General features: G+C 65.6%; 53 protein-coding genes, 2 tRNA genes and 1 pseudogene (1 of these 56 cut by a window edge). 38 read left to right on the top strand and 18 right to left on the bottom strand.

Translation table 11 applies throughout. The features are described from left to right. The 5 genes in view from BMY53_RS13265 to BMY53_RS13245 are tightly spaced (at most 9 nt apart) and all read right to left on the bottom strand, a layout consistent with a single transcriptional unit that may run on beyond the window. A protein-coding gene (locus BMY53_RS13265; RefSeq protein WP_092946961.1) for a sensor histidine kinase crosses the window boundary here: on the bottom strand, positions 1 to 579 show its 5' portion. The gene continues 303 nt to the left of window position 1, outside the view; the window shows 579 of its 882 coding nt (coding positions 1–579); the start codon lies at positions 577 to 579; its stop codon lies beyond the left edge, outside the window. Positions 580 to 588: 9 nt separating this feature from the next. Further along, positions 589 to 1,638: a SpoIIE family protein phosphatase gene (locus tag BMY53_RS13260; RefSeq protein WP_092946960.1), complete on the bottom strand. Its 1,050-nt coding sequence runs from the start codon at positions 1,636 to 1,638 to the stop codon at positions 589 to 591. Positions 1,639 to 1,640: 2 nt separating this feature from the next. Beyond that, positions 1,641 to 2,057, bottom strand: coding sequence for an anti-sigma regulatory factor (locus tag BMY53_RS13255; RefSeq protein WP_092946959.1), 417 nt, complete (start codon positions 2,055 to 2,057; stop codon positions 1,641 to 1,643). After that, on the bottom strand, positions 2,038 to 2,421 hold the full coding sequence (locus BMY53_RS13250) for an STAS domain-containing protein (RefSeq protein ID WP_092946958.1): 384 nt from the start codon (positions 2,419 to 2,421) through the stop codon (positions 2,038 to 2,040). The genes BMY53_RS13255 and BMY53_RS13250 overlap by 20 nt, the downstream gene beginning before the upstream one ends. 1 nt (position 2,422) lies before the next feature. Next, positions 2,423 to 3,301: an STAS domain-containing protein gene (locus tag BMY53_RS13245; protein WP_092947149.1), complete on the bottom strand. Its 879-nt coding sequence runs from the start codon at positions 3,299 to 3,301 to the stop codon at positions 2,423 to 2,425. A gap of 205 nt (positions 3,302 to 3,506) precedes the next feature. Between BMY53_RS13245 and BMY53_RS13240 the strand changes: the two genes are divergently transcribed. From BMY53_RS13240 to clpB, 6 genes are all read left to right on the top strand, one after another. After that, positions 3,507 to 4,691, top strand: a complete 1,185-nt coding sequence (locus BMY53_RS13240) for an ATP-binding response regulator (protein WP_092946957.1) — start codon at positions 3,507 to 3,509, stop codon at positions 4,689 to 4,691. 132 nt (positions 4,692 to 4,823) lie between these two features. Further along, positions 4,824 to 5,651, top strand: coding sequence for a beta/gamma crystallin-related protein (locus BMY53_RS26700; protein WP_092946956.1), 828 nt, complete (start codon positions 4,824 to 4,826; stop codon positions 5,649 to 5,651). Between the two features lie 81 nt (positions 5,652 to 5,732). Next, positions 5,733 to 9,332 carry a response regulator gene (locus tag BMY53_RS13230; RefSeq protein ID WP_092946955.1) on the top strand — a complete coding sequence of 1,200 codons (3,600 nt, stop codon included), beginning with the start codon at positions 5,733 to 5,735 and terminating at the stop codon, positions 9,330 to 9,332. 49 nt (positions 9,333 to 9,381) lie between these two features. Beyond that, complete coding sequence (locus BMY53_RS13225) at positions 9,382 to 10,254, top strand: CheR family methyltransferase (protein ID WP_092946954.1); 873 nt, start codon at positions 9,382 to 9,384, stop codon at positions 10,252 to 10,254. Between the two features lie 197 nt (positions 10,255 to 10,451). Beyond that, positions 10,452 to 10,856 (top strand): hypothetical protein, encoded by a 405-nt coding sequence (locus tag BMY53_RS13220; protein WP_177200863.1) that lies wholly within the window; start codon positions 10,452 to 10,454, stop codon positions 10,854 to 10,856. A gap of 64 nt (positions 10,857 to 10,920) precedes the next feature. After that, complete coding sequence (gene clpB / locus BMY53_RS13215; RefSeq protein ID WP_092946953.1) at positions 10,921 to 13,515, top strand: ATP-dependent chaperone ClpB; 2,595 nt, start codon at positions 10,921 to 10,923, stop codon at positions 13,513 to 13,515. 91 nt (positions 13,516 to 13,606) lie between these two features. Here clpB and BMY53_RS13210 read toward each other — a convergent pair whose 3' ends face one another. Both BMY53_RS13210 and BMY53_RS13205 read right to left on the bottom strand, forming a co-directional pair. Beyond that, complete coding sequence (locus BMY53_RS13210; RefSeq protein WP_218151230.1) at positions 13,607 to 14,311, bottom strand: hypothetical protein; 705 nt, start codon at positions 14,309 to 14,311, stop codon at positions 13,607 to 13,609. A gap of 605 nt (positions 14,312 to 14,916) precedes the next feature. After that, the gene (locus tag BMY53_RS13205) at positions 14,917 to 15,639 is read right to left on the bottom strand and encodes a pirin family protein (RefSeq protein ID WP_092946951.1); all 723 of its coding nucleotides are present in this window, start codon (positions 15,637 to 15,639) and stop codon (positions 14,917 to 14,919) included. 100 nt (positions 15,640 to 15,739) lie between these two features. On the opposite strand from BMY53_RS13205, the gene BMY53_RS13200 reads away from it, so the two are divergent. The 4 genes and pseudogenes from BMY53_RS13200 (at position 15,740) to BMY53_RS26395 (ending at position 18,550) form a co-directional block, all read left to right on the top strand. Next, a complete protein-coding gene (locus tag BMY53_RS13200; protein WP_092946950.1) occupies positions 15,740 to 16,702 on the top strand; it encodes a LysR substrate-binding domain-containing protein in 963 nt (320 codons plus the stop codon). Positions 16,703 to 16,794: 92 nt separating this feature from the next. Next, a complete protein-coding gene (gluQRS, locus tag BMY53_RS13195) occupies positions 16,795 to 17,709 on the top strand; it encodes a tRNA glutamyl-Q(34) synthetase GluQRS (RefSeq protein WP_310732113.1) in 915 nt (304 codons plus the stop codon). A gap of 118 nt (positions 17,710 to 17,827) precedes the next feature. Continuing rightward, a pseudogene (locus BMY53_RS26400) lies at positions 17,828 to 18,172 on the top strand (FKBP-type peptidyl-prolyl cis-trans isomerase); the annotation flags it as partial. After that, a complete protein-coding gene (locus BMY53_RS26395) occupies positions 18,146 to 18,550 on the top strand; it encodes an FKBP-type peptidyl-prolyl cis-trans isomerase (protein ID WP_404947877.1) in 405 nt (134 codons plus the stop codon). The pseudogene BMY53_RS26400 and the gene BMY53_RS26395, both read left to right, overlap by 27 nt. 58 nt (positions 18,551 to 18,608) lie before the next feature. On the opposite strand, the gene BMY53_RS13185 is transcribed toward BMY53_RS26395, so the two are convergent. From BMY53_RS13185 to BMY53_RS13175, 3 genes are all read right to left on the bottom strand, one after another. Continuing rightward, entirely contained in the window at positions 18,609 to 21,227 is a 2,619-nt protein-coding gene (locus BMY53_RS13185) for a [protein-PII] uridylyltransferase (protein ID WP_092946948.1), read from the bottom strand. A gap of 147 nt (positions 21,228 to 21,374) precedes the next feature. Next, positions 21,375 to 22,337: a type I methionyl aminopeptidase gene (gene map, locus BMY53_RS13180; protein ID WP_092946947.1), complete on the bottom strand. Its 963-nt coding sequence runs from the start codon at positions 22,335 to 22,337 to the stop codon at positions 21,375 to 21,377. Then, positions 22,276 to 23,103, bottom strand: a complete 828-nt coding sequence (locus BMY53_RS13175) for an undecaprenyl-diphosphate phosphatase (protein WP_092946946.1) — start codon at positions 23,101 to 23,103, stop codon at positions 22,276 to 22,278. Before BMY53_RS13175 ends, map begins: the two co-directional genes overlap by 62 nt. Before the next feature lie 322 nt (positions 23,104 to 23,425). Between BMY53_RS13175 and BMY53_RS13170 the strand changes: the two genes are divergently transcribed. The 7 genes from BMY53_RS13170 to BMY53_RS13140 all read left to right on the top strand — a co-directional run bounded on the left by BMY53_RS13170 (position 23,426) and on the right by BMY53_RS13140 (position 28,888). Beyond that, entirely contained in the window at positions 23,426 to 24,109 is a 684-nt protein-coding gene (locus BMY53_RS13170; protein ID WP_255370181.1) for a TetR/AcrR family transcriptional regulator, read from the top strand. Positions 24,110 to 24,157: 48 nt separating this feature from the next. Beyond that, the gene (locus BMY53_RS13165; protein ID WP_092946944.1) at positions 24,158 to 24,811 is read left to right on the top strand and encodes a protein-L-isoaspartate O-methyltransferase family protein; all 654 of its coding nucleotides are present in this window, start codon (positions 24,158 to 24,160) and stop codon (positions 24,809 to 24,811) included. 21 nt (positions 24,812 to 24,832) lie between these two features. Then, positions 24,833 to 25,162 carry a rhodanese-like domain-containing protein gene (locus BMY53_RS13160; protein ID WP_092946943.1) on the top strand — a complete coding sequence of 110 codons (330 nt, stop codon included), beginning with the start codon at positions 24,833 to 24,835 and terminating at the stop codon, positions 25,160 to 25,162. Between the two features lie 44 nt (positions 25,163 to 25,206). Next, entirely contained in the window at positions 25,207 to 26,553 is a 1,347-nt protein-coding gene (locus BMY53_RS13155; protein ID WP_092946942.1) for a TolC family outer membrane protein, read from the top strand. Positions 26,554 to 26,778: 225 nt separating this feature from the next. Then, positions 26,779 to 27,564, top strand: coding sequence for a peroxide stress protein YaaA (gene yaaA / locus BMY53_RS13150; RefSeq protein ID WP_092947147.1), 786 nt, complete (start codon positions 26,779 to 26,781; stop codon positions 27,562 to 27,564). A gap of 39 nt (positions 27,565 to 27,603) precedes the next feature. After that, on the top strand, positions 27,604 to 28,464 hold the full coding sequence (locus BMY53_RS13145) for a 2OG-Fe(II) oxygenase (protein WP_092946941.1): 861 nt from the start codon (positions 27,604 to 27,606) through the stop codon (positions 28,462 to 28,464). A 64-nt stretch (positions 28,465 to 28,528) separates the two neighbouring features. Next, complete coding sequence (locus tag BMY53_RS13140) at positions 28,529 to 28,888, top strand: hypothetical protein (protein ID WP_143074063.1); 360 nt, start codon at positions 28,529 to 28,531, stop codon at positions 28,886 to 28,888. 185 nt (positions 28,889 to 29,073) lie between these two features. Here the strand turns inward: BMY53_RS13140 and efp are convergent, their stop codons facing one another. Together efp and earP are read right to left on the bottom strand one after the other, a co-directional pair. After that, positions 29,074 to 29,628, bottom strand: a complete 555-nt coding sequence (gene efp, locus BMY53_RS13135) for an elongation factor P (RefSeq protein WP_092946939.1) — start codon at positions 29,626 to 29,628, stop codon at positions 29,074 to 29,076. Between the two features lie 185 nt (positions 29,629 to 29,813). After that, positions 29,814 to 30,935, bottom strand: coding sequence for an elongation factor P maturation arginine rhamnosyltransferase EarP (earP, locus tag BMY53_RS13130; RefSeq protein ID WP_092946938.1), 1,122 nt, complete (start codon positions 30,933 to 30,935; stop codon positions 29,814 to 29,816). A 314-nt stretch (positions 30,936 to 31,249) separates the two neighbouring features. Here earP and uvrC point away from each other — a divergent pair, with 314 nt between their 5' ends. From uvrC to BMY53_RS13090, 9 genes are all read left to right on the top strand, one after another. Beyond that, positions 31,250 to 33,238: an excinuclease ABC subunit UvrC gene (gene uvrC, locus BMY53_RS13125; RefSeq protein ID WP_092947146.1), complete on the top strand. Its 1,989-nt coding sequence runs from the start codon at positions 31,250 to 31,252 to the stop codon at positions 33,236 to 33,238. Further along, on the top strand, positions 33,225 to 33,785 hold the full coding sequence (locus BMY53_RS25950; protein ID WP_177200862.1) for a hypothetical protein: 561 nt from the start codon (positions 33,225 to 33,227) through the stop codon (positions 33,783 to 33,785). The genes uvrC and BMY53_RS25950 overlap by 14 nt, the downstream gene beginning before the upstream one ends. Positions 33,786 to 34,054: 269 nt before the next feature. Next, entirely contained in the window at positions 34,055 to 34,621 is a 567-nt protein-coding gene (gene pgsA / locus BMY53_RS13115; protein WP_092946937.1) for a CDP-diacylglycerol--glycerol-3-phosphate 3-phosphatidyltransferase, read from the top strand. 258 nt (positions 34,622 to 34,879) lie between these two features. Continuing rightward, positions 34,880 to 35,152 (top strand): HU family DNA-binding protein, encoded by a 273-nt coding sequence (locus BMY53_RS13110; RefSeq protein WP_092946936.1) that lies wholly within the window; start codon positions 34,880 to 34,882, stop codon positions 35,150 to 35,152. A 151-nt stretch (positions 35,153 to 35,303) separates the two neighbouring features. Further along, positions 35,304 to 35,379: transfer RNA gene (locus tag BMY53_RS13105), tRNA-Val, on the top strand. An 86-nt stretch (positions 35,380 to 35,465) separates the two neighbouring features. Then, positions 35,466 to 37,397, top strand: coding sequence for a peptidylprolyl isomerase (locus BMY53_RS13100; RefSeq protein ID WP_092946935.1), 1,932 nt, complete (start codon positions 35,466 to 35,468; stop codon positions 37,395 to 37,397). A 92-nt stretch (positions 37,398 to 37,489) separates the two neighbouring features. Beyond that, a tRNA-His gene (locus BMY53_RS13095) sits at positions 37,490 to 37,565 on the top strand. A 329-nt stretch (positions 37,566 to 37,894) separates the two neighbouring features. Next, positions 37,895 to 38,194 carry a CrpP-related protein gene (locus BMY53_RS25945; protein ID WP_177200861.1) on the top strand — a complete coding sequence of 100 codons (300 nt, stop codon included), beginning with the start codon at positions 37,895 to 37,897 and terminating at the stop codon, positions 38,192 to 38,194. Further along, positions 38,184 to 38,939: a GGDEF domain-containing protein gene (locus BMY53_RS13090; RefSeq protein WP_177200860.1), complete on the top strand. Its 756-nt coding sequence runs from the start codon at positions 38,184 to 38,186 to the stop codon at positions 38,937 to 38,939. The genes BMY53_RS25945 and BMY53_RS13090 overlap by 11 nt, the downstream gene beginning before the upstream one ends. 137 nt (positions 38,940 to 39,076) lie before the next feature. Here the strand turns inward: BMY53_RS13090 and BMY53_RS13085 are convergent, their stop codons facing one another. After that, complete coding sequence (locus BMY53_RS13085) at positions 39,077 to 39,640, bottom strand: META domain-containing protein (RefSeq protein ID WP_177200859.1); 564 nt, start codon at positions 39,638 to 39,640, stop codon at positions 39,077 to 39,079. Positions 39,641 to 39,921: 281 nt separating this feature from the next. On the opposite strand from BMY53_RS13085, the gene BMY53_RS13080 reads away from it, so the two are divergent. Further along, positions 39,922 to 40,632 (top strand): response regulator transcription factor, encoded by a 711-nt coding sequence (locus BMY53_RS13080; protein ID WP_092946932.1) that lies wholly within the window; start codon positions 39,922 to 39,924, stop codon positions 40,630 to 40,632. Between the two features lie 10 nt (positions 40,633 to 40,642). On the opposite strand, the gene BMY53_RS13075 is transcribed toward BMY53_RS13080, so the two are convergent. Then, the gene (locus tag BMY53_RS13075) at positions 40,643 to 42,754 is read right to left on the bottom strand and encodes an ATP-binding protein (RefSeq protein WP_092946931.1); all 2,112 of its coding nucleotides are present in this window, start codon (positions 42,752 to 42,754) and stop codon (positions 40,643 to 40,645) included. Between the two features lie 103 nt (positions 42,755 to 42,857). Further along, entirely contained in the window at positions 42,858 to 43,214 is a 357-nt protein-coding gene (locus BMY53_RS13070) for a response regulator (RefSeq protein ID WP_092946930.1), read from the bottom strand. Between the two features lie 178 nt (positions 43,215 to 43,392). Here BMY53_RS13070 and BMY53_RS13065 point away from each other — a divergent pair, with 178 nt between their 5' ends. Then, positions 43,393 to 44,124, top strand: coding sequence for a response regulator (locus BMY53_RS13065; RefSeq protein WP_092946929.1), 732 nt, complete (start codon positions 43,393 to 43,395; stop codon positions 44,122 to 44,124). A gap of 33 nt (positions 44,125 to 44,157) precedes the next feature. Here the strand turns inward: BMY53_RS13065 and BMY53_RS13060 are convergent, their stop codons facing one another. Further along, positions 44,158 to 44,901, bottom strand: a complete 744-nt coding sequence (locus BMY53_RS13060; protein ID WP_092946928.1) for a LuxR C-terminal-related transcriptional regulator — start codon at positions 44,899 to 44,901, stop codon at positions 44,158 to 44,160. A 174-nt stretch (positions 44,902 to 45,075) separates the two neighbouring features. Next, positions 45,076 to 46,053, bottom strand: a complete 978-nt coding sequence (locus tag BMY53_RS13055) for an NADPH:quinone oxidoreductase family protein (protein ID WP_092946927.1) — start codon at positions 46,051 to 46,053, stop codon at positions 45,076 to 45,078. Positions 46,054 to 46,262: 209 nt separating this feature from the next. On the opposite strand from BMY53_RS13055, the gene surE reads away from it, so the two are divergent. The 7 genes from surE (at position 46,263) to BMY53_RS13020 (ending at position 52,795) form a co-directional block, all read left to right on the top strand. Then, the gene (gene surE, locus BMY53_RS13050) at positions 46,263 to 47,018 is read left to right on the top strand and encodes a 5'/3'-nucleotidase SurE (protein WP_092946926.1); all 756 of its coding nucleotides are present in this window, start codon (positions 46,263 to 46,265) and stop codon (positions 47,016 to 47,018) included. Further along, the gene (locus tag BMY53_RS13045) at positions 47,015 to 47,869 is read left to right on the top strand and encodes a protein-L-isoaspartate(D-aspartate) O-methyltransferase (protein ID WP_092946925.1); all 855 of its coding nucleotides are present in this window, start codon (positions 47,015 to 47,017) and stop codon (positions 47,867 to 47,869) included. The genes surE and BMY53_RS13045 overlap by 4 nt, the downstream gene beginning before the upstream one ends. 50 nt (positions 47,870 to 47,919) lie before the next feature. Continuing rightward, positions 47,920 to 48,849: a peptidoglycan DD-metalloendopeptidase family protein gene (locus BMY53_RS13040; RefSeq protein WP_092946924.1), complete on the top strand. Its 930-nt coding sequence runs from the start codon at positions 47,920 to 47,922 to the stop codon at positions 48,847 to 48,849. A 544-nt stretch (positions 48,850 to 49,393) separates the two neighbouring features. Beyond that, the gene (gene rpoS, locus BMY53_RS13035; protein WP_092947145.1) at positions 49,394 to 50,257 is read left to right on the top strand and encodes an RNA polymerase sigma factor RpoS; all 864 of its coding nucleotides are present in this window, start codon (positions 49,394 to 49,396) and stop codon (positions 50,255 to 50,257) included. Between the two features lie 103 nt (positions 50,258 to 50,360). Further along, entirely contained in the window at positions 50,361 to 51,725 is a 1,365-nt protein-coding gene (gene rlmD, locus BMY53_RS13030) for a 23S rRNA (uracil(1939)-C(5))-methyltransferase RlmD (RefSeq protein WP_092946923.1), read from the top strand. A 60-nt stretch (positions 51,726 to 51,785) separates the two neighbouring features. After that, positions 51,786 to 52,292 carry a hypothetical protein gene (locus tag BMY53_RS13025; protein ID WP_092946922.1) on the top strand — a complete coding sequence of 169 codons (507 nt, stop codon included), beginning with the start codon at positions 51,786 to 51,788 and terminating at the stop codon, positions 52,290 to 52,292. Then, complete coding sequence (locus BMY53_RS13020) at positions 52,289 to 52,795, top strand: hypothetical protein (protein ID WP_092946921.1); 507 nt, start codon at positions 52,289 to 52,291, stop codon at positions 52,793 to 52,795. Before BMY53_RS13025 ends, BMY53_RS13020 begins: the two co-directional genes overlap by 4 nt. On the opposite strand, the gene BMY53_RS13015 is transcribed toward BMY53_RS13020, so the two are convergent. Next, positions 52,785 to 53,087, bottom strand: a complete 303-nt coding sequence (locus BMY53_RS13015; RefSeq protein WP_092946920.1) for a transposase — start codon at positions 53,085 to 53,087, stop codon at positions 52,785 to 52,787. The two genes, BMY53_RS13020 and BMY53_RS13015, sit on opposite strands and share 11 nt — an antisense overlap. 219 nt (positions 53,088 to 53,306) lie before the next feature. On the opposite strand from BMY53_RS13015, the gene BMY53_RS13010 reads away from it, so the two are divergent. The 3 genes from BMY53_RS13010 to tnpC all read left to right on the top strand — a co-directional run bounded on the left by BMY53_RS13010 (position 53,307) and on the right by tnpC (position 55,862). After that, positions 53,307 to 53,711 (top strand): transposase, encoded by a 405-nt coding sequence (locus BMY53_RS13010; RefSeq protein ID WP_092946919.1) that lies wholly within the window; start codon positions 53,307 to 53,309, stop codon positions 53,709 to 53,711. Beyond that, the gene (tnpB, locus tag BMY53_RS13005; protein WP_092946918.1) at positions 53,708 to 54,046 is read left to right on the top strand and encodes an IS66 family insertion sequence element accessory protein TnpB; all 339 of its coding nucleotides are present in this window, start codon (positions 53,708 to 53,710) and stop codon (positions 54,044 to 54,046) included. The genes BMY53_RS13010 and tnpB overlap by 4 nt, the downstream gene beginning before the upstream one ends. A gap of 91 nt (positions 54,047 to 54,137) precedes the next feature. Then, entirely contained in the window at positions 54,138 to 55,862 is a 1,725-nt protein-coding gene (gene tnpC, locus BMY53_RS13000; RefSeq protein ID WP_255370180.1) for an IS66 family transposase, read from the top strand. Positions 55,863 to 55,918: the final 56 nt, after the last annotated feature.

The following is a 55,918-nucleotide window of genomic DNA, read 5'->3' as shown; positions in this document are numbered from 1 at the left end:
GGTGAACTTCAGCGCATTGGAGATGTAGTTGCGCAGGATCTGCGAGAGCTTGGCGTTGTCGGTGAACAGCTGCGAGGTGCCCACGGGCTCTTCGAAGATGAGCTGCACCTCCGGGTTGACGAGCACCGGCTTGAACATGCCGCGCAGCGCGGCAAACAGGTCCACCAGCTCGAACCAGGCCGGCGAGACATCAATGCGTCCGGCTTCGACCTTGGCCAGGTCCAGCAGGTCGTTGACCATGTCGGTAAATTCTTCCGAGGTGGTCCGGATGAACTGGATCTGTTTTTCCTGTTCACCCGTGAGCGGGCCGTCCACCCGGTCCAACAGCAGCCGGGTGAGGCTGCGGATGGAAGCAATGGGGGTGCGGAACTCGTGGCTCATGTAGGCCAGGAAGCGGCTCTTCAGCTCGGTGGCCTGACGTAGATGCTGCGCCTGGGTGTCGAGCTCGGCATACAGCGCCAGGACACCCCGGTTGGTCTCGTCCAGCTCCATCTGCAGCGCGTGCAGCTGCTGCTGCGCCTGTGTCAGGGCCGCGCGCAGCGCGGCCGGGTCTTCAACGGTGGACGAGGCTTGAGTCATCGGTGCTTGTCATGAAAAGCTGCGGCGGGCCACCACCACGGTGGCGTCGTCCCGACCCCGGCAATGATCTCTCAGAATCCACCCGGCGATGACGGCCGGATCAGACTGAAGGAGACCGGGCGTGTCGTCCAGTTTCCAGCGGGTCTGTATGCCGTCGGAGTGGAGGATGAACACGGCATGCGGGGGCCAGTCGTAGGGGATGTCCTGCAAACGGCGGACCTGCAGGCCCAAGGTGCCATGCTGGGCCATCAGCGTGCGGTCCGACACCCCCGAGATGAGTCTTCCGGACACATTGCCTGCGCCCGCGAACAGCAGCTGGGGCTGGGCTGCATCCATGCGGGCCAGCGTGACGGCCGCGCCCCGGGTGGCGCGCAGGCGCTCATGCGCATAGTCGAGGATGGCGGCCGGCGAGCCCGCGGGGCTTGCCGCCGGTGGCGCCTGGTGCAGCAGCTCCACCATGCGGTCCGAGGCCTCGGCGGCGGCCACGCCATGCCCCAGGCCATCAGCCACCAGCAGCAGCCAGTGGTCGGGGAGCACACGCACCGTCCAGGCGTCACCGCTGACGGTCTCGCCGGGGGCTGGGAGCGTGACTCCCGCGACATCGAACGCGGGTGAAGTGGCTGATGAGGGGGCTGCTGAGGGTGCGGTTGGGCTGCCGTGTTTTGTGCCTGCTGCGGCACGCACGGCGATGACTGTGCCACGCCCCGGCGCTGAGAAGGCGCCGAAGCGCCGCGCCATGCGGCGTACGGCGCCCAGGCCGGTGCCCGACGATCCGCCGGTGCTGTAGCCGTCCTGCAGGCAGCGGGCCACGTCCATGCCGTCGCCCAGGTCAAGGCTGAGGATCTCGATTTCGTCATCCACGGACGCCACCAGCAGCGCGCATTGGCGGCCGGGGCCGACATGGCGATGCAGGTTGGTGCCCAGTTCGGTGACGATGAGGGCCAGGCGGCCAGCGGCCGCTTCGTCGAAGCCGAGCTCGAGCGCCAAGCCATTGGCCGCCCGGCGCGCTTCGCCCACCTGGCTGACATCCTCGATGGGGAAGCGCTGATGAGGTCGCATCCCTATTTCCAGCGGGTGATGGTCACCCGGGTCCCTTTGCCGGGTTCGGTTTCAAGCTGGAAATCATTGACCAGCCGCTTGCTGCCGGACAGGCCCATGCCCATGCCGTTGCCGGAGGTCCAGCCATCCTTGAGCGCCAGGTCCAGGTCGGGAATGCCCGGCCCCTGGTCAACGAAGGCCAACTGCAGGCCGCTGCGAACCCCTTGCTGCAGAAGCTTCCAGACCATCTCCCCACCGCCCCCGTAGATGAGGGTGTTGCGAGAGAGTTCACTCGCGGCGGTGATCATCTTGGTCTGGTCGACCAGACTGAATTTCAGCGCCTGCGTCAGGCGGCGCACCTGCTGGCGTGCCAGCACGATGTCCGCTTCATTGCGGATGGCCATCTCGCCGCTGTCGGCCTCAAGCGTGGTCGGATTCATCGGGCTGCTCCTCATCAGATTGCTGAAGCAGTTGCATGCCGCGTTCCACGTTGAGCGCCGTGCGTACGCCTTCCAGGGAGAGGCCGAGCTCCACCAGGGTGATGGCCACCGCCGGCTGCATGCCCACCACCACCGATGTGGCGCCCAGCACCCGGGCGATGCCCGAGATGTTGGCCAGCATGCGGCCGATGAAGGAGTCGACGATCTCCAGCGCGGAGATGTCGATCAGCACGCCGGAGGCGCCAGCGTTCTGGATCTTGTTGGCCAGGTCGTCCTGCAGGGCGAGGGCCGTCTGGTCCTCGAGGTCCACCTGGATGGTCACCAGCAGATGGCGACCCATCTGGAGAATGGGGATGCGCTGCATATCAGCCTGCCAGGCCCGTGGCGCCGGTGCCAGGCTTGGTGCGGGAGACCACGAAACCGGTGCGCTTGAGCGCCACGGCCAGTGCGTCCGCCAGGGTCGCCTTGGTGGTGATGCCTTCCAGGTCAATGCCCAGGTGCACGATGGTCTGTGCGATCTGCGGGCGGATGCCGCTGATGATGCAGTCCGCGCCCATCAGGCGGATGGCAGTGACGGTCTTGAGCAGATGCTGGGCCACCAGCGTATCCACGGTCGGCACGCCGGTGATGTCGATGATGGCCAGGGCCGAGCCCGTGTCCACGATGCGTTCCAGCAGTGCTTCCATCACCAGTTGGGTACGGCCACTGTCCAGCGTGCCGATCATGGGCACCGCCAGCACACCTTCCCACAGCTTGACCACGGGGGTGGAGAGTTCCAGCAGTTCCTGTTGCTGGCGCACGATGACCTCTTCGCGGCTGCGCTGGTAGGTGGTGACGGTGAACTGGGCCATGGTGTCCAGCAGCGTGGACAGCTCCCAGGTGGCGCTCACCAGCACCTCGGGCTGCTTGCCGAGCAGGCGTTGCAGGCCAAAGAACAGAGGCTTCTTCAAGGCCAGCACGAAGCGGCTGGTGTCTGCCGCCGTGGAACCCTGCGCGGCGCGCGAGGCCGATAGGGCGGACAGCAGCTCTCTGAGCCGGGCCCAGCCCGCACCTTCGAAATCCTCGATGCCGCCGCTGCTGCGCACCCCCGCCAGCAACGCTTCCAGCAGTTCACCGGTCTCGCGCACTTCGGTGTGCAGCGCCCGGCCGCCCCCGGTCGTGCGCAATTCATCCTGCCACTCCGCGAGCACCTGGTCCTTGTGCGTGGACAACAGGTCTTGAACTGCGGCGCTGTGTTGGTTCATGGATTCCTCGGGATGAAAAGGGCGACGCTGCATGGGCGTGCCACAAGGTTTGGGGAGGGGGGGCAGAGCGGCCGGGATGTTACCCCCGGTATCCTCCCCACCCGGGCGCGGGTCATCTGCGGGTATGTCCCAGGTTAGTGCGGGCACGCCCGTTGCCCTGGTAGTTTTTGCGGTGGGTTACCGCACATGACAGACGAATGACGAGATGACGCTTGATTGGGAGACGGATGTGGTGGATGAAAGAATCCTCGACGGCGGCCGCGGGGTGGGAGACGTGTCGGCGCGACGCGCGATGAATGTGCTGGTGGTGGACGACAAGCCCCAGAACCTGCTGGCGATGAAGGCCCTGCTGGCGGATGGGCTGGAGCCCGGGCTGCAAGTGCTGACGGCTTCGTCCGGTCCGGCGGCGCTGGAGCTGCTGCTGACGCATGAAGTGATGTTGGCCTTGCTGGATGTGCAGATGCCGGGCATGGATGGCTTTGCCCTGGCGGAACTGATGCGGGGCACGGAACGTACCCGCCACGTCCCGATCATCTTCCTGACCGCCGGTGCCCGGGAAACGCAGCGCAGTTTCAAGGGCTACGAGGCCGGCGCGGTGGATTTCATCTACAAGCCGGTGGACGCGCATGTGCTGCGCAGCAAGGTCGTGGTGTTTGCCGACCTGCATCGCCAGCGCCAACTGCTGGCCGAACGCATCGAGGACCAGGAACGTCTGGCCCGGGTCAATGCGCTGATGCTCAGTGCACTCTCCCACGACATTCGCGGGCCGCTCTCGGTGATGATGCTGAACGCCGAACTGCTGATCCGCCAGAGCGAACAGCCGACGCTGCAAAAGGCCGGTATCCGCATGAAGGCTGCCGCGACGCTGCTGGGACGCCAGGTGGATCACCTGGGCAGCCTGGCCCAACGGCCTTGCGAGTTGCTGCAGGTCCATCCGCGCCGGGGCGACCTGGCCGTGCTGGCGGCTCAGCGCCTGGACCTGGAGAGCAATCAGGCGGTGCTGTGGGCGCCGCCCGACTTCGACCGCGTTGGCGACACGACGGGCGACTTCGACCACGACCTGCTGGCCCGCGCGATCGACCAGTTGCTGATGCAGGCGGCAACGCATGCCGGCGACTCCGCCATCCGCATCCAGGTGGATGGCAGCGCCCACCGCTCGCTGATGCTGCGCATCAACTTCGACAACGTGCTGTCGCCTGAGGCCGCCATCCATCTGTTTGGCGGGCACGAGCCGGTCTCCGGCATGGCCTCTCCCCATGTGGGCCCCGGGCTGGAAGAACCCGAACGTATCGCGCGGGCGCATGGCGGATCCCTGATCGGTGGCTCCCGCCAGCGCCAGGGCACATTGCTGGAATTGCTGCTGCCCCGGCATCAGGCCGAAAAATCGTGAACCTGGCCATGAGCGGGGGGCGCGGGGCAGGGCGGGCCGTGTCCTACAGCCGCGGCCCACTTCCACCGACAGACGATTCTTGTCCCCGGACGCTAATGTGAAAGTCCGGAAAACCCTCCAAGGGGACAAGCCATGACGATCAAGATCAATTCGACGACCCAACATTCGACGCCCGTCCGCCACCGTGCCGCACTGCGCTGTGCCGCTGCAGCGGCGCTGGCGTGCCTGGCCGGCCATGCCATGGCCGACATCACTTTCTACGAGAACGAGAACTTTCGCGGCCGCTCGGTGGCCTCGGAGCATCAGCTCGACCAGATGAACAGCGTGGGCTTTAACGACCGCGCTTCTTCGGTGGAGGTGCGGGGTGAACGCTGGGAAGTCTGTACCGATACGCGCTTTGGCGGCAGTTGCCGCGTGCTGCGTCCCGGTAGCTACCCGTCGCTCAGCTCGATGGGGCTGGACAACCGCATCAGCTCGGCCCGAGTGGTGGGCCGGGACGATCGTGTCGACGACAACCGCTACAGCCCGGAGCCGCAACCCAGCTATTACCGTCGCGGCGATGAGTCGCTCTACCAGGCGCAGGTGACCTCGGTGCATGCCGTGATGGGCGAGTCCAGCCGTCGCTGCTGGATCGACCAGCAGGAAGTGCGCGACCGGCCCAACGTGGGTGGCGCGGTGGTGGGTGGCGTGCTGGGCGGCATTCTGGGCCACCAGTTCGGTGGCGGCAGCGGCCGAGACATCGCCACGGCGGCGGGTGCGGTCGGCGGCGCCGTCGTGGGCAGCAATGTGAACCGCAACGACACCCGCAATGTGCAACGTTGCACCAACGGCCCGGACGGCGGCACGCCGGCCTACTGGGATGTGACCTACCGCTTCCGCGGTCAGGAGCACACCGTGCAGACCACGCAGCGCCCGGGTTCCACCATCACGGTCAACGGACGGGGCGAGCCACGCATCTGAAGCCCCACCATCATCAGGTAATGCCCGAGGAGGACAGGCTAGGATGCGCTCCCTCACGGCTGAGCCGCTTTCTTGCCTCCCATGACGACATCGACCTCGGATAAAGATACGGATCTGGCCCTGCACCGGATCCGCTGGCTCCCGGCACCCACCGTGCTGGGATTTTCGCTCGCCATCCTGACCATCTTGATGACGGCGCTGATGTCGTGGCGCTCGCAGCAGGCCCAGTCCGCCACGGCGGACGCGATGGCTCGCACGCTGGAGGTGCAGGAGCAGATCCAGGCGCTGGGTTCTGCGATGAAGGATGCAGAGACCGGGCAGCGTGGCTATCTCATTACGGGCACCGACAGCTATCTGCTGCCCTTCAACACCGCCCAGATCACCTTGCCCACAGCCGTACAGCGTCTGCGCGCAGGCTGGCTGGACAACGCCCCCCAGCGGGGACGTCTGGATACGGTGGAGATGCTCTACAAGACCAAGCTGGCGGAGATGCAGGAAACCATCGACATGCGTCGCCGGGGCGACCGCGTCGATGCACTCGCGACCGTGCAAGGTGACCGGGGCCGCATCCTGATGGACCGCATCCGCACAGTGCTGGGCGAGATGGAACGCGAGGAGCGTGAACGCGCCGCCACACGCCGCGAGACCTGGGATGCCGCTGTGCTGCAGACCCAATGGATGATGTGGGGAGGGTCCGGACTGCTGCTGGTACTGGTGCTGGTGGCCATGGTGCTCACGACCCGCAGTTACCGGGCCAACAAGACCGAGGAATGGCTCAAGGCCGGGCAGGCCGCGTTGGGCGTGGAGCTGCAGGGCGACCCCCATGTCGAGCGCCTGGGCGAGATCGTCATCAATTTCCTGGCGCGCTACACCCGTGCGCAGGTGGGTGCCTTTTATGTCGCGCAGGAAGACGGGCGCTTCCAGCGGGTGGCAGGCTATGCACTGCCGGGTGAGCCCGACACGCCCCCGGTGGTGCGCAGCGGCGAAAGCCTCTTGGGCCAGGCGGTTCGCGACCGCCGCCCGACCCACCTGAAGAATCTGCCGCAGGACTACTTCACCGTCGCTTCGGCGCTTGGCAAGGCCAATGCACGTGAATTGCTGATTGGCCCGGCGGGTCTGGATGGTGGCGTGCAATCGGCCGTGGAACTGGGCTACCTGCATGCAGTCGGTGAACCCGAGCGGGAGCTGTTGGCGCGGGTGGCGGAATCCGTGGCCATGGCGCTGCGCGCCGCCAAGGACCGTAGCCGCCTGGAGGCGCTGCTCGAAGAGAGCCGCCGCCAGTCCGAAGAGCTGCAGGCCCAGCAGGAAGAGCTGCGCGCCAGCAACGAAGAGCTGGAAGAGCAGGGCCGCGCCCTGCGCGAATCGCAGTTGCGCCTGGAATATCAGCAAACCGAGCTGGAACAGAGCAATGCTCAGCTGGAAGAGCAGGCCAAGCAGCTGGAAATGCAGCGCGCCGAGTTGGAACAGGCCCAGGGCCTGCTGACCGAACGGGCCGATGCGCTGGAGCGCTCCAACCAATACAAGAGTGAATTCCTGGCCAACATGAGCCACGAATTGCGCACTCCCTTGAACTCCACGCTGATCCTGGCCAAGCTGCTGGCGGATAACAAGGACGGCAACCTGAGCACCGAGCAGGTGCGGTTTGCCGAGACCATCACTTCCGCAGGCAATGATCTGCTGGCGTTGATCAACGACATCCTGGATCTCTCCAAGATCGAGGCCGGCAAGGTGGAGGTGCAGATCGAGCGCCTGCCGGTGCATCGGCTGCTGCAACAACTGACGCAGACCTTTGCGCCGGTGGCCACCCAGCGCAACCTGGCCTTCGGTCTGCAGATGCTGCCCGGTGCGCCGGAGTGGTTGGAGACCGATGAGAGTCGCATCAGCCAGGTGCTGAAGAACCTGCTCTCCAACGCACTCAAGTTCACCGACAAGGGCTCCGTGCGCATGGAAGTGGGCGGCACGGCGGACGGTCGGCTGGTGTTTGCGGTGAAAGACACCGGCATCGGCATTGCACCGGAACAGCAGGCGCAGATCTTCGAAGCCTTCCGTCAGGCCGACGGCAGCACGCACCGCAAGTACGGCGGCACCGGCCTGGGCCTGTCCATTTCCCGCGACCTGGCTCGCCTGCTGGGCGGCGACATCTATCTGGAAAGCGCGCCCGGCCACGGCAGCACCTTCAGCTTGGTGCTGCCGCAGTTCCACGAAGCGCCGGCAGATGCTGATCGCCCGCGGCCCCTCTCACCGGCGGAGCCGCCGGCCGCATCGTCGTTCGCGCCGTTGAACGCGCCACCTGCCATGCTGTCCGCAACGGCCACCAGCGCTGGCGCAGCTGTGGCGGCGCCTGGTGGCGGCGGTGGTGGCGGAGGTGGTGCTGGCGGAGGCGGCGTGGACGGACGGGTCCACGAGCCCGCGCCTGCGACGCCGGAAGCGCGCCTGCCGCAGCTGGACGATGACCGGCTGCGTTGGGTGCCGGGCTCGCGCTCCATCCTCGTGATCGAGGATGACGAACGCTTTGCCGCCATCCTGCGTGACCTGATCCGCGAGATGGGGTTCCTTTGCCTGATGGCGCACAACGCCGAGAACGGCCTGGGCGTGGCGCAGCGCTACGCGCCCAGCGCCATCCTGCTGGACATGAACCTGCCGGACCACTCCGGCCTCGGGGTGCTGGACCGCCTCAAGCGCGACCCGCTGACGCGCCACATCCCTGTGCACGTGGCCTCGGTGGCGGACTATTCGCATGAGGCGCTGGAGCGGGGCGCTATCGGTTATGCGCTCAAGCCGGTCAAGCGCGACGAGCTGGAGGCGGCGCTGCACCGGCTGGAAGCCAAGTTCTCGCAACGCATGCGCCGGGTGCTGGTGGTGGAAGACGATGCGCGCCAGCTGGACAGCATCCGCCACCTGCTGGCCGCCGACGACGTGCACATCCAGGGCGTGGCCACGGCCGCCGAGGCCCTGGCAGCGCTGCGCACCACCACCTTCGACTGCATGGTGATGGATTTGCACCTGCCAGACATGAGCGGCTTCGAGCTGCTGGACCAGATGGCGTTGCAGGAAGACGTGGCCTTCCCTCCGGTGATCGTCTATACCGGCCACAACCTCACGCCGCTGCAGGAGACCCAGCTGCGGCGCTACTCGCGTTCCATCATCATCAAGGGCGCACGCTCGCCGGAGCGGCTCCTGGATGAGGTGACACTGTTCCTCCACCAGGTGGAAGCCCAGTTGCCGCCGGAGCGCCAACGCATGCTCAAGGAAGTCCGCGCCCGGGACAACATGCTGGAAGGCCGGCGCGTGCTGGTGGTGGAGGACGATGTGCGCAACATCTTCGCCCTGTCTGCCGTGCTGGAGCCCAAGGGGGTGAAGGTGGAGATCGCCCGCAACGGGCGCGAGGCATTGGACCGCCTGGGAGAATCCGCCTCGCCCGCCCAGGTGGAGGGCGGCGGCAAGCCGCCGATCGACCTTGTGCTGATGGACATCATGATGCCGGAGATGGATGGCTACACCGCCATGCGCGCCATCCGTGAACGCCCGCAATGGCGGCGTCTGCCCATCATCGCGCTGACGGCCAAGGCCATGAAGGATGACCAGGAAAAGTGCATGGCCGCTGGCGCGAATGACTACATCGCCAAGCCCCTGGACATCGAGAAACTGCTCTCGCTGGTCCGCGTGTGGATGCCGCGTTGAGGCTTGAGCGGATGAGGACGGACGCGTGAGCGGCGGGATGAACAAAGGGATGAACAAAGGGGTGAACCACGAGGTGTATGGCGAGGCCCATGGCGAGGTGAATGCCGAGCTGGACATCGAGGTCAAGCTCATTCTCGAAGCCATCTACCTGCGTTATCACTACGATTTTCGCGACTACGCGCCCACCTCGCTGCGGCGCCGGCTCAAGGCGTCCATGCAGCGCTTTGAGTGCCCGACGCTGTCGATGCTGCAGGGGCAACTGCTGCGCGAGCCGGAAGTGTTCCGCTCGGTGTTGCGCGATCTGACCGTGCAGGTGAGCGAGATGTTCCGCGACCCGGAGTACTTTCGGGCCCTGCGTGAGCAGGTGGTGCCGGTGCTGCGCACCTACCCGTCGCTCAAGCTCTGGGTGGCGGGTTGCAGCAGTGGCGAGGAGGCTTATTCGCTGGCCATCCTCATGAAGGAGGAAGGGCTGCTGGAGCGCACGCTGATTTATGCCACCGACATCAGCCAGGAGGCACTGACGCAGGCGCAGGCGGGGGTGTACCGGACCGACCTGGTGCCCGGGTTCACGGAGAACCATCGGCTTTCCGGCGGCAAGGGCTCGTTGTCCGAGCACTACACGGCGGCGTATGACCACATCCTGATGGACAAGTCGCTCAAGGAGCGCATTGTGTTCAGTGATCACAGCCTCTCCACCGACAGCGTGTTCGCGGAGGTGCAACTGGTGTCCTGCCGCAATGTGCTGATCTATTTCAACCGGGCGCTGCAGGACCGGTCCATCGGTCTTTTTAGCGAGGCGCTGTGCCGGCACGGCTTCCTGGGGTTGGGGGCACGGGAGACGATTCGTTTCTCGGCTCATGCTGATGATTTCTCGGAAGTGGCACCCCACGAACGCATCTATCAGCGGCGCAGCCCCGGTTAAAGGCTGCTCGAAAGCTCGCTTGGAGGCCCACCGAGGGCCCAGTGGAGGCTGATCGTGGCCCGTAGAGGCCCGTAGAGGCCCGTAGAGGCCGGTGGGGGCAGGGAATGCCGATCACTATCCAAAGGGATCCATCAGGATCCAGAGGGAGCGAGCTTTGCCCAGGAGGTGTATTGGATTCACTTCTAGGAGCAGCGCTCATGGCAACCAGCAGCATCCTCGGCGGCACCGCCGCCCCCAAGCAGGCCGAAGGTCGGGGCACCGACGCCCTGGGCCCGAGTGACAGCTCGGACAGCGGCAGCGATGTGATGGGCGAGCGGCCGATGGCCACCGGGCCGGATGATCCGGACGAGTACGGTGCCGTGCCGGCCGAAGCGGGCAGCGACAGTGACCGTTTTGGCACCGGGGAACGGGCGTCCGCCACCCCTGGCGGCCCCCGGGACCGCGTGGACGGTGACATCAGCCCTGACCGTATCGCATCTGCGGACGTGGTGGCCGGGGAGGTGGACGACAGCATCGACGTGGATGATCTCGCCAGTGGCGACGACCCGAGTGCGGGCCCGGATCCCGAGCACGACGACAGTGACGATGACGATGGCGTTTGATCTGACCACCTCTTGAAATTGAGGGACACAGTCCCACTTGTTCGACCAACGGAGGTGTTCAACCATGCGAGTCGACAAGCTCACTACCCGATTTCAAGAAGCGCTGGCCGAGGCCCAAAGCCTGGCCGTGACGCGAGACAACCCCTACATCGAAGCTGTCCACGTCCTGGCCGCCATGTTGGCCCAGGACGAGGGCCCGCGCGCCCTGCTGGAGCGTGCCGGGGTGAAAACACCGGCACTCAAGTCCGCGCTGGACGGCATCCTGACCGGCTTGCCCCAGGTGCAGGGCGAGGGCCAGCAGGTCCAGCCCAGCCGCGACCTCATCAGCCTGCTGCAGGCTTCCGAAAAGGAGGCTTCCAAGCGCAGCGACCAATTCATTGCCAGCGAGATGTTCCTGCTCTCCCTGGCGGACGCCAAGAGCGATCTGGCCGGTGTGGTGCGCGGCCATGGCCTGACCCGCAAGTCGCTGGAATCCGCCATCGAGGCGGTGCGTGGCGGCCAGAAGGTGGACAGCCAGGAGTCCGAGGGCAACCGTGAGGCACTCAAGAAGTACACCCTGGACCTGACCGAGCGGGCACGCGCCGGCAAGCTGGATCCGGTCATCGGCCGTGACGACGAGATCCGCCGCGCCATCCAGGTGCTGCAGCGCCGCACCAAGAACAACCCCGTGCTGATCGGTGAACCGGGTGTGGGCAAGACCGCCATCGTCGAAGGCCTGGCCCAGCGCATCGTCAACGGCGAGGTGCCGGAAAGCCTCAAGGACAAACGCGTCCTGGTGCTGGACATGGCCGGCCTGCTGGCGGGCGCCAAGTTCCGCGGTGAATTCGAGGAACGGCTCAAGTCCGTGCTCAAGGAAGTGGCGGCGGACGAAGGCCGCATCATCCTCTTCATCGACGAAATCCACACCATGGTGGGCGCGGGCAAGGCCGAAGGCGCCATCGATGCGGGCAACATGCTCAAGCCCGCCCTGGCGCGTGGCGAGCTGCACTGCATCGGCGCCACCACGCTGGACGAGTTCCGCAAGTATGTGGAGAAGGACGCTGCGCTTGAGCGCCGCTTCCAGAAGGTGCTGGTAGACGAACCGACGGTGGAGGCCACCATCGCCATCCTGCGCGGCCTGCAGGAAAAGTACGAGGTGCACCATGGCGTGGAGATCACCGACCCGGCCATCGTGGCGGCGGCGGAACTCAGCCACCGCTACATCACCGATCGTTTCCTGCCGGACAAGGCCATCGACCTGATTGACGAGGCTGCGGCCAAGATCAAGATCGAGATCGACTCCAAGCCCGAGGTGATGGACCGGCTGGACCGCCGCATGATCCAGCTCAAGATCGAGCGGGAAGCGGTGCGCAAGGAGACCGACGAGTCCTCGCAGCGCCGACTCGGACTGATCGAGGAGGAACTGCTCAAGCTGCAGCGTGAGTACAACGACCTGGAAGAGATCTGGACGGCCGAGAAGGCGCAGGCCCAGGGCTCTGCCCATGTGAAGGAAGAGATCGACCGGATCAAGTTCCAGATCGAGGAGTTCAAGCGCAAGGGCGACTTCAACAAGGTGGCCGAGCTGCAATACGGCAAGCTGCCCGACCTGGAGAAGCGCCTCGGCGAGGCCCAGGCCAAGGAAGCCGGCAAGGCCAAGGACAAGAGCGTGCCGCAGCTGCTACGCACCATGGTGGGTGCGGAGGAGATCGCCGAGGTGGTCTCCCGGGCCACCGGCATCCCGGTCAACAAGCTCATGCAGGGCGAGCGCGACAAGCTGCTGCAGATGGAAGAGAAGCTGCACCAGCGCGTGGTGGGCCAGGACGAGGCCATCACTGCCGTGGCCGACGCCATCCGCCGCTCGCGTGCCGGTCTCTCCGACCCCGATCGGCCGCTGGGCAGTTTCCTCTTCCTGGGCCCCACCGGCGTGGGCAAGACCGAGCTGTGCAAGGCGCTGGCCGGTTTCCTGTTTGACAGTGAAGACCACATGATCCGCATCGATATGAGCGAGTTCATGGAGAAGCACTCGGTGAGCCGCCTGATTGGCGCGCCGCCGGGCTACGTGGGTTATGACGAAGGCGGCTACCTGACCGAGGCCGTGCGCCGCAAGCCCTATAGCGTGCTGCTGCTGGATGAGGTGGAAAAGGCGCACCCGGACGTGTTCAACGTGCTGCTGCAGGTGCTGGACGATGGCCGCCTCACCGATGGCCAGGGCCGCACCGTGGACTTCAAGAACTGCGTGATCGTGATGACCAGCAACCTCGGGTCGCAGCACATCATGGCCCTGCAGGGCGAGCCCGAAGAGGTGGTGCGTGAAGCGGTGTGGGGCGAGGTAAAGGCGCATTTCCGGCCGGAATTCCTCAACCGCATCGATGAGACGGTGATCTTCCATGCCCTTGGCGCGGCGCACATCAAGTCCATCGCCCGGATCCAGCTGCGCCAGTTGGAGCAGCGGCTGGACAAGCTGGACATGAAGCTGGATGTGAGCGATGAGGCCTTGGACGAGCTCGCCAAGGTGGGGTTCGACCCGGTGTTTGGTGCGCGGCCGCTCAAGCGCGCCATCCAGCAGCGTATCGAGAACCCGCTGTCCAAGCTCATCCTGCAGGGCCGCTTCGGCCCCAAGGACCTGGTCCCGGTGGGGGTCGAGGACGGTGCGTTCAGCTTCGGGCGTGTGGTGCACTGATCTCACTCGGCAAGCGGGCGGCGTCGGTCAGGCGCCGTCCGCACCCCGCTGGTCCCGGGGAGCCATGCGAGGAAACTCGTGAGTTAACGCGTTAGCGGGTGCTTTGGCTCACACGCTGGGTGGCGAGATTCACCATCCCCGTCAGCGCCTCCAGCGCCTTTTTCCGGATGGCCTGAAGTGCTTCCCGATATTGGCCGGTGGGAAGTCCCTCGGCGTCAAGTTCACGGTAGATCTGCCCGGGGATGACGCCCGTGGACGCCAGCAAGGCGCCAAGCGCCTGGGACGCGCGCGGGTCGGGCAGCAATTGGCGTATGCCGGTGAGCATCGCGTCGAACGACGCCCACTCCGACGGCGCTACGGCACGCCTCAAGTCTCGGCACATTTCGTGGTGACCCACATACAGAACGCCATCGCCTTGGCGTTCAATCTCCACAGGCAGCAGCACCTGCTGCCCGCTCGGGACACGGGTGTTGGGGAGCCTGTTCCGGATGGGCGGCTGATGGCTGTCATCTATGTAGCGCACCCAAACGTTGGGGGGCCAGGCGGATGGCAGCGTGAGGAGGGAAACCACCGACAGCACATGATGACTGCTCAGAGGCTGCCCGCTTCTAAGTGCGCTGATAAATCCGGACAGCTTGGACAGGTCTGCCCATGGATCCCCGGGAGGAGTGGCCTGTGGTGCCGTCGAAGTGCTGACCGGGTGGCCAGCGCCGCCAGCGCGGGCGGCCTGGAGCGTCAACGGTTGGTGCGTCAACGGTTGGAGCGGACCGGTGGGCAGCACGGCGTCGCTGGGCATGCGCGGCTCATGGCTGAGTTGGCGCTGAAGCATTGACGTGAGCCCGCCGTCGTCAGTGACGGGCAAGGTCAGCGACCGCAGCATGGGTGTGTGAGGGTGCGAGGTGCTCAGACCCTGATGTGTGCGCAAGTAGGGATGGGCTCGCGGTATCCGAGCGTGAAGCCAGGACTGGACGCCAGCGGGGTCGGAACGGGCAGGAACGACGTCGCTGTCAGGTTGCAAATTGACTTCGTGTTCGGGTCCGCCCGTCGCCATCTGCTGCGTCGGCTGAGCGGTGTTCGGTGAGTTGATCAGATCGAGAAAGTCGTCAGCGCCGGAAAAGGCGCAACCGGGGGGGCAGGCATTGAACAAGAAACCGTCCTTCAAGGACCCTGTAGCGGCCCTCGGCGACCCTGGCGCGGACCAGGGCGCGGGTTGTGGGAGACATCTCCCTGCCGCTAGGCACCCTAGCGGCGAAGGGCCGCATACAAGAGTGCCAGGCGGGGCTGCCGGGGTTCGGTTGACTGCCCATCGGGATAGGCTGCCAGTCACAACAGCCACCACTCAGGATTGCCGCCACTCAGGACAGCCGGACATGTCATCCCGACATGTCCAGACTTGGGGTGTCAGGCCGGCAGGTCGAACACCAGCACTTCGGCGTCTTGCCCCTGCTCGACCACCAGCTTGTCCTCCTTGGCGATCTGGAGGGCGTCACCTGTGGAGAGCTTCTCGCCGTTGACAGTCAGTTCGCCCCGCACCAGGTGCACATAGCTCAGGCGTCCTTCGGCCAGCGGCAGCTCGGCACGTTCATCACCATTGAACAGTCCGACGAAAAGCCGGGCGTCCTGGTGAATGGACACCGAGTCCTGCGCGCCATCGGGCGAGGCGATCAGCCGCAGGCGTCCACGCTTCTCGGTTTCCGGGAAGTGCTTCTGCTCGTAGCCTGGTGTCACCCCTTGCTGGTTGGGCATGATCCAGATCTGCAGGAAGTGGGTCTGGCCGTCCTTCGAGTGGTTGTACTCGCTGTGCATCACACCGGTGCCGGCGCTCATGCGCTGGACGTCTCCGGGGCGTATCACCCCGGCATGGGCGCCGCCCGGCTTGCCGTTGCCCATGCTGTCTTCGTGGGCCAGTTCGCCGCTCAGCACATAGCTGATGATCTCCATGTCCCGGTGGCCGTGGGTGCCGAAGCCGGTACCGCCGGCGACCTTGTCCTCGTTGATCACCCGCAGCGGGCCGAACCCCATGCGACGGGGGTTGTAGTAGTTGGCGAACGAAAAGCTGTGGAAGCTCTTGAGCCAACCATGATCGGCATAACCACGGTCCGAGGACTTGATCAGTTCACGCATGTTGTTGCTCCTTGTTGACTTGCGATGGCTTCACTGTAGGGAAGGCGACCCCTCCCGAGGGGGAGGGGTTTTGAGGTCTCCATTCAAATAAGATGAAGCCATGTCACAACACGACAAACGACGGGCTCTGACCCCTGAAGCGCTGGCCATGATGGACAGCATTGCCCGCAGCGGCAGCTTTGCTGCGGCCGCGCGAGAGATGGGCAAGGTGCCATCGGCACTGACCTACAGCGTTCGGCAACTGGAAGACGCGCTGGACGTGCTGTTGTTTGACCGCAGCTCGCGGCAGGCGGTGCTGACAAGTGCCGGGCAGGAGTTGCTGACCGAGGGGCGCCGGCTGCTGCTGGAGATCGATGCCGTGGCCAATCGGGTCAAGCGGGTGGCCACCGGCTGGGAAAGCGAGCTGACCATCGCGGTGGATGACGCGCTGGCGCGGCGTGCGCTGTTCGACCTGATGGAGTCCTTCTATCAATACACCGAGGACGGCCGCCCGCCGCCCACCCGGTTGAAGCTGCGTACCGAGGTCATGTCCGGCACCTGGGAGGCCTTGATGTCGGGCCAGGCGGATCTGGCCATCGGCACCAACAACCAGACACCCGGCAGCCTGGTGATCTGCGAGGTGCTGGGGACCATGGAGATGGTGTTTTGCGTGGCGCCGCACCACCCGCTGGCCAAGGTGGAGACCACGCTGACCTCGGCGGACCTGGCGCCCCACCGTATCGTGGCGGTGGCGGACACGGCGCGCAGCCTGGCGCCTATCACCCTGGGCGTGATGCCGGGCCAGGAGGTGCTGACCGTGCCCTCCATGGCCACCAAGCTGGAGGCGCTGGTGCGCGGCCTGGGCTGCGGCTTCCTGCCGACCTCCATGGTGCGGCGGCATGTGGAGGCTGGCCGGCTGCTCATGAAGCCGACCTTCCAGGGCAAGCGGGTCTCGCCGATGAACTATGCCTGGCGCAACACGGGCCACCCGCCCGCCAAGGCCCTGGCCTGGTGGCTGAAGCAGTTGCAGAGCGAGACCACCCGGCGGGCGCTGCTGGACCAGCACGAGGGTCTGTTGCTGTGAGTGTTCCGGACTCGCGGGAGCGGGGAGGCCGTGCGTCCAGTGCGTACATTGGGCACTACAGGGGACGCTTTGCCCCGTCGCCGACCGGCCCCTTGCACGAGGGCTCACTGGTGGCGGCGCTGGCCAGTTGGCTGGATGCCCGGGCTCATGGCGGGCAGTGGCTGGTCCGGATCGAGGATGTGGACCGGCCACGCTGCCCGCCTGGCCTGGACGCGCTGATGCTGGCGCAACTGGCGCAGGTCGGGCTGGTGCCGGATGAGCCACCGGTATGGCAGTCCGACCCCGCGCAGGAGGCGCGCTACCGCATCGCCCTGGAAGCGCTGGTGGCCCAGGGCTGGGCCTACCCCTGTGGCTGTTCCCGCAAGGACATCGCGGAGGCGATTGCTGCTCGTGGTGGCTCCAAGGCACGGCACGGGGAGCTGGTCTATCCGGGCACCTGCCGGCACGGGTTGCAGGGCAAACCGGCGCGGGCCTGGCGTCTGCTGAGCACGGCGCGGCGATGGCCTGCGGCCGGTGATGTGGTCGCTCATGGGACCGGTGATTCGATCTGTGGTGCAGCCAGTGACGGCGCGCTGCCCGATCTGGATATCGATTGGACCGACCGCCGCCTGGGCCCTCAGCATCAGGACCTGACCCATGAGGTGGGCGATTTTGTGCTGCTGCGTGCCGATGGCCTGTGGGCCTACCAGTTGGCCGTGGTGGTGGACGACGGCTGGCAAGGCATCACCGACGTGGTCCGGGGCGAAGACCTGACCGACAACACCCCACGCCAGATTCGCCTGCAGCAACTGTTGGGTTTGCCGACGCCACGCTACCTGCACACCCCGCTGGTGATGGGCGGGAACGGCGAGAAGCTCTCCAAGCAGAACGGTGCGCAGGCGCTGGACCTGTCCGATCCGCTCGCCGCCTTGCGCAAGGCGGCCGCCCGGCTGGGCCTGCCGCCGCTGCCGGCCGAGACCGTGCCCGAACTCCTGGCAGCCGCTACCCAGGCCTGGCGGGATCTGTAGCCCCTTCGGCCGGCCGCCCGCCCGCACCGGTGTTGCGGCCTTGCCTCCCTCGCGCCGGAACACGGCCTCAAGGGCTGGCATGATTCAGGTTTTGCTTTTTGCCTTTCGAAGGACAACCATGACCACCACCGCCAGCGGCCTGCAATACGAAGACACCACCCCCGGGACCGGCGCGACCGCCCGTGCGGGCCAGGACGTCCAGGTGCACTACACCGGCTGGCTCTACCAGGACGGCCAGAAGGGGGCCAAGTTCGACTCGAGCAAGGATCGCGGAGAGCCCTTCGAGTTCGAACTGGATGGCGGCATGGTCATCAAGGGCTGGGACGAAGGCGTGCAGGGCATGCAGGTCGGCGGCACGCGTGTGTTGGTCATCCCGCCGCAGCTGGGCTATGGGGCCCGTGGCGCTGGCGGCGTGATCCCCCCGCATGCCACCCTGATGTTCGAGGTGGAACTGCTGGGCGTGAAGGGCGGCGCCGAGCCGATCTCGCTGGACCTGACGGCCCATGAGAGCGGCCTGCAATTCCAGGACACCGTGGTGGGCGAAGGCGCCGAGGCCGAAGCCGGCAAGCGCGTCACCGTGCACTACACCGGCTGGCTCTACAAGGACGGCGAGCGCGGCCGCAAGTTCGACTCCAGCAAGGACCGCCGGGACCCCTTCCGCTTCCACCTGGGTGGCGGCGAAGTGATCCAGGGCTGGGACCTGGGCGTGCAGGGCATGAAGGTGGGCGGCACCCGCTTCCTGGTCATCCCGTCGGAGCTGGGTTATGGCGCCTACGGCGCCGGTGGTGTGATCCCGCCGCACGCGACACTGCTGTTCGAAGTGGAGCTGCTGGCGGTCTGATCCGCTGCTCTAGGGAAGCGAGGGTCACCTCGGCTCGCGGGCGTGATACAGGGGTTCCCTAGTTGACCGACAGCACGTCCAGCAATTCGCTCTCGATCTGCAACTGCATGCGGCTCTGCTGAAGCGCAGCGCCGTCCAGCAAGAAGGTATCTTCCACCCGCTCGCCCAGGGTGGAGACCTTGGCCAGTTGCAGGTTGATGCCGTGGCGTGCCAGCACACGGGCGATGCCATACAACAGGCCGGCGCGGTCGGTGGCGCTGACAGACAGCAGCCAGCGCTGCGCCCGTTCATCGGGCCGCAGGTCCACGCGTGGTGTGAACGGGAAGCTCTTCACCCGGCGCGAGAGCCGGCCCTTGCGCGGCTCGGGCAGGGGGCTGGGGGACACCAGCGCCTGCGTGAGCTTGGACTCCACCAGCGCTGTCAGGTCGCGGTGATGCAGATCCAGCTCGGGCGCGATGACCTGGAAGGTGTCCAGCGCATAACCACTGCGCGTGGTGTGCACCTTGGCGTCCAGGATGTTGAAACCCGCCCCGTCGAAATATCCGCAGATGCGGGCAAACAGGTCTTGCTGGTCGCGCGCATAGACCAGCACCTGCAGGCCTTCACCTACGCCGGACGGGCGGGCGCTCACCACCGGCTCCATGCTGTCCACATGGCGCCAGAGGGCGCGGGCGTGCCAGGCCAGGTCGTGGGCATCGTGCCGGGCGAAGTAGCTGAGGTCCAGCGTCTTCCACAGGGCGTCTTCGGTACCCGGCAGTTGCGCATGCAGGGCCAGCGCATGGCGTGCCTCGGTCTTGCGGCCTTCGATTTCGGCCGCCAGATTGGGCTTGGCACCGCCCAGCGCGCGTAGCGTCAAGCGGTAGCAGTCTTCCAGCAGCTTGCCCTTCCAGGCGTTCCAGACCTTGGGGCCGGTGCCGCGGATGTCCGCCACGGTGAGCAGGTAGAGGGCGGTGAGGTGGCGCTCGTCCTTGACCAGGGTGGCGAACTGCTGGATGACTTCAGGGTCCGACAGGTCTTCCTTCTGGGCCACGCGGGAGAGCGTGAGGTGGTGCTCCACCAGGAACTCCACCACCTCTGAATCGTCCTTCGACAGGCCATGCGCGCGGCAGAACCGGCGGGCCTCGACGGCCCCCAGCTCGGAATGATCACCGCCACGGCCCTTGGCGATGTCGTGGAACAGTGCCGCGATGTAGAGCACCTCGGGACGGTCGAACTGCATCGCCAACTGGGAGCAGAATGGGTACTCGTGGGTGTGCTCCGGCACGAAGAAGCGGCGGATGTTGCGCAGCACCATCAGGATGTGCTGGTCCACCGTGTAGACGTGGAACAGGTCGTGCTGCATCTGGCCAACGATGCGCCGGAACACCCAGAGGTAGCGCCCCAGCACCGAGGTCTGGTTCATCAGCCGGAAGGCGTGGGTCTGCCCCTGTGACTGCCGCAGGATGCGCATGAAGGTGGCGCGGTTCACCGGGTCGCGCCGGAAGTCGCTGTTCATCAGCCCACGTGCGTGATACAGCGCGCGCAGCGTCTTGGCGGACAGCCCCTTGATGCCGGGTGTTTCCTGGTAGACCGCGAAGGTCTGCAGGATGGCCTCCGGGTGGCGTTCGTAGAGGTCGTCGGTGGCGACCTCCAGCATGCCGGAGCGTTCCAGGAAAAAGTCGTTGACTGGCTGCAGCCCGTTTTCACGGGTACTGTTGATCTGCTCTTCGAGGTTGAGCAGCGTGATCTGGTTGAGCTGGGTGACCGCCTTGGCCGCCCAGTAATAGCGGCGCATCAAGTGCTCCGAGGCGCGCAGCGAGGGCGTGGAGGCATAGCCGAAGCTTTCCGCCACGGCGGTCTGCAGGTCGAAGACCAGGCGGTCTTCGCGCCGGCCGGCCACGATGTGAAGCCGGCAGCGGATCAGCTTGAGAACGCCTTCATTGCGCTGCAGGGCGCGCGCTTCCAGTGGCGTGATCAGGCCCTTGGCGGCGAGCTGCGGCCACGTCTTGCCCAGCGCAGCGGCGCGGGCGATCCAGACCAGCACCTGCAGGTCGCGCAGGCCGCCCGGACTTTCCTTGCAGTTGGGCTCCAGGGCGTAGGGGGTGTCTTCGTACTTGGTGTGACGCTGGCGCATCTCCAGTGTCTTGGCCCGCATGAAGGCACGCGGGTCCATCGCCTGGCAGAAGGCCTTGTCGAACTGGCGCACCAGCGGGCGGCCACCGGCCAGCCAGCGGGATTCGAGCAGCGCGGTCTGAATGGTGACGTCCCCAGCCGCTTCGTCCAGGCATTCGCGGACGGTGCGCACGGAGGAGCCGATTTCCAGGCCGATGTCCCAGCAGGCGGTGATGAAGCCTTCGATGGCCTGCTTGAGCGGGCCGGGCTGGTCGGGCTGCAGGCCCTCGGGCAACAGCAGCAGGACGTCCACATCCGAGTGCGGGAACAGCTCACCACGGCCATAGCCGCCAACGGCCACCAGCGCGGCGTCCTGGGCTTGAGCGGCCAAGCCGGAAAAGTCCCACAGCCGCTGCAGCGTGGCGTCCACATGGCGGGCCAGCAGCCGCATCAGCCGGGAGGCGGCCGAGACGGAGGGTTTGGCGCGCGCAAATTCCTGCAGCAGCGCCTGCTTGCCGGCCTTGAAGTCCTGGCGCAGGTCGGCCACGGAGAGCGCGCTGTCGGGAGGGGATGGGAGCGCGCTCATGAGGTGGACGGTCGGCCGCTGCAGGCGAGGGCGCTGAGGCGGGCGGCGCTGTGTGGGTGGTGTTGAAGGGGGGTGATGGAGGGCTGACGTCGGCGGTGCTGGGCGGGCCGCACAGCGTGGGTGGATACCCGCGCGGCGGCCGCGCGTTCAGGCCGAGGCGGTCTGTGGCTGCACGAAAGCCGGCGGGGCCGGGGTGCCGGCCGACTGGGTCAGAATTTCGTAGCCGGTCTCGGTCACCAGTACCGTGTGCTCCCACTGGGCGGAGAGCGAGCGGTCCTTGGTGACGATGGTCCAGCCATCGCGCATCTCGCCGATTTCGCGGCGGCCGGCGTTGATCATGGGTTCGATGGTGAACACCATGCCCGCCACCAGTTCCTCCAGAGTGCCGGGGCGGCCGTAGTGCAGCACCTGCGGCTCTTCATGGAACTTCTGGCCGATGCCGTGGCCACAGAATTCGCGCACCACCGAGAAGCCGTTGCTTTCCGCGAAGGTCTGGATGGCGTGGCCGATGTCGCCCAGGCGGATGCCGGGCTTGACCTTCTGGATGCCCTTCCACATGGCTTCGTAGGTGAAGTTGCACAAGCGCTTGGCAGCGATGGAGCCCTCACCGACGACGAACATCCGGCTGGTGTCACCGTGCCAGCCATCCTTGATGACGGTGACATCGATGTTGACGATGTCGCCGTTCTTCAGCGGGCGATCATTGGGGATGCCATGGCAGACCTGATGGTTGATCGAGGTGCAGATGGACTTGGGGTAGGGGGTGTAGCCGGGCGGCTGGTAGTTCAGCGGCGCGGGAATGGCCTGCTGGACGTTGACGATGTAGTCGTGGGCCAGCTTGTCCAGGTGTTCGGTCGTCACGCCCGGCTTGACATGCGGGGTGAGCATGTCCAGCACCTCGGAAGCGAGGCGGCCGGCGATGCGCATGGCGTCGATGTCGGCGCCTGTCTTGATCGTGATGGTCATGGGGCGTAAGTTTACCGCCTTGGCCCGGTGGCGAGGTTGCCTGGGGGCTCTTGAGTGGGTTTTGGTGCCATGAGCGGAGGGGTCAGTCTTGCCAGACCACCAGGCCGGAGTAGGCGGTGGCCAGCACCACGATGCCGAAGGCAATGCGGTACCAGGCAAAGGGCACGAAGCTGTGGCTGGCGATGTAGCGCAACAGCCAGCGCACGCAGATCCAGGCGCTGATGAAGGAGAACAGCAGGCCGACGGCAAAGATCGGCAGATCGGCCATCGCCAGCGCGTCACGTTCCTTGTAGAGGCTGTAGAGACCGGCGCCAATCAGCGTCGGAATGGCCAGGAAGAAACTGAAGTCCGTGGCCGCCTTGCGGGAGAGGCCGAGCAACATGCCCCCAATGATGGTGGAGCCCGATCGGCTGGTGCCTGGCACCATGGCCAGACACTGCACCAGACCCACCTTCAGCGCGTCCAGCGGCGTCATCTGGTCCACCTCGTGGATCCGCACCGTGCTGGCGGGGCGGCGCTCGGCCCAGAGGATGATGAAACCACCCACGATGAAGGTGGTAGCCACCACCACGGGGGTGAACAGGTGGGCCTTGATCACCTTGCCAAACAGGAGGCCCAGCACCACGGCCGGCAGGAAGGCAATCAGCACGTTGATGACAAAGCGGCGCGCGCGGACATCGCTGCCCAGCCCTGAGGCCGTCTCACGAAGGCGCTGCCAGTAAACGATGATCACCGCCAGAATGGCGCCGGTCTGGATCGCAATCTCGAAGACCTTGCCTTTGGTGTCACTGAAGCCCCCCAGCAGGGAGCCCGCCAGAATCAGGTGGCCCGTCGAGGAGATCGGCAGAAATTCGGTCAGGCCCTCCACGATCCCCATGATCGCGGCTTTGATCAACATCACTGTGTCCAACGTCAACTCCAGATGGATTCCGTCCGCTTTCCGGACATCGGGGCGGGGCCGCCGCATGATAGCGGCCGGCGAAGCCCGTTCTTCCCGCACGTCACCGTTGGATACCCGCAAATGAATGTGGGATGACGTACGGAGGGCCAATTGACAGGCTCTCTACAGGCTATCGACGGCTTCAAGACAGCTTTTGGACAGCTTTTGGACCGCTTCCGCGTCGCGACGACGAACCAAGTCAATCACCGCCAGGGCGGAAGATGATCGCCCTGGTGTTGCCCCGCTTGCTCGGTGGCGAGGCGAAAGCTACAGTACTGACCGGTTAGTCAGTATGAATATGTCCCAAGCCAAGCAACCGCTACCGGTGCGTCAACGGCGCAAGGAGGCCCGCCCGCAGGAATTGCTGGATGCGGCCCTGGCGCTGTTTGTCGAAAAGGGCTTCGCGGCCACCCGGTCCGAGGAGGTGGCGGTGCGCGCCGGTGTGTCCAAGGGCACGCTGTATCTCTACTACCCCTCCAAGGAAGAGCTGTTCAAGGCCGTCATCCGTGAATCCCTGGGCAGCAAGATCGCCGAGGGCCGGGAGGAGCTGGACAAGCACCAGGGGCCGATGACGGACCTGCTGGTGTGGATGATGCGTGAATGGTGGGCCCGCCTGGGGCTGACCGCCGCTGGCGGGATCATGAAGATCATGCTGGCCGAGGCCCGTAACTTCCCGGAGATTGCCGCGTTCTACGTGGAGGAGGTGATCGAACCGAGCTGCGCCATGCTGGCGGAAGTGATCCGCCGCGGCGTGGCCAGCGGGGAATTCCGCCCGGTGGACCCGGATGCTGCCGTGCATGTGCTGATCGGCCCCATCCTGCATCTGGTGCTGCATCAGCACTCCATGGGCGCCTGCGGACTGGAGCTCGGACCCAAGAAAGATCCGGAGGCCGTGATCGCGCTCCACCTGGAGCTGCTTTTCAAGGGACTTCTCAACCGCCCGCCCAACGAGGGCAACCTGCTCGTCGGCGCCTAGAATACCGCCCGCATCGGTGCGCCATGGGGCCACCGGAAGGACCTGGACATGAACTTCGAAAAAGCCCGCTTCAACATGATCGAGCAGCAGATCCGCCCCTGGGATGTGCTGGATACCTCCGTGCTGGAACTGCTGGCCGTCGTGAAGCGTGAGGACTTCGTCCCCGCCGCCCACCGCGATGTGGCCTTCACCGACGTCGAGCTGCCGCTGGGCCATGGCCGCCACATGCTGCCGCCCCGGGTGGAAGCACGCTGGATGCAGGAGCTGCAGGTCAAGCGCCACGAAAAGGTGCTGGAGATCGGCACGGGCACCGGCTATGTGGCCGCACTGCTGGGTTACAAAGTGCAGCACGTGCACACCATCGAGCGTGATCCCGTGCTGGCCACGCAGGCGCGCGAGTCGCTGCGTCGCGCGGGGGTGTTGAACGTCACGGTCGTCGAGGGCGATGGCACCCAGGGCCTGCCCGGCGAGGCGCCGTTCGACGTCATCCTGCTGGCGGGCTCGGTGCACCAGGTGCCGCAGCTGCTGCTGGACCAGCTCAAGATCGGCGGCCGCCTGGCGGCGATCGTCGGCGACGAGCCGGCCATGGTGGCGCAGATCATCTACCGGACCGGCGAGCGCGAGTTCCGGCACGAAAACCTGTTTGAGACAGTGGTGGAGCGCCTGCCGGGCTTTGATACCGGCTCGCACTTCCATTTCTGAACGCTGCAGCTGAACGGCGCGATGCAGGAACTGAATGTCCAGGAACTCCAGGCATGGGCCCGGCAGGTGCCCGCGCCGCTGTTGCTGGACGTGCGGGAGCCCTGGGAGGTCGCGCTGGCACGTATCGATGTGCCGGGTCTTGCCTGGGCACATGTGGCGATGGGGGATATCCCGTCGCAATTGCAGACGCTGGACCCCAAGCAGCCCATCGCCGTTTATTGCCATCACGGGGTCCGAAGTCTGCAGGTCGTCGCATTTCTTTCGCGACAGGGCTTCGATGTGGTCTATAACCTCGCCGGCGGCATCGACGCCTGGTCGCGGGAGATCGACCCGTCGGTGCCGCGGTATTGATCCATCGCCTGTTCGAGAATATTACATAGACACGAGGAAGCCTCATGGCCGCTGATCGCCGTACGCCCCTGACCCGCCGTCTGCCGCGGATGACGCTGTTGATGGCCGCCCTAGGCCTGGCCGGCGCGGTCCACGCGCAAAGCCTGCAGGAGGTGTACGACGCGGCACGTGGTTATGACGCGACCTACCTGGCCGCCCGCGCCATCGCCGATGCCGCCCAGTACCAATTGGGCCAGGCCGAAGCCCTCAACAAACCCACGCTGGGTGTGGGCGCCAGCGCCACGCGCACCGAGACGGATCCGCCCAACAGCGTGTCGCGCGACCGCTTCGGCAACACCGTGACCACCGCCGGCCTGACTGCCTCGTACGCACTGTTCAACCGCAGCAACAGCGTCACCATCGAGCAGGCCCGCAAGAACGTGGAAGTGGCCCAGTCCGACCTGGATACGGCCGAGCAGGACCTGATCATCCGCATCGCCACCGCCTACTTCGACGTGCTGGCGGCGCAGGATGCGCTCTCCACATCGCGCGCCAACAAGGCCGCGATTGCCGAGCAGCTGGCCTCGGCCAAGCGCAATTTCGAGGTGGGTACGGCCACCATCACCGACACCCGCGAAGCCCAGGCGCGCTACGACCTGGCCACCGCCCAGGAACTGGCCGCGGACAACGACCTGCGCGTCAAGGGTGTGACGCTGGATCAACTGGTGGGCCGTGTGGGCGTGGCGCCGCGACCGCTGGCCACCCCGGTGGCATTGCCCCCCGTGACGCCGAGCACCGTGGACCCCTGGGTCAACACGGGGCAGGACGGCCACCCGGCGATCCGCAAGGCCCGACTGGGCCTGGACGTGGCCCGCCTGGAGATTGACAAGGCCAAGGCCGGCCGCCTGCCGACCGTGGACCTGACCGGTACCTTTGGCGCTCAACGCCAGACCGGCACCGGCCTGAGCTACACCGGCAACGTGACCAATGCGACGGCTGCGGTGGCGGTGAACATGCCCATCTACAGCGGTGGTGCCATCACCAATCGCATTCGCGAGACCGTCGCGCTGGAAGAGAAGTCCCGCAATGACCTGGACTTTGCCCGCCGCAGTGTGGAGGAGGGCACCAAGCGCGCCTTCTTCGGGGTGCAGTCGCTGCAGGCGCAGGTGCAGGCCTATGAAGCGGCGGAGGCCTCCTCCAAGCTCGCCCTGGAAGCCACGCAGTTGGGCTACAAGGTGGGGGTGCGGGTCAACCTGGATGTGCTGAATGCGCAGACCCAGCTCTACACCACGCAACGCGACCTGGCCAAGGCCCGATATGACGTGCTGGTGAACAGCCTCAAGCTGCGCCAGGCCTCCGGCCAACTGCGTCCGGAAGATGTGACCGCCATCAACGGCCTGCTGGCGCGCTGAGCCACACCGGCGACATGAAGGCCGCCTGCAGGGCGGCCTTCTGCTTTCTGCTGTCCTGCCTTCTGGTGGTGTGGCTTCCCCGCCAGGGCGGGGGCGGCGGGACGGCCTGGCGCGGGTCAGTGTGTCGCCAAGTGTGTCCTGCAGTGCGCCATGCAGATCGCTCTGCTGCCATCCCAGGGACAGGTCTTGATCACAGGCGCGAAGGGCTCGGCGACAATCGCCGCCATGTTGTATGTGATCTCCCCCGCCAAGTCGCTGGACTACGACACGCCCACCCCGGCCGAGGTGGGTGCGCTGTCGGCGCCGCCGCATTTCATTCCCCAGGCTGCCGCGCTGATCGAGCTGCTGAAGACCAGGAGCCAGGCCGATATCGCCGGGATGATGGACATCTCCGACGCTCTGGCCTCCCTCAACCTGGCGCGTTATGCCGCCTGGTCCCCCCGCTTCACGGACGAGAACAGCAAGCCCGCCGTGCTGGCCTTCAATGGGGATGTGTATGACGGCCTGCAGGCAGCCACGCTAAGCCTGGCCGATCTGCAATGGGCCCAGCAGCACCTGGCCATCCTGTCCGGCCTGTATGGCGTGCTGCGGCCGCTGGATCGGCTTCAGCCCTACCGGCTGGAAATGGGCACCGCGCTGGCCAACCCCAAGGGCAAGAACCTGTACGCCTACTGGGGTGACGCCATTGCTGACCACCTCAATGAACGCAGCATCCAGCTGCAGACGCCGGTGATCGTGAACCTGGCCTCCCAGGAGTATTTCAAGGCGGCGGCCCGCCCGGCGCTCAAGCCCCGGGTCATCGAATGCCAGTTTGAAGACTGGAAGGGTGGCCGCTACAAGATCATCAGTTTCTTCGCCAAGCGGGCGCGGGGATTGATGGCGCGCTACGCCATCCAGAATCACATCCAGACACCAGCTGCGCTGCAGGACTTCGCGGCGGACGGCTACGCTTATGCCTCGGAAGTCAGTACCCCGGACCGCCTGGTGTTTCGCCGGCGGCTGGTGGACTGAACGATTGACAGGAGCACCCTCAGGGAACGGGCCAGCATCATGAACAGCTCGCAATATCTCACCGTCGAACTGCGCCAATGGATCGAGGCGCAACTGCACAACGGGATCACCCGTGAAGCGCTTTACCAGGCCATGTTGAGCAGTGGCTGGCAACCGGACCTGGCGCGCCAGGCGCTGGAGGAACACCCGTCGGCCGAGCCCGCGCTGGCGCTCCCGGCGGTCGCTGAGCCCGTGGTTCAGCCTGGCTCGGTGCCGGAACCCGACCTGGGGGACCACCGCTCGGTGCTGCTGCCCGATGGTCACCGTGTGCAGGTGTTGATGACTTTGCAGCGGCCCCGGGTGATCGTGTTTGGCGGGTTGCTCACGGAAGAGGAGTGTGATGCCATCACAGCCGCTGCCAGCGCGCGCCTGGCGCGTTCTGAGACGGTGGCCTCCCAGAAGGAGGGCAGCGAGGTCAATGCGGCGCGGACCAGCGAAGGCATGTTCTTCGAACGTGGTGAGTTCGATGTGGTGGCACGCGTCGAGGCACGCATCGCTGCGCTGGTCAACTGGCCGCTGCGCAATGGCGAGGGCCTGCAGGTGCTGCGCTACCGTGCGGGCGCCGAGTACCAGCCGCACTATGACTATTTCGACCCCCGGCATGCCAGCAGCAAGGCCATCCTTCAGCGTGGCGGCCAGCGTGTGGGCACCTTGGTGATGTATCTGAACACGCCGACCCGGGGTGGTGCCACGGTGTTCCCGGACGTCAAGCTGGACGTGATGGCGCAAAAGGGCAATGCCGTGTTCTTCAGCTATGACCGGCCGGAGCCTGGCACGCTCACCCTGCACGGCGGCGCGCCAGTGCTGGAAGGTGAGAAGTGGGTGGCGACGAAATGGCTGCGACAAGGGGAATTTGTCTGAGGCCAGTGGTCGCACCCGGATTCCCCTCCGATCAGTGTCGGGCTTGTTTCAATTTGAGGTATTCATGACATCGATGTCTGTGATCAAGAAGGCCGTGCTCGGCGCTGCCCTGGGTGTGTCCGCGCTGGTGGCGGCCCCTGCGTTGGCGCAGCATGATCTGACCGCACCGGCGGTGGCGGGTTCGCATCAGGCGCAGCCCGGTGGCGCCCAGAAGGTGGCGCCAAAGAAGAAGGCAGCGCCGAAGAAGGTGGTGGCCAGGAAGTCGGCCAAGAAGTCCGTCAGCAAGCCGGCGAGCAAGCCGACCAAGGTGGCCAAGCGCACGCGCAAGGCGGTGCCAGACAAGCATCAAGGGTCGCCGACCCACCGCACCCATACGGCGACTCCCAAAGTGTCGACCAAGCATCAGGTGCCTCATCGTGGCTGATTGCGGCTGATTGCGGCTGATTGCCGCAGGTCCCAAACGTCGGCATTTCTGGGCGATGCTTCGAGGTGCTCCGGGGTGCTCCGGGGCGCTCCGGGGTGGGTGCCAGGGGCAATAAAAAAGCAGCCCGCAGGCTGCTTTTTTTGATGGCGCCCTGTGAAAAAGGGCGCTTCAAGCGGATCTGAGGGTCAGACGCGCTTGCGGTACTCGTTCGTACGGGTGTCGATTTCGATGTTGTCGCCCTGGGCCACGAAGATGGGCACGGGGATTTCGAAACCGGTGGCGATCTTGGCAGGCTTGAGCACCTTGCCCGAGGTGTCGCCCTTGACGGCCGGCTCGGTCCAGGTCACTTCACGCACCACGCTGGTGGGCAGTTCCACGGAGATGGCCTTGCCGTCATAGAACACCACTTCAACTTCCATGCCGTCTTGCAGGTAGTTGATGGCTTCGCCCATGTTTTCGGCTTCCACTTCGTACTGGTTGTACTCGGTGTCCATGAACACATACATCGGGTCGGCGAAGTAGGAGTAGGTGCAATCCTTCTTCTCGAGGATGATCTGGTCCATCTTGTCGTCGGCCTTGAAGACGACTTCAGTGCCCGAATTGTTCAGCAGGCTCTTGAGCTTCATACGGACCGTGGCGGCATTGCGGCCACCGCGGCTGTATTCGGTCTTCAGCACGACCATCGGGTCCTTGCCGTGCATGATCACGTTGCCGGCGCGAATTTCTTGAGCAATCTTCATGATGATTCCGGGAAAAATCCGGGACAGTTCTTGGGATGCGGTTCAGTGCCCACCAAAAGGGGCTGTCAAATGACCATCTCTTGAGATGCTCATTCCCTGAGCCTGCGGATCCGTACTGTGCTCCGGCAGTGTGGCGCCCCCACTGATCATGCCAACCATGGCAGTGCGGCGAAAAGCCTCGCATTCTAGCTCGAAACCCCCGCCTTGCCCAAAGCAAAGCCCATGAGCTGGGTGACGAGATCCGCCTGTTCCATCAATTTGGCACGCCAGGTGCATGACTGGCCACGGGCGGCGGGGAGGCTGTCCAGCGCCGCACGCGCGCTGTGCTCCCAGGGCGCCAGGCCATTCCAGGCACGGTTCAGCGCCAGCCAGTCGGCCCGCAGGGCGGCGTCCGAGCCTTCCCAGGCGCGGTCGAGGAAGGCTCCCAGCTTGGGACTGTGGGCCCCGTCGTCCTGGAAGTAGATCTGCCACAGCATGGGCTGGCCGGCCCATTGCGCCCGGACAAAGGAGTCTTCGCCGCGCACCAGGTTCAGGTCGCAGGACCAGAGCAGACGGTCGTAGTCGGCCTGGCTGAGGTAGGGCAGGCAGACATGCCGCTGCCCGGGCCGCAGCCGCGGGGGTACGGCCTGTTGTCCGGCGCCGGGGCACAGAAGCAGTCGCCAGCGGCCGGGCAGGGCGTCCAGCAAGCCGTCCCAAGGTGCCTGGGGGTAGGCGAACAGGCTCAATACCCGCTCGCCGGGTTCGCGGCCCCAGCCCCGTTCGGCCAGCCAAAGGGCGTCTTGGTGAGTCTGGACCTGATCCACGAGGCCAGGTTCGCGCAGCAGACCACCGGTGCGGGTGGTGAACCCCGGGTAGAAGAACCATTTGGTCAGGCCCTTGCCGGGGCCTGAGAACTGCGGCGACTGCAAGCCATGGCTGCGCTCGACATAGTCCTCGGCGCTGAGGTATTCGAGATTGATCCAGACCGGCGCGGTGCAGCGCGCTGCCATGGCAGCGAGATAAGGCGCGGGCGGCTCGCAGCCGAAGGTCTCGATCACCACGTCTGCCGGCGCGGCGTTTTCGCTTTGTTCCCAGGGCAGGGCCTGCACGCCGGGAATGGCCGTGGGTTGCATCCAGGTGAGTGCGCCGAGGTTGTCGCACCACAGCCGCACCTGCTGTCCGCGCGCGGCCAGGTCACGCGCCAGGCGCAGGCACACGCCCAGATCGCCGTGGTTGTCGATGACACGGCAGAACACGTCCCATCGCTGGGCGATGGCGGGGGTGGGGGCGGCAGCGTTGCGGGGAGAGGTTTCAGGAGACTCGGCCATGGGTAAATTATCCGGCGGCACAATGCCGGCCCATGAGCACGATCCCGACCGACCCGGAGACCCCGGTGCCGGACCCCGATTCATCCCGACAGCCCCACGCGCAACCTGAGGAGCCCCCGGCTGCCCCTGGCGCGAATGTTCCCGGCGACCTTGGCGCGAAGGTGCTGCTGGATGACCGCGCCGACAGCAACACCGACGGCCGTAGCGACAAGCCCGCCGACAAGCCCGCCGACAACCGCGCCGACAGCCCCGCCGATACGTGGCATGAACAAGGCGAGGCCATCGAGGTGGCCGAAGGCCAGCGCGTGCGGGACATGGAGCGCGCTGCCCGTGAGGTGCGTGATCGCGTGCTGGCCGAGGTGCTGGCGCTGCCGGCGCTGCCCGGTGTCTACCGTTACTTCGATGCCCAGGACCACGTGCTGTACGTGGGCAAGGCGAAGAACCTCAAGCGCCGCGTTTCCAGCTATTTCCAGAAGGACCATGGCGGCACCCGCATCGGCATGATGGTGGCGCGTATCGCCCGGCTGGAGACCACGGTGGTCCGCACTGAGGCCGAGGCGCTGCTGCTGGAAAACAACCTCATCAAGGCGCTGAACCCGCGCTTCAACATCCTGTTCCGGGATGACAAGAGTTATCCGTACCTGCGGCTTTCCGGCCATGCCTGGCCGCGCATCAGCTACTACCGAGGGGCGGTGGACAAGCGTCATCGCTACTTCGGGCCGTTTCCCAGTGCCTGGGCCGTCAAGGAATCCATCCAGCTGCTGCAAAAGGTGTTCCGGTTGCGCACCTGCGAGGACACCGTCTTCAACAACCGCAGCCGTCCGTGCCTGCTCTATCAGATCCATCGCTGCTCGGGTCCCTGCATCCCGGAGGGGCGGACGGACGAGTACGCCCGCAACGTCAGCCATGCCGAGCGCTTCCTGCTGGGCGAGACCCAGGAGGTGCTGGACGGCTTGCAGGCGCAGATGATGGCGCACGCCGAGCGCATGCAGTACGAGCTGGCGGCGGAACTGCGCAATCAGATCACGGCCTTGTCCAAGGTGCTGCAGCAGCAGGCGGTGGATGAGAACAGTGCAACCGGGCGGGACCGCGACGTGGACATCCTGGCCGTGCGGCTGCAGGGGGGGCGTGCGTGCGTGAATCTGGCCATGGTGCGTGGCGGTCGTCACCTGGGTGACCGGGCCTACTTCCCCAAGCATGTGGAGGATGCCACTGCCGTGTCCTTCCTGGACGATGAGGATCTGGTGGACATGGCGCCGCCGGAGGAGTCGGGGTCAGCGGTCGAGGGCGAGGGCGTGGGCGAGGCCGTGGATGTTGCCGCGCCGCGCGGTGTGCCGCCGAGTGCGGAACGCCAGGTGCTGGAGGCCTTCATCGCCCAGCACTACCTGGAGGCGCATGTGCCGTCGCTGCTGGTGTTGTCCCATGCGGTGGGCCCGGCGTTGGGTGAAGCGCTCAGCCTCCAGGCTGGTTATCGCGTCACCACCCAGGCGCAGCCGCGTGGCCAGCGCCGCATCTGGCAGGAGATGTGTGCCAAGGGGGCGGCCCTGGCGCTGGCGCGCCTGCTGTCCGAGGAAGGTTCCCAGCAAGCCCGCACCCGTGCCTTGGTGGATGCGCTGGACCTCAGCGTCACCGAGTTGGACAAGTTTCGCGTGGAGTGCTTTGACATCAGCCACACCGCTGGCGAGGCCACGCAGGCGTCCTGTGTGGTCTTCGAGAGCCACCAGATGCAGAGCAGCCAGTACCGGCGTTTCAACATCGATGGCATCACGCCGGGCGACGACTATGCCGCCATGCGCCAGGTGCTGACACGTCGTTACAGCCGCATGGCAGAGGCGGCCCAGAATGGCACCGGGCGCCTGCCGGACCTGGTGCTGGTGGACGGTGGCAAAGGCCAGGTGTCCATGGCGCGTGAAGTTTTCGAGGAACTGGGCCTGGACCTGTCGCTGATCGTTGGCGTGGAGAAGGGTGAAGGCCGTAAGGTGGGGCTGGAAGAGCTGGTGTTTGCCGATGGACGCGAGAAGGTCTACCTGGGCAAGGATTCCGCCGCCCTGATGCTGGTGGCGCAGATCCGCGACGAGGCCCACCGCTTTGCCATCACCGGCATGCGGGCCAAGCGCGCCTCCGTGCGGACCGGTGGTTCGCGGCTGGAGGATGTGCCGGGCGTGGGCCCCAAGAAGCGTTCGCAGTTGCTGCAACGCTTTGGCGGGGTTCGCGGTGTGGCAGGTGCCAGCATCGAAGAGTTGTGCAGTGTGAAGGGTGTTTCGCGTGAGTTGGCTGAAGAGATCTACCGTGCCTTGCACTGATGAGCGTGGGCCTTCATCGGCACCTGCGCCTTGGCGCTGGGCGGCCAAGCTGGGCCTGAGCGTGGTGCTGGCAGGGTGTGGTGGTCCGGCGCAGCGTGTGCCGGTGGCGCCACCTCTCACAAGTGCGGAGCCCGCACGGCCATCGGCCCCGCGCCCTGTGCCCGCGCCGGAAGTGGTGCCGGCCATGGCCAATGCTGCTGCGCGGCTGGAGCCACCGCACCCCATTCGTTCGCATGAGGAGCTTCGCCACCAGGCGGCGCTGCGGCTGGTGGCCGCCAATCCGGACCGCACCTACATGGGGGAGGTGCCCGCCGTGCTGCTGGCCATTCCGGTGCTGGAAATCGAATTGAACCGCGATGGTTCGGTCCGGGATATTCGTGTGCTGCGCCGCCCTGGCCAGGCGGTCGATACCATCGAGCTGGCCATGGCGGCCGTCCGCAAAGCTGCGCCGTACGGCGATGTGAGCCGCTTGCCGCGCCCCTGGAAGTTCAACGAGGTCTTCCTGTTCAACAACGAACGTCGATTCAAGCCGCGGACGCTGGACTGAGCGGACAGCGACGGGTGGCCGCGCCGAGTGCTTGCTCAGACAGCGACGGGCGGCCGCATCGGGGGGCTGGCCCGGGCAGCGACGGGCGGCCATGCTGGGGGCTTGTTCCGGCGCACTCGCGCTGCGCGTGCGAGGGTGCCCGGTCACACGCGCGCTGCGCGTGCGGGAGGCGTGCCGGCGGGGCGGTCGAGCGGTGCGGAAGGAATTGATTGCGCTCAATCCCTCAACAACGGGACGTGAAGCCGTAAAAGGTGGGCACAATCCCCTCCATGTTCCTGACCCTGCCAACCCTGCTGACCTGGGCCCGCATTGTGGCCATCCCGTTGATCGTGGGGCTGTTCCATTTGCAGATGACCCCCGCGCATCAGAACCTGGTGGCGACGGTGCTCTTCATCCTGGTGGCGCTGACCGACTGGGCGGATGGTTATCTGGCCCGCAAGCTCAATCAGACCTCGTCCTTCGGTGCCTTCCTGGACCCGGTGGCCGACAAGTTCCTGGTCTGTGCGGCCCTGCTGGTGCTGCTGGAACAGCAGCGGGTGGATGCGCTGGTGGCGCTGGTCATCGTCGGGCGTGAGATTGCGATCTCCGCCCTGCGGGAGTGGATGGCGCAGATTGGCGCCTCCCGTTCCGTGGCGGTCCACATGCTGGGCAAACTCAAGACGACCGTGCAGATGGTGGCCATCCCCTTCCTGCTGTATGACGGCGTCCTGTTCGGCGTGATCAACACCCGGCTCTGCGGCACCTGGCTGATCTATCTGGCGGCGGTGCTGACCATCTGGTCGATGGTCTATTACCTGCAAAAGGCCCTGCCTGAGATTCGCGCCAAGGTGCGCTGATCCCTCCGCGCTGCGGTGTTTCTCATCAAAATCATTGATACAGGTCAAGCGGCCATCGCCTGGGCGACTGGCGGGGCGACCCTTGGTATCGGGACTTTTCCCTGATCGGGCGCGGAAGTGAATCCGTCTAGAATCCGCTTCCCGCGCTGTCACGGGGCCTGGGGCGTTTTCCCCCCTGTGCAGCGCAGCCGGATCGGGTCGTGCGGAGACCGCCAGGGTGGCGTGCCCCCGCGTTGAAACCATAGAGGGGGTACCTTCGTGAACAAGTCCGAATTGATCGAGCACATCGCCAAGCAGGCGGATATTTCCAAGGCCGCCGCCGGGCGTGCGCTGGAAGCTTTGATCGGAGGGGTGAAAACCACGCTCAAGAAAAACGGCACGGTGTCGCTGGTGGGTTTTGGCACCTTCAGCGTCAGCAAGCGCGCTGCGCGTAGCGGCCGCAATCCCCGTACCGGCGACACGATCAAGATCAAGTCGGCCAAGGTGCCGAAGTTCCGCCCCGGCAAGGCATTGAAGGACGCGGTGAACTGATGCCGCTCGCGGCTTGCTCCGTTTTTTGTAACGGTTGGGCAGGCTGTTCCAGTTTTGGAGCCCCCAGTTTCTGGTAGGCTTCGCCCCCGGCTCGAAGAGAAACGCAAGCACCTGCGGGTGCTGCTTCAAAACGGGTCGAGACAGAATCCTCGGGCGCTTAGCTCAGTTGGTAGAGCGGCTCCTTTACACGGAGTAGGTCGGCGGTTCGAGACCGTCAGCGCCCACCAATCCCGAGGCTCGAATGCCGCGCAGCGCAAAGGCGAACCATGGTTCGCCTTTGTCGTATGTGTGCAAGGCTCATCTGAGGTTGTTGATGTTTGATTTCGTTCGCAAGCACACGCGGCTGTTTCAGTTCCTGCTGCTGATCCTGATCCTGCCTTCCTTCGTGTTGTTGGGCGTGGAGGGCTATAGCCGCTTCATGGATGGCAACAACGCTGCCGTGGCCACCGTGGGCGATCGCCAGATCACGCAGGCCGAGTGGGACGCTGCCCAGCGAGACCAGCAGGAGCGCATGCGCCAGCAGTCGCCCAATGTCGACCCCAAGCTGTTCGACACGCCGGAGATGCGCAAGAACATCCTGGAAAACGTGCTGCGTGAGCGTGTGATGGACGTGGCTGTGGAGAAGGAGCGCCGCAGCCTGACCGACCAGCAGGTCCACGAGATCATCCGTACCGACCCGCAGTTCGCTTTCCTGTTCGACCCGTCCGGTGGTTTCAAGAAGGAAATGCTGGCAGCGATGGGCCTGACGGCCGATGGCCTGTTCCAGCGTGTGCGCCAGGGTGCCCTGTCCAACCAGGTGCTGGGTCCGATCGCGACGAGCGCATTGCCCACTGAATCCAGCGCCTCGCTGGCTTTTGATGCCTTCCTGCAGCAACGTGAAGTGCAGTTCCAGCGCTTTGACGTGAAGGACTTCGCGGCCACGCTCAAGCCCACCGATGCCGATCTGGAAGCCTTCTACAAGGACACCAAGATCTCCGCCCGGTTCCAGCAGGCCGAAACGGCCGACATCGAATACGTGGTGCTGGACCAGGGCTCGCTGACGGCCAACCTGACGGTCAACCCGACGGATGTGGCCGAGTACTACAAGCAGAACGCCAACAACTACAAGGCCCCTGAAGAGCGCCGGGCCAGCCACATCCTGGTGAAGCTGACGCCGGACATGTCGGCGGCCGACAAGGCCAAGGCGAAGGCCAAGGCGGAAGCGCTGCTGGCCGAGGCCCGCAAGAATCCGGCTGGCTTCGCCGAACTGGCCAAGAAGAACTCCGACGACAGTGGCTCCGCGGTGCGCGGCGGCGACCTGGACTTCTTCGGCGAGGGTGCGATGGTCAAGCCCTTCCAGGACGCGACCTTCAAGCTCAAGGAAGGCGAGATCAGCGACCTGGTGGAGTCCGAGTTCGGCTACCACATCATCAAGCTGACGGCGATCCGTGGCGGCAAGGTGCCGGCGCTGGAAGAAGTGCGCGGCCAGATTGAAGCGGCGCTGCGCAAGGACATGGCGCAAAAGCGTTACACCGAGATCGCAGACGAATTCGGCAACACCGTCTACGAGCAGAGCGACAGCCTCAAGCCGGCGGCTGACAAGTTCAAGCTGACCATCCAAAAGGCCACTGTGCAGCGCAAGCCTGCTGCAGATGCCACGGGTGTGCTGGCTTCGACCAAGCTGCTGGATGCTGTCTTCAGCAACGACTCGCTGAACAACAAGCGCAACACCCAGGCGGTGGAAACGGGTTCGAGCCAGTTGGTGTCTGCCCGTGTGGTGGCGCACCATCCGGCCCGTGTGCCGGACCTGGCGGACGTCAAGCCGGCCGTGACGGCGGCCTGGGTGCAGCAGCACGCCACGGAAGCCGCCACCAAGGCGGGCCAAGCCCGTCTGGCCGAGCTGCAAAAGGGCGGCGATGCCAAGGGCCTGGGTGAGGTCATCACCGTGTCCCGCGCCAAGCCGGGCGGCCTGCCGGGCAAGGCGCTGGACCAGGTGCTGCGCACCGATGCGTCCAAGCTGCCGGCTTATGCAGGTGTGGACACCGGTGATGGCCAGTACCTGGTGGTGCGCATCAACAAACTGCTGCCGCGTGACCCGGCGCTGATTGACCCCAAGCGGGCTTCGGACCAATATGCGCAAACCTGGGCGGCCGCAGAAATGATGTCGTTCTATGGTGCCTTGAAGACGCAATACAAGGCGGCGATCAAGCCGGCCGTACTGAAGTCGCTGGCCGCGCCCGACGCCGCATCCGCGGCTGCACATTGATCATTCATCGACAGGCCCAAAAAAACTTTGAAGAATCTTCAAAAGAAGCTTCCTACAGAGAGAAAACTGGGCCATAATCTCTTTCTTCGCCGGTGGCTGTAGCTCAGTTGGTAGAGTCCCAGATTGTGATTCTGGTCGTCGTGGGTTCGAGTCCCATCAGCCACCCCACCGAATAAGGCAGCAATGCCAAAAACGCCGACAGGACAAACGTCTTGTCGGCGTTTTGCTTTTTGGCCTGGATGTTCTTCGTGAGATCCAGCCCGGCTTGAACTCCCTATCAGCCTCACCGTGAAGCTCCGATTCCCGCACGGGGATTTGAAGTTTCCAAAGACCGCCGTTTCAGCCCTGAAAACGCGGGTGAAGGCAGGGAATACCCACTAAGGATCCAATGGGTGCAGACACCTGCCCCAGGGATTCTTGATTGCAATGCTCGCTTGACGGTTATTAAGCGCCTAATGGGCTTCTGATGGTCGGTAAGAGGGCCGATGGAGCGGAAGATGAAGCGCAGTGCCAAGTCGCATTTGAGGAAACACCGCCCGACGACCGATCCCACTGGCTTGGCGGTTGCCGAGCGGGTGGAACTGCAGCGGCAGGGTGCGAAGGCTGCCGCCCGCGGGGGCGAGTCGTCGGAAAACCCGATGGATGAGCCGCGCAATATGCCGGCCACCACCGGCGAAAGCGCCGCGCTGTGGAGCGAGCGCAAGGACGCCTGGCAAAGCGGCCATGAGGCCCAGACCAAGGTGGATGAAGAAGCGTCGTCTCGAGGGAAGTCGCATAGGACCGAGGATGAGCACTGAGCCCCAGGACACCGAGCGCTTGCAACTCCTTCAGAGAGAGATCTCTGATGCGCAAGCCTTGCTGGCCTCGATTCGGCTCGATATCTCACACGCGCGCAGCGAAGAATCCCTGGGCGCGCTTTACTGGCTGGTTCAGGAGAACGAACGCCTTTACCTGGCGCTTCACGACCAGACCCAGCGAGCGGCGCTGGAAGCTGACACCGCGAACTCGGCGTTGCAGGACGCCATCCACGCCTCGGAAACGGATCAACTCACGCAACTCCCCAATCGCGTGGTGCTGTGGGACCGCCTGACGCATGAGCTGGCGTTGGCCAAGCGTCACGCCACGCCGTTGGCCGTGCTCTTCCTGGACCTGAATGATTTCAAGGCGGTGAACGACCGCTTCGGGCACGACGTGGGTGACCTGCTGCTGTTGCATGTGGCCATCACGCTGAAGGCCACCCTGCGGGCAAGCGACACCGTCTGCCGCCTGGGTGGTGACGAGTTCGTGATCGTTGCCGGCGATATTCCGCAAGGGCGGCTGGACCGCTTTGTCGACAAGATTGCGCGCGCCGTCTCCCAGCCGTGTTTCGTGGGTACGGAGATGCTGACACCCAGCGTGAGCATCGGTGCCAGTACCTTCCCCGAGGATGGCGATCTGCCGGAGTCGCTGCTGAGGAAGGCGGATGCTGCCATGTACGCATCGAAACGTGCACGCGTACGTCCGTTGGATCCCGCCGCCGCGTCCCGCCAGATATCGACATGAGGCGGCGGCCGGGTGGCGCAGCCGCTCCAAATGGCGAGCTGCGTCCGCCCGACAGGGGTGTCGAGGCAAACCGAGGACGGTGAAGTCAGCGCAATGAACTCGACGCCGTGAGCTCAGGGGGGCTCAGCAGAATGAGCTCAGCGGTTGGTGGCTTCGTCAGGTGCCGGCGCCAGGCGCGCAATCACATTGCCGCTCTGGTCGATGAACGTCAGCCGGGTGGGCTCGGTACGCACCGACCGGGTGGCATTCAGTGCGGTATTCCAGTCGCGTGACACGGCGTCTGCAGGGCCGGGGCAAGCCATGCGCGTGGACGCAGCGCCCGCCTCATCAAATCGAAGCGCAGACGGCACATCGGAAGCTGGCTTGAGAGCGCGGCGGTAGCGATTGCAGCCGTCGGTGCCGAAGGCCACGCCGTCCTTGATGCTCAACGTGGGGCGAGGTCCGTCTGTGGGGAGGTCGCTGCCGCCCAAGGCGGTCACCACCCAGGTTTTCTGGTCCCACTTGGAGGTGTGTGGGAAGTTGCCCGCCGGGGTGGTGGCGCCGGTGTTCTGCGCGGCGCATGCTGTCAAGCTCAACAACGCCGCAGCGCCAAGCACGCAGGCCATCATGGGCAAAAGAGTCAGAGCGCCAAAGCGCCGTGCGGTGGGTTCGCAAATCGTCAGGGAAGACTGCGCGGACATCTGCGGGAAATTCTTCGGCATGGTCATTTCTCCATGTGGGGATGGGCTCAGCTTAGCCCAAGCGGCTGGATCCTTGTCTCAGTCGACGGCTTGCCCTCTCTTCAGGATTACTCTGTGTGGACACTGCGCAGCGGGGAGGCGTGCTGGCCGTCTCCCTGTCTGTCACTCTTATGGGGAGGCGGGGATTACGGTTGTAATCGCTCGCCAAGGCTGCGGTAACCAGCGATCAACAGTCCGCGCACAACATTCACCTGGGTTCTCCACCGATCCAACCGGATCGCCGCCACCACCAGGAGTTTGTGATGAAAACTGTTGCCCCGATCCGCGTTCAGGTCTCGCACGGAGATCCAATCTTTGCTGCCGGCCTTGAAGCCATCCTGTCCCAGCAACCGGACATGCTGGTGCTGAGCACCAATGCCCCGCCGCAACCCGGCGCGGCATCCATCGCATCCCCATCCACGTCCGCACCTGTGGTTCACGTCGCCGACTATGCGTCTGGCGTGGAACTGGCCCGCGCCCAGCAGCGCCGCGAGCAGGGGCCGTTCTCACAGCCCGCACGCGTGCTGGTGATCAGCGGGCAGGCCAAGGAGTGGGATGTGCGCGCGGCGCTGGCCGCCGGTGTGCATGGTTACCTGGTGCAGGGCGGTGGCATCCACGAGCTGCTGGATGCCGTCCGTGGGGTGGCGCAAGGCCTGCGCTACATGGGCCGGGAAGTGTCCGACGTGCTGGCCGACAGCCTGACCAATGCCAGCCTCACCTCGCGAGAGCGGGATGTGCTCAGCCTGCTGGCGGTGGGCTACTGCAACAAGCAGATTTCCAACGAGCTGGATCTGGCGGTGGGCACCGTCAAGACGCACATGAAGGCGGTCTTCTCCAAGCTGGGCGTTGGCAACCGGACCAAGGCGATCGTGGTGGCTGCCCAGCGCGGCATCGTGCCTGCGCCGGAGTGGCAACCGGTGCGCGCCGCGGCTGCGCGCCGTCCCATGACCGAGAGCAGCCGGCTGATGGCTTGAGGCCCGCTGCTCAACGAGGCTCGAGCACCTGGGCCACCGCCTGCGCCAGCTCCCCCGCGCTCAGTGGCTTGCGGATCAGGCCTCTGGCGCCAGCGGCCAGTACGGCCGCTTCCAGCTCTTCACCACCGAAGCCGCTCATCACCAGCACGGGAAGATCGGGCCGCCGTGCCAGGATCTGGGTGGCGAGCGCCACGCCCTGGATGTCGGGCATGGTCTCGTCGGTCAGAACCGCGTCAAACCGTTGCGGTGCGTGCAGGAAGGCTTCCAGTGCCGCAGGGCTGCTGGTGAACCCCACCGGCTCATAACCCAGGTCTGCCAGCATCTCCTCGGCAAACTCCACCAGGGAGGCCTCGTCGTCCACGACCAGGATGGTCTGGCCCTGACCGGCGGGAAGGGGCGTGGCATGCGTCTCGGCCAAGGCCGGCGCGAGCGCTCCGGCCACCGGGAACCACAGGGTGAAGATGCTGCCTCGGCCGAGGGTGGTCTGCACGTCTACCGCGCCGCCCATGTCGGTCACGATGCTGTGAACCACTGACAAGCCCAGTCCCGTGCCTTCTCCCACTGCCTTGGTGCTGAAAAACGGGTCGAACATCCGCTGAAAGACCTCGGGCGGCATGCCCGAGCCCTCGTCGCCGACCTGAATCAGTGCGTACCGGCCCACGGGCAGCTCGCCATGGCTGAGCCGTGCCGGTTCATGCGTCTGGCTCTGCACACTCACCTGCACGGTCACCCGGCCCGGCTCCGCCATCGCCCCCACGGCATTGCTGCAGAGGTTGCTCACCAACTGCTGGATCTGCAGCACATCACCGATGATGGCGGCCTCGCCACTCTCCAGCCGCGTCTGCAGCGTGATGCGCTCCGGCAGCGTGGGCACTACCAACTGGAGCGCCTCCTCCACCGCCTGGCTCAGGTTCAGCAGTTGGCGGTCTCGCACGCCGCTGCGGCTGAAATCCAGGATGCGCCGCACCAGTAGCTTGGCGCGCGCACCCGCCTGCATGATGCGGTCCAGATGCCGCTGGAGATCGGGGTCATCGCCTGCGCGCCGCTGTGCCATTTCGCCATGGCCAAGGATGGCGCCCAGGATGTTGTTGAAGTCGTGCGCGATGCCGCCGGCGAGGGTGCCCAGGGACTCCATGTGCTGCGCCTGGCGCAGGGCCTGCTCGCCGCGTTCCAGCCGCAGCAGCTGCCGCAGCATCAGCCAGATGGTCACCAGGCCCACCAGCAGCAGCGCCAGCGTGCGGCCCACCAGGCCCACCATCTCGGCGCGCCAGGGGGCGAGGGCCTCATAGGCATCACGAGTGACCGACATCATCAGGGGGCGGTCCGAGACCGGCAGCGACACGATGTATTTCTCACGCCCGTCCACCGGGCTGACGGACCGGCGCGGCGCACTGGCCTGGCCGGCGGCGAGTTCGGCGAACACGCGGGGCGTCTCCCGGTCCTCGCCCCCCACCGCCACGCGCGGGTCTGGCGGCTGGCGCACCACCAGGCGTCCGTCATCGAAGGTGAGGATCAGGGCACTGCCGGCACCCAGGTCGATGGCGTCGTAGACCTCGCGCAGTTCGTCCAGCGTGACGATGGCGGTCACCACGCCCGCGAAGTCGCCATTGCGGCGCTCCAGCCGCCGGGACACCACCAGGGCGGCACGCCGCTCCGAGCGGGTGACCACCGGCGGATTGATGAACATGCCGGCCACGCGGGAGTTCAGTTGCGCCTGGAAGTAGGGCCGGTCCGCCACATTCGCCAGCGGCTCGCCCGTGGGGCGGGAGCGGTAGCGTTGCAGGCCGGCCCCGTCGGTGAGCGTGAGCACGCTGACCTGCGGGGTGGCCGCCGCCCGCATGCGCAGGGCGGTCTCGATATCGGCCGGGTTGAGGCGTTCGGCGTTGTCGCGGTACCAGAGCGCGGTATCGGTCAGCAGCAGGTCCACCGCCTGCAGGCTGCGTTCCGCCTCCTCGGACAGGGCGCGCGCCAGGTTGCTCAATTCCCGCTCGGTGGACATCGACACCTGCTGGTGCAGGCGCCAGGCGTCATAGGCGGAGGAGCTGACAAAAGCCAGCATCAGGCCGCTCCCCACGCCGGTGATCCAGCGGCGAAGACTGCGGTTCACGCTCAAGCTGGCCAAGTGCGGTCCTTCCCGTCATCAAGTCATGCAGATTCAGCGCCGCGTCTGGCGGCCCAGGCGCGGGCGCTCCATGGCCGGTGCCCGACACCTGGGTTCATGCGGCTCAATGCCGGGGCAGGGCGTCCACCGCCGCCAGCAGTTCAGCGCGCACGCAAGGCTTGGCGAGCAGCCCATCCAATCCCAATTCACGGGCCTTGGGGGAGCCGGATGCCAGGCTGACCGTGCTGTGGGCCGAGAGCCCCATCACGGCCGCCCTCGGGTAACGGGCGCGTACCCGGGCAACCAGGGTGGAGACGCCGTCGCGCAGCATGGGCAGGTCGAGCAGGACCAGATGGACGTCCAATGCCTCGGCGGCGGTCAGCGGGCGGGCGTTCACCACGCGATGGCCGTCGGCCGTGAGCCATTCGGCCATCAGTTCGCGGATCGGGGCATTGTCGTCAAGAACTACTACGGTGAACATCGTCGGCTGTCGTGGTGCTGCGTTCCCGTCTCACCCAAATGGGAGAGGTGGAGGGCGTGTATGCCTATTGGGACCCCCTGGTGTTCCGCCTTCATTACCTGAATATTTCCTGCGTTACATCCGTAATCAGGCGCGCTTTTTCTGCAGGGCCCTGCGTGATAGCGTCCGCCTCGCTGCCATGAATGCCACCGCCCCCCACATCCTTGCCGTTGACGACGACCCTGCCATCCGGGAGTTGCTGACCGACTACCTGACCGAACATGCCCTGCGTGTGACGGCGGTGGACAGCGGCGAGGCCATGCAACGGGTCCTCCAGGCCGAACTGGTGGACCTGGTGCTGCTGGATCTGCGGCTGGGACGGGAAGACGGCATGCAGTTGGCGCGTGCCCTGCGCGAGACCAGCCAGGTGCCGGTGATCATCGTGACCGGCCGTCAGGACGAGGCGGACCGCGTCATGGGCCTGGAGCTGGCGGCGGATGACTACATCAACAAGCCCTTCAGCTCCCGGGAACTGCTGGCACGCATCCGGGCCGTGCTGCGACGCTACCAACTGATGCGCGAGATGATGCCCACGCGGGACGACCGTCGCCGGGGCTACCGTTTTGAAGGCTGGGAACTCAACCTGCGCAGCCGGCGCCTGACCTCACCGCAAGGGCAGCGGGTGGAGCTCTCCAACGGGGAATTCAACTTGCTGCAGGCCTTCTGTGCGGCACCACAGCGGGTGCTCTCCAGGGACCAATTGCTGGACCTCTCCCGCCTGCACGGCGCGGAGGTGTATGACCGGTCCATCGATGTGCAGATATTGCGTTTACGCCGCAAGATCGAACAGGATCCGGCGATGCCGCTGTACATCTGCACGGAACGCGGGGCGGGCTATATCTTCAATGCGAGGGTGGAGTCGCTGGAGTAGCGTGCCGGCCTGCAAGCTCAGACCGGCCCTTGCTCAGACCAGCCCTTGCTTGCTGGCCAGCACCGCCGCTTCCGCGCGGCTGGAGACATTGAGCTTCTTGTAGATGCTCTTGATGTGGTCGTTCACCGTGAACCACTTGATGCCCATCAGGTTGGCGATTTCCTTGATGGTGAAGCCCTTGCTCAGGTAGGTGAGCACCTCGTTCTCACGCGGGGTGAGGCGCTCCCATTCGGGCAGGGGTTCCAGCGTGACACCACGTCCGCTGGGGGCCGCGGCGGTGGAGGTGAGGTTGCCGAAGCCGGAATTCAGGCCCATGGGGCCGGAATCGCCACTGGAGCCCGGGCGGAAATGCGAGAGCAGGCGGCGCGCGATGGCGGGCGACAGCGGGGGCTGGCCGCGCACGATGCGTTGCAGCTCTTCCACCAGCACTTCAAAACGATCTTCCTTGAGCAGGTAGCCATCCGCGCCGCGTTGAAGGGCCGGGAACAGGTGGTCGTCGTCCGAATACAGGGTGGTGACGATCTTGACCGCCGGCTTGTTGGCCAACTCGCCCAGGAACTCCATCCCGTTGCCGTCCGGCAGTTCCAGGTCAATGAGAATGAGCTTGAAACCGGTGGCGCCGGGCTCGGCCTCGGCCCGCGCCAGTTGCTGGCGGGCGCCTTCGAGGTCACCTGCCTCGGTGATCTCCATGCCGTCGCTGAAACTCTCGCGCACGACCCGGCACAGGAAGCTGCGGGCTACCGGGTTGTCTTCAACGATGAGAACTTTGACGGCCATGGGTGTGCGAATACGTGAGCCTTGGCATCCTAGCGCACGGCCAGGGCCTTGGATGCCCCCGTGAAGAGGGTGGGCCCGCGCTTTTTTATGGGGCACTTGCCCGGGGTGGTGCGCCAACGGCCGAGAGCGCGGCTGCAGGGCCCATGCCATCGGCGTTCCCGGGGGGGGGCAGGCCTATTGGTTCACCACCACCAGTTTGCCGACGACGGCGCGGCCACTCATGCGGGAAAACGCCAGCGGCAGATCTTCCATGGGCAAGACCTGGTCGATCACCGGCTTGATCTTGCCTTGTGCGTACCAGTGGCCCAGGGTTTTCATCATGTCCGCGTTGCGCTGCGGTTCCCGCTTGGCGAACTCGCCCCAGAACACACCGACCAGCGATGCGCCCTTGAGCAGGGCCAGGTTCAATGGCAGGGCGGGGATCTGGCCCTGGGCGAAGCCCACCACCAGGTAACGCCCGCGCCAGGCGATGGAGCGGAAGGCGGCCTCGGCCAGGTCACCCCCCACCGGGTCGTAGATGACATCCGGGCCCCGGCCTTCGGTCAGGGCCTTGAGTTCGTCGCGCAGCGAGCCGGTGGTGTAGTTGATGGTGGCGTCGGCCCCCAGCTCGCGACAACGCAGGCACTTGGCGTCGGTGGAGGCGGCTGCGATGACCCGGGCGCCGGCGGCCTTGGCGATCTGGATGGCGGCTGTCCCCACGCCGCCGGCCGCCCCCAGGATCAACACGGTTTCACCCGCCTGCAGGGCTGCACGGTCGATCAGGGCGTGATGGCTGGTGGCATAGGTGCAGATGAAGGCGGCGGCATCCTCGAACGGAAAGCCGGCGGGCAAGGGCAAGGCCAGCGGGGCAGGGACCAGCGCCTCGGTGGCAAAACCGCCGGTGCCCGTGAATGCGGCGACGGTGTCGCCCGGCTTGAAGCCCTTCACACCGTCCCCCACGGCCTCCACCACGCCCGCAAACTCGGTGCCCGGCACAAACGGCAGGGGCGGTTTCATCTGGTACTTGTTCTGGATGATAAGCAGGTCGGGGAAGTTCAGGCTCGCAGCCCGGATGCTCACTCGCAACTGCCCGGGGCCGGGCTGGAGTTGCGGCAGTTCCTTCCATTGCAGCGCTTCGACGCCGGTGGGGTTCTCGCACAGCCAGGCCTTCATGATGTTGCTCCTTGGAGTTCGGGATGCTTCAGATCGTGGTCCAGGGGGCTGGTGCGGCATGGCGGGGCATGGCGCACCGCGCACGGTGGGGACCGACTCGGGCGCATGATAGGCACCGTTCTTTGAGCCCTGCGTCGCTCAGGTGACGGCCAACGGGGCTGTCGAGTGACGTCAGGTACGTCCTGTGACGCCTGCCTACAATGTGATCCATGCGCATACTTATCGCCAACGACGACGGATACCTCGCCCCTGGTCTGCACGCCCTGGTGCGTGCCTGCGAAGGGTTGGGGCAGATTGAAGTGATCGCCCCGGAACAGAACGCCAGCGGCACGTCCAATTCGCTCACGCTGTCGCGACCGTTGTCGGTCTACACGGCGGCCAACGGTTTCCGATATGTGAACGGCACGCCGTCAGATTGTGTGCACCTGGCACTGACCGGTTTGCTGGATTACAGGCCGGACCTGGTGCTCTCCGGCATCAATAATGGCGCCAACATGGGCGATGACACGCTCTATTCCGGCACCGTGGCCGCGGCCACCGAGGGTTATCTCTTCGGCATTCCCTCCATCGCGTTTTCGCAGGTGGAGAAGGGCTGGGGGCATCTGGATGCTGCCGCCGCGATGGCGCGACAGCTGGTGCAGGACGTGATTGCTGGCGGTCTGGGCGAGCCTTTCCTGCTGAGTGTGAACATCCCCAACCGCGCGGATGCCGTTCAGCTGCCACGCCGCGTGACCCGTCTGGGGCGCCGCCATGCCAGCGAGGCCACCATCCAGCAACGCAGCCCCCGCGGCGAGATGATCTATTGGATCGGCCCGGCCGGTGATGCCCGCGAAGCTGGTGAAGGCACGGATTTCCACGCCACCGCCAGCGGCATGGTCTCCATCACGCCGCTGCAGGTCGATCTGACGGAACACGCGTCCCTGGGCTCGTGGCGCCAACGCCTGAAGCTGAACGAGCAGGCATGAGCGAGGCCCCTCCGCGCGGCAAGCGGTTTCCGCTGTCGCTCCAGCAACTGGGCAGCCCCAAGGCGGGGGGCGCTGCGGCCCGGGAGGCCCGGGAGGCCAGAGAGGCGCGCGAGCCGCTGAAGCCGCAAGGCCATTGGCAGCAGGCCGCCGCCATCAAGGCCAAGGCGGTGCCGCCCAGCGGGCTGGGCCTGGACTCGGCCGGCGTGCGCCAGCGCATGGTGAAGCGCCTGCGCACCGAGGGCCTGGCGGATGAGCGCGTGCTGCAGGCGCTGGCCACCGTGCCGCGCCATGAATTCGTGGATACCGCGTTGGCCATCCAGGCTTATGAGGACACCAGCCTGCCCATTGGCCATGGCCAGACGATTTCCAAGCCGTCGGTGGTGGGGCGCATGATGGCGCTCATGCTGGCTGCGCCCGGTGCACAGCAGCGCGGGCATCTGGGCAAGGTGCTGGAGATCGGCACGGGCTGCGGCTATCAGGCTGCGCTGCTGATGCAGGTCGCCAAACAGGTCGTGTCCGTCGAGCGGCTCAAGCCGCTGCATGACAAGGCCCGCCACCATCTCGTTGCCTATCCCGCGGTGCGGCTGGTCTATGGCGACGGCATGCTGGGCCACGCGCCCTCGGCTCCCTACGACAGCATCATCTCCGCGGCGGGCGGGGACGACATTCCGCAGGCCTGGCTGGACCAGTTGGCGCCCGGGGGGCGGCTGGTGGCGCCGATGACAGCGCCCAGCGGCCGAGGGCAGGTGCTGGTGCTGATCGACCATGTGCGCGACGCACAGGGTTCGCGCTTTGTTCGCAGCTTGCATGAGGCGGTGCTGTTCGTGCCCCTAAAATCTGGCGTCATGTAACCGGGGCGATACGCCGGGCTACATGGTTCTGTAACGACTAACAAAAGCGCATGCAACATCTTCATCGTCTTCCGCTCGTAGGGGTCTCCGTGCTGTTGCTGGCGCTGGTCGGATGTGCCGTGCCGCCGCATCGTGCGCCTGTCGAGGAGCGCAATGTGGGCAGCCGGCCGCCCGTGGCCACCACCAACACCGCGCCCGCTGCGGTGGCGACCCCCGAGCCGGTCAAGCCGCTGCCGGGTGCCGAGAATGCTGGCAAGCCGGGCTACTACAGCGTCAAACCCGGTGACACGCTGATTCGCATCGCGCTGGACAACGGCCAGGCCTGGAAAGACCTGGCGCGCTGGAACGGCATGGACAACCCCAATGTCATCGAGGTGGGTCAGGTGTTGCGTGTGGTGCCACCGGGTGTGGATCCGAGTGCTGTGACCACGCGCCCGCTGGCTTCAGCCCGTGTGGAAAGCCGCCCGCTGGATGGCAAGGGTGCGGCATCCCCGGCGCCGGCCACGGTGCCTGCCGCTGGCGTTTCCGCCCCGGCCACCAGTGCCATGGCCTCCAGTGGCCCGTCCGGTGTGGTGGCCTCGGGCGCGACACCGCCGGTGACCAAGGACGACGATGACATCAGCTGGGGCTGGCCGGCATCGGGCCAGGTCGTAGCAGGGTTTGACGAAGTTCGCAACAAGGGTATGGCGTTTTCGGGCAAGGCGGGCGATCCGGTCTTCGCCGCCGCCGATGGCCGCGTGATGTACGCGGGTGCGGGCTTGCGCGGATACGGCAACATGATCATCATCAAGCACAGTACGAACTATCTGACTGCTTACGCCCACAACCAGACTCTGCTGGTCAAGGAAGACCAGGTGGTGCGCAAGGGGCAGAAGATCGCCGAGATGGGTGATACCGACACGGACCGGGTCAAGCTGCACTTCGAGGTGCGCAAGCAGGGCAAGCCGATCGACCCTGCCAAGCTGTTGCCCAACCGTTAGCAGGCGCTGAAGGAGGCGCCGCGACATGAGTCAACGCGCCGCCTCGATAGATGGGCATGATGTGCCCAAAGGACCCGCCGGCCAGGAGGCCGGTCGGTTCCCGATGCCGCCCACGCTGGCGGCTCGCCCGCCGGCCGGGATGGCTGCGGCGTTGGCGGTGGGTGTCCCGCACATCAACGACAAGGGGGCTGCCCCTTCTGAAGACCCGCATGAGCCGGGTTCACAGCCGCAGGGCCGGCACAGGCCCGACGCCGACCCCGACGCCAACCCCACCCTCGATCCTTCTGACGATCTGAATGCCTTTGATGGCGATGCGTCTGCATCCGCCGCACCGGGCGCTCATGGCGAGTACGACTCGGATGGGGTGTCGGGCTTGGCGGATGGTGGTGACGGCAATGAGGGCCGTGATGGTGTCGACGGTGTTGATGGACCCGATGGACCGGATGGCGGCGGCACCGTGGATGCCGGGACGGAGGGTGCGACGGACGAGGTGCCTGCGGATGGCGTCGAGCTGGTCCGCAACGGCAATGCGCTGGTCGCCCCCATGGAGGGCGGTGATGTGGGCAATGCGCTGCAGGCCTACCTGCGCGACATTCGACGCACGCCACTGCTGACCCCGCAGGAAGAGTTCGACACCGCCACCAAGGCGCGGGCCGGCGACTTTGAAGCGCGTCAGGCCATGATCGAGCACAACCTCCGCCTGGTGGTGAGCATCGCCAAGAACTATCTCGGGCGTGGGTTGCCGATGAGCGACCTGATCGAGGAGGGCAACCTTGGGCTGATGCATGCCATCGGCAAGTTCGAGCCTGAGCGCGGGTTTCGCTTCTCCACTTATGCCAGCTGGTGGATCCGCCAGGCGGTGGAGCGGGCGCTGATGCATCAGGCGCGGCTGGTGCGGCTGCCGGTGCATATCGTCAGGGAGCTGAACCAGGTGCTGAAGACCCGCCGCTCGCTGGAGGCGATGTCGGCAGGGCAGGGCGGAGAATCGCAGGCGCGTGATGAGGATGTGGCGCGCAGCCTGGGGCGGCCGGTGGAGGAGGTGGCGGCGCTGCTGGCTTATGCCGAGCTGCCCAGCTCCCTGGACTCGCCGGTGGACCGCAATGGCGAGGGCGGGGAGTCCATGCTGGACCTGGTGGCCGACGAGCAGGCCATGGATCCCGTGGGGCAACGGCTCAGCCATGAGCTGGAGGTGCTGCTCACGGCGGGATTGGCCTCGCTGAGCGACCGTGAGCGTGAGGTGCTGGCCGGCCGCTACGGCTTGGCCGACCGTGATCCGGAAACCCTCGATGTGCTGGCGGTTCGTCTTGGCCTCACGCGGGAGCGCATCCGCCAGATCCAGATCGAGGCGCAGGCCAAGCTCAAGCGCAACATGCTGCGCCAGGGCATCAATCGCGATTCCATCTTTTAGGGAACCTCTGCATCACTCCCGCGAGCCGGGATGCTGTGCATTGCTCCTTCGCGTTGAGCCCGTGATCGGAGCGGCGTCCGTCGCGCGGCGATAATCGCGGGTTATGACTGATGTTTCGGAATGGCTGAAGGTCGAATCGCTGGACCTGGAAGCGCAGGGCGTGGCCCACAACAGCGAGGGCAAGGTCGTCTTCATCGAGGGCGCGCTGCCCGGTGAAGAGGTTCAGGTCAGTGTTGGCCGCAAGAAGAACAACTGGGAGCAAGCGGCCTTGGTGGCGATGCGCAGGGAGAGCTCACAGCGTGTGCGCCCGGTGTGCCCGCACTTCGGCCTGCATCCCGGCGCCTGCGGTGGCTGCAAGATGCAGCATCTGCATACCGGTGCCCAGGTGGCCGTCAAGCAGCGGGTGCTGGAGGACAACCTCTGGCATCTGGGCAAGGTCAAGCCGGAAACACTGATGCGCCCCATCGAAGGGCCCGCCACGGGTTACCGCTATCGCGCCCGGCTGTCGGTGCGTTTTGTGCCCAAGAAGGGGCACGTGCTGGTGGGTTTCCACGAACGCAAGAGCCGCTATATCGCGGACATGCAGGTCTGCAAGGTCCTGCCTGACCATGTCAGCAACATGCTGATGCCGCTGCGCGAGCTCGTCGGCGCCATGGAGGCGCGGGATCGTCTGCCCCAGATCGAGCTGGCCATTGGCGACAGCAGCGGTGTGCAGGTCATCGCCCTGGTGTTGCGTCACCTGGAGCCGCTGAGCGCCGGGGATGTGGACAAGCTGCGTGCGTTTGCGGCCGAATACGGCGTGCAATGGTGGTTGCAGCCCAAGGGGCCGGACACTGTTCACCTCCTGGACCCGGATGGGCCTGAGCTGGCCTACACGCTGCCCGAGTTCGGTGTGGTGATGCCGTTCAAGCCGACGGACTTCACCCAGGTCAACCATCACATCAACACCGTGCTGGTGGGACGTGCGTTGCGTCTGCTCGGGGTCCAACCGGGGGACCGGATCATTGACTGGTTCTGTGGCCTGGGCAACTTCACCTTGCCGCTGGCCACGCAGGCGCGCGAGGTGCTGGGCATCGAGGGCAGCGAGGCGCTGGTGCAACGCTCGCGTGAAAACGCGCAGCGCAACGGCCTCAGCCACAAGGCTTCGTTTGTGGCGCGCAATCTGTTCGAGATGACGCCACAACGACTGGCTGCGGATGGCGAATCCGACCGCTGGCTGGTGGACCCGCCACGCGAGGGTGCCTTTGCGTTGGTCAAGGCATTGGCTGACGTGATCCAGGACCCGTCGCTGGCGCCGGGCTGGGCCCCGCCCAAGCGGATTGTCTACGTCTCCTGCAACCCGGCGACATTGGCGCGCGATGCGGGTCTGTTGGTCAACGTGGCGGGTTACCGCTGTACGGGCGCGGGTGCGGTGAACATGTTCCCGCACACGGCGCACGTGGAGTCCATCGCTGTTTTCGAGCGCTGAAATCGGCATTATCTAGCTGATGCACTGGATGCCTCCCGGTGGTTCTGAAACCATCGGGACATGCCGAAGAACCGAGATTACACAGGCCTGGAGCGCACGCCATCCTCGATGGCATGGCTGATCGGACAGCGCGCGAAGCTACGCGGCCAGCTTGATCGCTACCGCGCGCAAGAGGCGGCTCTGCCCGAGAAAATTCGCACCCTTGAATACGAACTTGCGTCGTTGGACGCAGTGATACCGCTGCACGCGGTCAAGGTGGACGCTAGCGCCATCGTCGGCAGGCGACCGAACCGCCCGCGGACCGCGCCCCACGGCGAGCTCAAGCGCTCGTTGGTTCGGTCCCTGAAAGCTGCGAAGGGCCAGCCGGTCACGACCATCGAGCTCGTGCTGCAGTTCGTCAGGCAAAACAACATTGATCTGGCCAAGGTCAAGCAGGCCGACATCATGGACAGCGCACGCAAGTGCTTGAGCCCCATGGCCGACCGAGGCCTCGTGCGCAGGTGTCATCCTGCCGAGACAACCCAGCACGGAAGCTGGGCATGGGCTGAAGAGGATCAGACGCCTTGAAAAAGAACCGCGATTACTCCGGCTTGGAGCGGACACCCAGCAGTTTGGTATGGCTGATCAACGAGCGCTCACGGACCCGCGCAAAGCTCGATAGATGCATCAAGCTCGTAGAGAACCTTCCCGGCGACATCTGCGAACTGATGGACAGGCTCGCCTCTCTTGACCGCATCATTCCGCTCCACGAAGTCCAGGTGAAGGCTTCGACCATTGAAGGCAAGCGGCGGTATACCCCATCGCCTTTCAAGGGTCACAACCTGGTGCGCACGATCGTTGCCTGCCTCAAACAAGCGAGCGGCAAGCACATGTTGACGACGATGATCGTTTACGACGTGGCAGCGAGATGTGGGCTTACGGTCAACGCCAAGAACTATTCGCAGCTGAAGATTTCGGTGATAAAAACGCTGGCCAAGTTGGTCGCTAAGAAGAAAGTCCTGCAGCACCATTCCCTTGATCCGGCAGATCAAGAGGAAGGTTGTTGGTCCATTCCCGCCGTCAACGACTGACAGGCGCCGGCTTTTGCGGCGACCCCGTTGGAACAAAGAGGATCTCTTCCGGGCGATTCTTCATCTGCCAATAGCCTCGCCACCATTTCGAGGTCGATCGAGACGCTGCGTTGGCCAGCATGCCAACCTGTCTCGACGTCGGTGTTCTCCGAACGTCCTCGCGCCACGCAACCTCCGTCACGTAGTCGAGCATGTATTTCGGCGTGATCCGGTGAACCTGGCCGATCACCATGCGCCGCATCCGCGCGAAGAAGCTCTCCGCCTGGTTGTTGCTCAGTAAGCGTCCAGGCAAGTCATGTTGAACGCCTGAGCCGGGCCTAGGATGCTCGTGTCCACGAAGAACTTAGTGGACACGTAGACACCATGGAGCAAGCGACGAGCGGACGCCGGCGGCGAATCCACAGCGAAGAATTCAAGGCCCGAGTCGTCGAAGCGTGAGCGTCCAGTGCCTCCACCTTGAATTCTATGAACGGCAAAGGATGCTCTTCTCCACTTAGCTTTTGGTGGAGAAATGGACACTTCTATAGCCCTTGGACAAGGCCGGCGTCGCCGGCGAACTCACAGCGCTGAATTCAAGGCGCACGTAGTGGCTGCCTGCCGTAAGCCGGGAGTGTCATCGGCCTCAGTGGCGATGGCAAACGGCATCAACGCGAACCTGGTGCGTCGCTGGGTCAAGGAGGCCGAGGTCGCCGCCGAGGATGGACTGGGCATCACCGCGAGCCAGCCCAAGAAGACGAAGCCGGCGACGCCTGCACCTGCAAAGTTCCTGCCCTTGCAGTGGCCGGTACCGGTGTCGGCGCCGGTGAGCGCCGACATCCGTATCGAGTTGCACCGCGGCGCCACGGCGATCACTGTGACATGGCCGGCAAGCGCTACCGGCGAGTTCGCGGCCTGGATGCGTGAGCTGCTTCGATGATTCGCATCGACGCGATGTGGCTGGCCACTGAGCCGATCGACATGCGCGCTGGCGCCGACCGGCTGCTGTTGCGAGTGGTGCAGGTGTTCGGTGCCGCGCAGGCCCACCACGGCTATCTGTTCGCCAACAGGTCTGTAACGCGCATCAAGCTGCTGGTGCACGATGGCTTCGGCGTGTGGTGCGCCGCACGGCGGCTTAACGCTGGCCGCTTCGTCTGGCCGTCGGCAGCCGCCGAGACAACGTCGCTAACGCTCACCCCCGCACAGTTCGACGCTCTGATCCTGGGCTTGCCGTGGCAGCGGCTGGCCGAGCTGAGCTGCATCACGCGGGCATAAGCCCGCGCTCCCTCACTCGCCAATGCGTTGACAGTGCATGTGCCAATAGGCCGCATCAGCGGGTTCTGGCACGATGCCACGCATGCTTGGCATGCGTGGTCTCCCACCCTCTGATCCTCAGGGCCTCCCGCCCGAGGTCGCCGCGCTCATCGCCCAGTTGCAACAGCAAGTGCAAGACCAGGCGCAGCAACTGTGTGAGCGCGACCAGGCCATCACGCAGCGCGACCAGGCCCTCGCCGCGCAAACTGTGGAGCTGGCTCAGCGGGACGCGCTGCTGCAGCGCAAGGACCGCGAGATCGCCCTGCGCGAGGCCAAGATCGAGAAGATCAACTTCGAGTTGGCCCGGCTGAAGCGCTGGACCTACGGTGCGAAATCTGAAGCGATGAGCGCAGACCAGCGACGCCTGTTCGAGGAGACGTTGGCCGAGGATGAGGCCAGCCTGCGCGAGCAGCTTGAGCGACTGCGGCGCGAGGCAGAGGCTGCTGAGGAGTCCGCCAGTACCAAGCCCAAGGCGTCCCCACGCAAGCCTCGGCGCAACGCGTTCCCCGACCACCTGCGTCGCGTCGAGCATCACCATGAACCCGAGAGCACCAACTGCCAGGAGCACGACTGTGGCCGGCCCATGACGCGCATCGGGGAAGACATCACCGAGCGGCTGGACATCGTGCCGGCCGAGTTCTTCGTGCACCGGCACGTCTACGGCAAGTGGACGTGCCGACACTGCCAGGTGCTCAAGCAGGCGCCAAGCGTGCCAGAGATCGTGGAGGGTGGAGCCGCCGCTAGCGGCTTGCTGGCACACACGCTGATCAGCCGCTTCGTGGACCACCTGCCGTACTACCGGCAAGAGACCATCAATGCACGCTCAGGCGTGCACACCCCGCGATCGACGCTGGCTGCGTGGGCTGGCCAGGCGGGGGCTGCGCTGGAGTCGCTGTACGAGCTGCACAAGCGCTTCATCCTGGATTGCCGAGTCCTGCACGCCGACGAGACGCCGGTGGCCTTGCTGGACCCGGGTGCAGGCAAGACGCGCAAAGCCTACGTGTGGGCCTACGCAAGGAGCTGGCACGACACGGTGCCGGGGGTGATCTACGCGTTCTGCCGAGGGCGTGGGGCTCAGTACCCCGTGGCGTTCTTGAACGGCGACGAGACGCGCGGCGAGCGACGATGGAACGGGACGCTGCTCACCGACCGCTATGGGGGCTATGAGACCGTGGTGGATCCGCGCCTTTACCCTGGGCGCATCAGCGCGGCGTGCGCGGCACATGCAAGGCGCAACTTCGAAGAGCTGGCGCACGACGGCACGAGCCCCATCGGGGTGGATGCGATCCGCAGGTTCGCCCGCATCTACCAGATCGAAAGTGAGCTCAGGGACCTCAGCGATGACGAGCGACGGGCACAGCGCCAGCAGCTCGCCACGCCGGTATGGGACGAACTCCATCGGTGGCTGCAACTCGAGCGCCGGCTGGTCGCCGATGGCGGCGCCACGGCCAAGGCCATCGACTACACGCTGGGCCACTGGGCTGCGCTGACGCAGCATCTGAAAGACGGCGCCGTAGCGCTCGACAACAACCACTTGGAACGGCAGATCAAGCCCTGGGCCATGGGACGCAAGGCATGGCAGTTCGTGGGCAGCGAACTTGCGGGGCAGCGTGCCGCCATCGTGATGAGCTTGGTGCAGTCGGCGCGCATGCACGGGCATGACCCGTGGGCCTACCTGCGCGACGTGTTGCAGCGCCTGCCGATGCAACTGAATAGCCGCCTCGACGAGCTACTGCCTCTGAACCGCCCCGGCAATCGCGGAGGCCTGTTGGTTTAAGTCAGACGGTCGCGGCCTGACCAGCGCGTTGTCGATGGTAGTTGGCCTCGAACTCG

It is taken from the genome of Roseateles sp. YR242 (assembly GCF_900109745.1).
Taxonomy (GTDB): domain Bacteria; phylum Pseudomonadota; class Gammaproteobacteria; order Burkholderiales; family Burkholderiaceae_C; genus Roseateles.
The sequence above is the reverse complement of the archived record's forward strand: the minus strand, read 5'-3'. Positions and strand labels throughout refer to the sequence as shown.

Bases quoted from the DNA above. Each gene is read 5' to 3' on its own strand.
- BMY53_RS13260 (WP_092946960.1), bottom strand. From the start codon at position 1,638: ATGCGACCTCATCAGCGCTTCCCCATCGAGGATGTCAGCCAGGTGGGC.
- BMY53_RS13255 (WP_092946959.1), bottom strand. From the start codon at position 2,057: ATGAATCCGACCACGCTTGAGGCCGACAGCGGCGAGATGGCCATCCGC.
- BMY53_RS13250 (WP_092946958.1), bottom strand. From the start codon at position 2,421: ATGCAGCGCATCCCCATTCTCCAGATGGGTCGCCATCTGCTGGTGACC.
- BMY53_RS13245 (WP_092947149.1), bottom strand. From the start codon at position 3,301: ATGAACCAACACAGCGCCGCAGTTCAAGACCTGTTGTCCACGCACAAG.
- BMY53_RS13240 (WP_092946957.1), top strand. From the start codon at position 3,507: ATGACGCTTGATTGGGAGACGGATGTGGTGGATGAAAGAATCCTCGAC.
- BMY53_RS26700 (WP_092946956.1), top strand. From the start codon at position 4,824: ATGACGATCAAGATCAATTCGACGACCCAACATTCGACGCCCGTCCGC.
- BMY53_RS13230 (WP_092946955.1), top strand. From the start codon at position 5,733: ATGACGACATCGACCTCGGATAAAGATACGGATCTGGCCCTGCACCGG.
- BMY53_RS13225 (WP_092946954.1), top strand. From the start codon at position 9,382: ATGAACAAAGGGGTGAACCACGAGGTGTATGGCGAGGCCCATGGCGAG.
- BMY53_RS13220 (WP_177200863.1), top strand. From the start codon at position 10,452: ATGGCAACCAGCAGCATCCTCGGCGGCACCGCCGCCCCCAAGCAGGCC.
- clpB (WP_092946953.1), top strand. From the start codon at position 10,921: ATGCGAGTCGACAAGCTCACTACCCGATTTCAAGAAGCGCTGGCCGAG.
- BMY53_RS13210 (WP_218151230.1), bottom strand. From the start codon at position 14,311: ATGCCCAGCGACGCCGTGCTGCCCACCGGTCCGCTCCAACCGTTGACG.
- BMY53_RS13205 (WP_092946951.1), bottom strand. From the start codon at position 15,639: ATGCGTGAACTGATCAAGTCCTCGGACCGTGGTTATGCCGATCATGGT.
- BMY53_RS13200 (WP_092946950.1), top strand. From the start codon at position 15,740: ATGTCACAACACGACAAACGACGGGCTCTGACCCCTGAAGCGCTGGCC.
- BMY53_RS26395 (WP_404947877.1), top strand. From the start codon at position 18,146: ATGTTCGAGGTGGAACTGCTGGGCGTGAAGGGCGGCGCCGAGCCGATC.
- BMY53_RS13185 (WP_092946948.1), bottom strand. From the start codon at position 21,227: ATGAGCGCGCTCCCATCCCCTCCCGACAGCGCGCTCTCCGTGGCCGAC.
- BMY53_RS13170 (WP_255370181.1), top strand. From the start codon at position 23,426: ATGAATATGTCCCAAGCCAAGCAACCGCTACCGGTGCGTCAACGGCGC.
- BMY53_RS13165 (WP_092946944.1), top strand. From the start codon at position 24,158: ATGAACTTCGAAAAAGCCCGCTTCAACATGATCGAGCAGCAGATCCGC.
- BMY53_RS13160 (WP_092946943.1), top strand. From the start codon at position 24,833: ATGCAGGAACTGAATGTCCAGGAACTCCAGGCATGGGCCCGGCAGGTG.
- BMY53_RS13155 (WP_092946942.1), top strand. From the start codon at position 25,207: ATGGCCGCTGATCGCCGTACGCCCCTGACCCGCCGTCTGCCGCGGATG.
- yaaA (WP_092947147.1), top strand. From the start codon at position 26,779: ATGTTGTATGTGATCTCCCCCGCCAAGTCGCTGGACTACGACACGCCC.
- BMY53_RS13145 (WP_092946941.1), top strand. From the start codon at position 27,604: ATGAACAGCTCGCAATATCTCACCGTCGAACTGCGCCAATGGATCGAG.
- BMY53_RS13140 (WP_143074063.1), top strand. From the start codon at position 28,529: ATGACATCGATGTCTGTGATCAAGAAGGCCGTGCTCGGCGCTGCCCTG.
- efp (WP_092946939.1), bottom strand. From the start codon at position 29,628: ATGAAGATTGCTCAAGAAATTCGCGCCGGCAACGTGATCATGCACGGC.
- earP (WP_092946938.1), bottom strand. From the start codon at position 30,935: ATGGCCGAGTCTCCTGAAACCTCTCCCCGCAACGCTGCCGCCCCCACC.
- uvrC (WP_092947146.1), top strand. From the start codon at position 31,250: ATGGAGCGCGCTGCCCGTGAGGTGCGTGATCGCGTGCTGGCCGAGGTG.
- pgsA (WP_092946937.1), top strand. From the start codon at position 34,055: ATGTTCCTGACCCTGCCAACCCTGCTGACCTGGGCCCGCATTGTGGCC.
- BMY53_RS13100 (WP_092946935.1), top strand. From the start codon at position 35,466: ATGTTTGATTTCGTTCGCAAGCACACGCGGCTGTTTCAGTTCCTGCTG.
- BMY53_RS25945 (WP_177200861.1), top strand. From the start codon at position 37,895: ATGAAGCGCAGTGCCAAGTCGCATTTGAGGAAACACCGCCCGACGACC.
- BMY53_RS13090 (WP_177200860.1), top strand. From the start codon at position 38,184: ATGAGCACTGAGCCCCAGGACACCGAGCGCTTGCAACTCCTTCAGAGA.
- BMY53_RS13085 (WP_177200859.1), bottom strand. From the start codon at position 39,640: ATGCCGAAGAATTTCCCGCAGATGTCCGCGCAGTCTTCCCTGACGATT.
- BMY53_RS13080 (WP_092946932.1), top strand. From the start codon at position 39,922: ATGAAAACTGTTGCCCCGATCCGCGTTCAGGTCTCGCACGGAGATCCA.
- BMY53_RS13070 (WP_092946930.1), bottom strand. From the start codon at position 43,214: ATGTTCACCGTAGTAGTTCTTGACGACAATGCCCCGATCCGCGAACTG.
- BMY53_RS13065 (WP_092946929.1), top strand. From the start codon at position 43,393: ATGAATGCCACCGCCCCCCACATCCTTGCCGTTGACGACGACCCTGCC.
- BMY53_RS13060 (WP_092946928.1), bottom strand. From the start codon at position 44,901: ATGGCCGTCAAAGTTCTCATCGTTGAAGACAACCCGGTAGCCCGCAGC.
- BMY53_RS13055 (WP_092946927.1), bottom strand. From the start codon at position 46,053: ATGAAGGCCTGGCTGTGCGAGAACCCCACCGGCGTCGAAGCGCTGCAA.
- surE (WP_092946926.1), top strand. From the start codon at position 46,263: ATGCGCATACTTATCGCCAACGACGACGGATACCTCGCCCCTGGTCTG.
- BMY53_RS13045 (WP_092946925.1), top strand. From the start codon at position 47,015: ATGAGCGAGGCCCCTCCGCGCGGCAAGCGGTTTCCGCTGTCGCTCCAG.
- BMY53_RS13040 (WP_092946924.1), top strand. From the start codon at position 47,920: ATGCAACATCTTCATCGTCTTCCGCTCGTAGGGGTCTCCGTGCTGTTG.
- rpoS (WP_092947145.1), top strand. From the start codon at position 49,394: ATGGAGGGCGGTGATGTGGGCAATGCGCTGCAGGCCTACCTGCGCGAC.
- rlmD (WP_092946923.1), top strand. From the start codon at position 50,361: ATGACTGATGTTTCGGAATGGCTGAAGGTCGAATCGCTGGACCTGGAA.
- BMY53_RS13025 (WP_092946922.1), top strand. From the start codon at position 51,786: ATGCCGAAGAACCGAGATTACACAGGCCTGGAGCGCACGCCATCCTCG.
- BMY53_RS13010 (WP_092946919.1), top strand. From the start codon at position 53,307: ATGGACACTTCTATAGCCCTTGGACAAGGCCGGCGTCGCCGGCGAACT.
- tnpB (WP_092946918.1), top strand. From the start codon at position 53,708: ATGATTCGCATCGACGCGATGTGGCTGGCCACTGAGCCGATCGACATG.
- tnpC (WP_255370180.1), top strand. From the start codon at position 54,138: ATGCGTGGTCTCCCACCCTCTGATCCTCAGGGCCTCCCGCCCGAGGTC.